Source organism: Sphingomonas antarctica (assembly GCF_965137005.1).
GTDB lineage: Bacteria > Pseudomonadota > Alphaproteobacteria > Sphingomonadales > Sphingomonadaceae > Sphingomonas_O > Sphingomonas_O antarctica.
Genome location: NZ_CBCRXM010000011.1, coordinates 1 through 57671 on the forward strand (window position 1 = coordinate 1; position 57671 = coordinate 57671).

General features: G+C 64.5%; 50 protein-coding genes, 2 tRNA genes and 1 pseudogene. 31 read left to right on the top strand and 22 right to left on the bottom strand.

Annotation, left to right across the window (positions count from 1 at the left end; translation table 11 throughout):
* Positions 1-60 precede the first annotated feature (60 nt).
* The 5 genes and pseudogenes from ACM9ME_RS11200 to ACM9ME_RS11220 form a co-directional block, all read left to right on the top strand.
* A pseudogene (locus tag ACM9ME_RS11200) lies at positions 61-646 on the top strand (carbamoyl phosphate synthase small subunit); the annotation flags it as partial.
* Positions 643-1071 carry a hypothetical protein gene (locus ACM9ME_RS11205; RefSeq protein ID WP_415643549.1) on the top strand — a complete coding sequence of 143 codons (429 nt, stop codon included), beginning with the start codon at positions 643-645 and terminating at the stop codon, positions 1069-1071. The pseudogene ACM9ME_RS11200 and the gene ACM9ME_RS11205, both read left to right, overlap by 4 nt.
* On the top strand, positions 1071-4415 hold the full coding sequence (gene carB, locus ACM9ME_RS11210; protein ID WP_415643550.1) for a carbamoyl-phosphate synthase large subunit: 3345 nt from the start codon (positions 1071-1073) through the stop codon (positions 4413-4415). Before ACM9ME_RS11205 ends, carB begins: the two co-directional genes overlap by 1 nt.
* Before the next feature lie 80 nt (positions 4416-4495).
* The gene (gene greA, locus ACM9ME_RS11215) at positions 4496-4972 is read left to right on the top strand and encodes a transcription elongation factor GreA (protein WP_415643551.1); all 477 of its coding nucleotides are present in this window, start codon (positions 4496-4498) and stop codon (positions 4970-4972) included.
* 15 nt (positions 4973-4987) lie between these two features.
* Positions 4988-5620 (top strand): rhomboid family intramembrane serine protease, encoded by a 633-nt coding sequence (locus ACM9ME_RS11220; protein WP_415643552.1) that lies wholly within the window; start codon positions 4988-4990, stop codon positions 5618-5620.
* 28 nt (positions 5621-5648) lie between these two features.
* Here the strand turns inward: ACM9ME_RS11220 and ACM9ME_RS11225 are convergent, their stop codons facing one another.
* From ACM9ME_RS11225 to ACM9ME_RS11245, 5 genes are read right to left on the bottom strand one after another with little or no spacing between them, the layout of a single operon-like run.
* Complete coding sequence (locus tag ACM9ME_RS11225; RefSeq protein WP_415643553.1) at positions 5649-5861, bottom strand: DUF4170 domain-containing protein; 213 nt, start codon at positions 5859-5861, stop codon at positions 5649-5651.
* Positions 5862-5899: 38 nt separating this feature from the next.
* Entirely contained in the window at positions 5900-6448 is a 549-nt protein-coding gene (locus ACM9ME_RS11230) for a hypothetical protein (RefSeq protein ID WP_415643554.1), read from the bottom strand.
* A gap of 32 nt (positions 6449-6480) precedes the next feature.
* On the bottom strand, positions 6481-6762 hold the full coding sequence (locus ACM9ME_RS11235) for a hypothetical protein (protein ID WP_415643555.1): 282 nt from the start codon (positions 6760-6762) through the stop codon (positions 6481-6483).
* Positions 6759-7115, bottom strand: a complete 357-nt coding sequence (locus ACM9ME_RS11240) for a phage holin family protein (RefSeq protein WP_415643556.1) — start codon at positions 7113-7115, stop codon at positions 6759-6761. Before ACM9ME_RS11240 ends, ACM9ME_RS11235 begins: the two co-directional genes overlap by 4 nt.
* Before the next feature lie 5 nt (positions 7116-7120).
* The gene (locus tag ACM9ME_RS11245; RefSeq protein ID WP_415643557.1) at positions 7121-7594 is read right to left on the bottom strand and encodes a hypothetical protein; all 474 of its coding nucleotides are present in this window, start codon (positions 7592-7594) and stop codon (positions 7121-7123) included.
* A gap of 137 nt (positions 7595-7731) precedes the next feature.
* Here ACM9ME_RS11245 and eno point away from each other — a divergent pair, with 137 nt between their 5' ends.
* The 13 genes from eno (at position 7732) to ACM9ME_RS11310 (ending at position 22345) form a co-directional block, all read left to right on the top strand.
* Positions 7732-9018, top strand: coding sequence for a phosphopyruvate hydratase (gene eno, locus ACM9ME_RS11250; protein WP_415643558.1), 1287 nt, complete (start codon positions 7732-7734; stop codon positions 9016-9018).
* A gap of 35 nt (positions 9019-9053) precedes the next feature.
* The gene (locus ACM9ME_RS11255) at positions 9054-9368 is read left to right on the top strand and encodes an FtsB family cell division protein (RefSeq protein ID WP_415643559.1); all 315 of its coding nucleotides are present in this window, start codon (positions 9054-9056) and stop codon (positions 9366-9368) included.
* Positions 9369-9566: 198 nt separating this feature from the next.
* The gene (gene pdhA, locus ACM9ME_RS11260; RefSeq protein ID WP_415643560.1) at positions 9567-10604 is read left to right on the top strand and encodes a pyruvate dehydrogenase (acetyl-transferring) E1 component subunit alpha; all 1038 of its coding nucleotides are present in this window, start codon (positions 9567-9569) and stop codon (positions 10602-10604) included.
* Position 10605: 1 nt separating this feature from the next.
* Positions 10606-12051, top strand: coding sequence for a pyruvate dehydrogenase complex E1 component subunit beta (locus ACM9ME_RS11265; RefSeq protein WP_415643561.1), 1446 nt, complete (start codon positions 10606-10608; stop codon positions 12049-12051).
* A 124-nt stretch (positions 12052-12175) separates the two neighbouring features.
* A complete protein-coding gene (locus tag ACM9ME_RS11270; protein ID WP_415643562.1) occupies positions 12176-13390 on the top strand; it encodes a M24 family metallopeptidase in 1215 nt (404 codons plus the stop codon).
* A 91-nt stretch (positions 13391-13481) separates the two neighbouring features.
* Positions 13482-14051 carry a protein-L-isoaspartate O-methyltransferase family protein gene (locus tag ACM9ME_RS11275; RefSeq protein ID WP_415643563.1) on the top strand — a complete coding sequence of 190 codons (570 nt, stop codon included), beginning with the start codon at positions 13482-13484 and terminating at the stop codon, positions 14049-14051.
* 14 nt (positions 14052-14065) lie between these two features.
* On the top strand, positions 14066-15565 hold the full coding sequence (locus tag ACM9ME_RS11280; protein WP_415643564.1) for a TolC family outer membrane protein: 1500 nt from the start codon (positions 14066-14068) through the stop codon (positions 15563-15565).
* Between the two features lies 1 nt (position 15566).
* Complete coding sequence (locus ACM9ME_RS11285) at positions 15567-15938, top strand: PopZ family protein (protein ID WP_415643565.1); 372 nt, start codon at positions 15567-15569, stop codon at positions 15936-15938.
* Positions 15939-15971: 33 nt separating this feature from the next.
* Complete coding sequence (locus ACM9ME_RS11290; RefSeq protein WP_415643566.1) at positions 15972-18746, top strand: valine--tRNA ligase; 2775 nt, start codon at positions 15972-15974, stop codon at positions 18744-18746.
* Positions 18747-18868: 122 nt separating this feature from the next.
* Positions 18869-20290, top strand: a complete 1422-nt coding sequence (locus ACM9ME_RS11295; protein ID WP_415643567.1) for an MATE family efflux transporter — start codon at positions 18869-18871, stop codon at positions 20288-20290.
* A complete protein-coding gene (gene hemB / locus ACM9ME_RS11300) occupies positions 20287-21276 on the top strand; it encodes a porphobilinogen synthase (RefSeq protein WP_415643568.1) in 990 nt (329 codons plus the stop codon). The genes ACM9ME_RS11295 and hemB overlap by 4 nt, the downstream gene beginning before the upstream one ends.
* Positions 21273-21806 carry a GNAT family N-acetyltransferase gene (locus tag ACM9ME_RS11305; RefSeq protein ID WP_415643569.1) on the top strand — a complete coding sequence of 178 codons (534 nt, stop codon included), beginning with the start codon at positions 21273-21275 and terminating at the stop codon, positions 21804-21806. Before hemB ends, ACM9ME_RS11305 begins: the two co-directional genes overlap by 4 nt.
* Complete coding sequence (locus tag ACM9ME_RS11310; protein ID WP_415643570.1) at positions 21803-22345, top strand: gamma carbonic anhydrase family protein; 543 nt, start codon at positions 21803-21805, stop codon at positions 22343-22345. The genes ACM9ME_RS11305 and ACM9ME_RS11310 overlap by 4 nt, the downstream gene beginning before the upstream one ends.
* Here ACM9ME_RS11310 and ACM9ME_RS11315 read toward each other — a convergent pair.
* Positions 22342-22806, bottom strand: coding sequence for a hypothetical protein (locus ACM9ME_RS11315; RefSeq protein WP_415643571.1), 465 nt, complete (start codon positions 22804-22806; stop codon positions 22342-22344). The genes ACM9ME_RS11310 and ACM9ME_RS11315 overlap by 4 nt on opposite strands.
* Positions 22807-22874: 68 nt before the next feature.
* Between ACM9ME_RS11315 and ACM9ME_RS11320 the strand changes: the two genes are divergently transcribed.
* From ACM9ME_RS11320 to ACM9ME_RS11345, 6 genes are all read left to right on the top strand, one after another.
* Positions 22875-22951: transfer RNA gene (locus tag ACM9ME_RS11320), tRNA-Arg, on the top strand.
* A gap of 58 nt (positions 22952-23009) precedes the next feature.
* Entirely contained in the window at positions 23010-26168 is a 3159-nt protein-coding gene (locus tag ACM9ME_RS11325; protein ID WP_415643572.1) for a hypothetical protein, read from the top strand.
* Complete coding sequence (locus ACM9ME_RS11330; protein ID WP_415643573.1) at positions 26165-28105, top strand: caspase family protein; 1941 nt, start codon at positions 26165-26167, stop codon at positions 28103-28105. The genes ACM9ME_RS11325 and ACM9ME_RS11330 overlap by 4 nt, the downstream gene beginning before the upstream one ends.
* A gap of 11 nt (positions 28106-28116) precedes the next feature.
* On the top strand, positions 28117-29094 hold the full coding sequence (locus tag ACM9ME_RS11335; protein ID WP_415643574.1) for a serine protease: 978 nt from the start codon (positions 28117-28119) through the stop codon (positions 29092-29094).
* Between the two features lie 2 nt (positions 29095-29096).
* Positions 29097-30986 (top strand): TIR domain-containing protein, encoded by a 1890-nt coding sequence (locus tag ACM9ME_RS11340; RefSeq protein ID WP_415643575.1) that lies wholly within the window; start codon positions 29097-29099, stop codon positions 30984-30986.
* Between the two features lie 13 nt (positions 30987-30999).
* Positions 31000-31263 (top strand): hypothetical protein, encoded by a 264-nt coding sequence (locus ACM9ME_RS11345; protein WP_415643576.1) that lies wholly within the window; start codon positions 31000-31002, stop codon positions 31261-31263.
* A gap of 51 nt (positions 31264-31314) precedes the next feature.
* Here the strand turns inward: ACM9ME_RS11345 and ACM9ME_RS11350 are convergent, their stop codons facing one another.
* The 7 genes from ACM9ME_RS11350 to truB all read right to left on the bottom strand — a co-directional run bounded on the left by ACM9ME_RS11350 (position 31315) and on the right by truB (position 39523).
* Positions 31315-33054 carry a hypothetical protein gene (locus tag ACM9ME_RS11350; RefSeq protein WP_415643577.1) on the bottom strand — a complete coding sequence of 580 codons (1740 nt, stop codon included), beginning with the start codon at positions 33052-33054 and terminating at the stop codon, positions 31315-31317.
* Positions 33055-33087: 33 nt separating this feature from the next.
* Positions 33088-33885, bottom strand: a complete 798-nt coding sequence (locus ACM9ME_RS11355; RefSeq protein ID WP_415643578.1) for a sterol desaturase family protein — start codon at positions 33883-33885, stop codon at positions 33088-33090.
* A gap of 71 nt (positions 33886-33956) precedes the next feature.
* Entirely contained in the window at positions 33957-34742 is a 786-nt protein-coding gene (locus tag ACM9ME_RS11360) for a PEPxxWA-CTERM sorting domain-containing protein (RefSeq protein WP_415643579.1), read from the bottom strand.
* 106 nt (positions 34743-34848) lie between these two features.
* Entirely contained in the window at positions 34849-35535 is a 687-nt protein-coding gene (locus tag ACM9ME_RS11365) for a PEPxxWA-CTERM sorting domain-containing protein (protein WP_415643580.1), read from the bottom strand.
* 201 nt (positions 35536-35736) lie between these two features.
* Positions 35737-38124: a polyribonucleotide nucleotidyltransferase gene (pnp, locus tag ACM9ME_RS11370; RefSeq protein WP_415643581.1), complete on the bottom strand. Its 2388-nt coding sequence runs from the start codon at positions 38122-38124 to the stop codon at positions 35737-35739.
* Between the two features lie 210 nt (positions 38125-38334).
* A complete protein-coding gene (gene rpsO, locus ACM9ME_RS11375; protein WP_415643582.1) occupies positions 38335-38604 on the bottom strand; it encodes a 30S ribosomal protein S15 in 270 nt (89 codons plus the stop codon).
* A 4-nt stretch (positions 38605-38608) separates the two neighbouring features.
* Complete coding sequence (gene truB / locus ACM9ME_RS11380) at positions 38609-39523, bottom strand: tRNA pseudouridine(55) synthase TruB (protein ID WP_415643583.1); 915 nt, start codon at positions 39521-39523, stop codon at positions 38609-38611.
* Positions 39524-39728: 205 nt separating this feature from the next.
* On the opposite strand from truB, the gene ACM9ME_RS11385 reads away from it, so the two are divergent.
* Together ACM9ME_RS11385 and ACM9ME_RS11390 are read left to right on the top strand one after the other, a co-directional pair.
* Positions 39729-39878 (top strand): hypothetical protein, encoded by a 150-nt coding sequence (locus ACM9ME_RS11385; RefSeq protein WP_415643584.1) that lies wholly within the window; start codon positions 39729-39731, stop codon positions 39876-39878.
* A gap of 57 nt (positions 39879-39935) precedes the next feature.
* Positions 39936-40187, top strand: coding sequence for a hypothetical protein (locus ACM9ME_RS11390; RefSeq protein ID WP_415643585.1), 252 nt, complete (start codon positions 39936-39938; stop codon positions 40185-40187).
* Between the two features lie 310 nt (positions 40188-40497).
* Here ACM9ME_RS11390 and ACM9ME_RS11395 read toward each other — a convergent pair.
* Positions 40498-40573: transfer RNA gene (locus ACM9ME_RS11395), tRNA-Thr, on the bottom strand.
* A 130-nt stretch (positions 40574-40703) separates the two neighbouring features.
* Between ACM9ME_RS11395 and ACM9ME_RS11400 the strand changes: the two genes are divergently transcribed.
* Together ACM9ME_RS11400 and ACM9ME_RS11405 are read left to right on the top strand one after the other, a co-directional pair.
* Positions 40704-41990: a PAS domain-containing protein gene (locus tag ACM9ME_RS11400; RefSeq protein ID WP_415643586.1), complete on the top strand. Its 1287-nt coding sequence runs from the start codon at positions 40704-40706 to the stop codon at positions 41988-41990.
* A 77-nt stretch (positions 41991-42067) separates the two neighbouring features.
* Positions 42068-46678: an NAD-glutamate dehydrogenase domain-containing protein gene (locus tag ACM9ME_RS11405; RefSeq protein WP_415643587.1), complete on the top strand. Its 4611-nt coding sequence runs from the start codon at positions 42068-42070 to the stop codon at positions 46676-46678.
* A gap of 1 nt (position 46679) precedes the next feature.
* On the opposite strand, the gene ACM9ME_RS11410 is transcribed toward ACM9ME_RS11405, so the two are convergent.
* From ACM9ME_RS11410 to ACM9ME_RS11430, 5 genes are read right to left on the bottom strand one after another with little or no spacing between them, the layout of a single operon-like run.
* Positions 46680-47402, bottom strand: coding sequence for a PepSY-associated TM helix domain-containing protein (locus ACM9ME_RS11410; RefSeq protein ID WP_415643588.1), 723 nt, complete (start codon positions 47400-47402; stop codon positions 46680-46682).
* A 25-nt stretch (positions 47403-47427) separates the two neighbouring features.
* On the bottom strand, positions 47428-48102 hold the full coding sequence (locus tag ACM9ME_RS11415; protein WP_415643589.1) for a Fe2+-dependent dioxygenase: 675 nt from the start codon (positions 48100-48102) through the stop codon (positions 47428-47430).
* Positions 48099-48788: a tetratricopeptide repeat protein gene (locus tag ACM9ME_RS11420; RefSeq protein ID WP_415643590.1), complete on the bottom strand. Its 690-nt coding sequence runs from the start codon at positions 48786-48788 to the stop codon at positions 48099-48101. The genes ACM9ME_RS11415 and ACM9ME_RS11420 overlap by 4 nt, the downstream gene beginning before the upstream one ends.
* A 2-nt stretch (positions 48789-48790) precedes the next feature.
* Positions 48791-51349 carry a TonB-dependent receptor gene (locus ACM9ME_RS11425; RefSeq protein ID WP_415643591.1) on the bottom strand — a complete coding sequence of 853 codons (2559 nt, stop codon included), beginning with the start codon at positions 51347-51349 and terminating at the stop codon, positions 48791-48793.
* Between the two features lie 54 nt (positions 51350-51403).
* A complete protein-coding gene (locus tag ACM9ME_RS11430; protein WP_415643592.1) occupies positions 51404-51643 on the bottom strand; it encodes a ribbon-helix-helix domain-containing protein in 240 nt (79 codons plus the stop codon).
* 86 nt (positions 51644-51729) lie between these two features.
* On the opposite strand from ACM9ME_RS11430, the gene ACM9ME_RS11435 reads away from it, so the two are divergent.
* On the top strand, positions 51730-52491 hold the full coding sequence (locus ACM9ME_RS11435) for a helix-turn-helix domain-containing protein (RefSeq protein ID WP_415643593.1): 762 nt from the start codon (positions 51730-51732) through the stop codon (positions 52489-52491).
* A gap of 87 nt (positions 52492-52578) precedes the next feature.
* Here ACM9ME_RS11435 and phbB read toward each other — a convergent pair whose 3' ends face one another.
* The gene (gene phbB, locus ACM9ME_RS11440) at positions 52579-53301 is read right to left on the bottom strand and encodes an acetoacetyl-CoA reductase (protein ID WP_415643594.1); all 723 of its coding nucleotides are present in this window, start codon (positions 53299-53301) and stop codon (positions 52579-52581) included.
* A 47-nt stretch (positions 53302-53348) separates the two neighbouring features.
* Positions 53349-54353, bottom strand: a complete 1005-nt coding sequence (gene hemH, locus ACM9ME_RS11445) for a ferrochelatase (protein ID WP_415643595.1) — start codon at positions 54351-54353, stop codon at positions 53349-53351.
* 87 nt (positions 54354-54440) lie between these two features.
* Between hemH and ACM9ME_RS11450 the strand changes: the two genes are divergently transcribed.
* On the top strand, positions 54441-55817 hold the full coding sequence (locus ACM9ME_RS11450) for a cytochrome P450 (protein ID WP_415643596.1): 1377 nt from the start codon (positions 54441-54443) through the stop codon (positions 55815-55817).
* Positions 55818-55875: 58 nt separating this feature from the next.
* Entirely contained in the window at positions 55876-57213 is a 1338-nt protein-coding gene (locus ACM9ME_RS11455; RefSeq protein WP_415643597.1) for an AmpG family muropeptide MFS transporter, read from the top strand.
* Here the strand turns inward: ACM9ME_RS11455 and ACM9ME_RS11460 are convergent.
* On the bottom strand, positions 57210-57641 hold the full coding sequence (locus ACM9ME_RS11460) for a DUF6628 family protein (protein WP_415643598.1): 432 nt from the start codon (positions 57639-57641) through the stop codon (positions 57210-57212). The genes ACM9ME_RS11455 and ACM9ME_RS11460 overlap by 4 nt on opposite strands.
* Positions 57642-57671: the final 30 nt, after the last annotated feature.

Below are 57671 nucleotides of genomic sequence, written 5' to 3' on the forward strand. Positions count from 1 at the left end.
CGCCGCAGGCGTCGGGGTGGGGTTGTCCGCCCAACCCCACCCTGGCGCTGACGCGNCTGNCCCTCCCGCCTGCGGGAGGGGCGTCAGACCGCAAGTCGTCGCCATCGATTACGGCCTCAAACGCAACATCCTCCGCTCGCTGATTGATGCGGGCGCCGATGTCACCGTCGTCCCCGCCACCGCCACGTTCGACGACATCATGGCGCATGACCCCGCGGGGTTGTTCCTCAGCAACGGCCCCGGCGATCCCGCCGCGACGGGCGAATACGCCGTGCCGGTGATCCGCCAGTGGCTCGACACCGGCAAGCCGCTGTTCGGGATTTGCCTCGGGCATCAATTGCTCGGGCTGGCGGTGGGCGCGAAGACCGCGAAGATGCATCAGGGGCATCGCGGCGCCAACCATCCGGTCAAGCGGATCGAGGATGGCCGCGTCGAAATCACCAGCATGAATCACGGCTTCGCGGTCGAACGCGACAGCCTCCCCGCCAACGCGCGCGAGACGCATGTCAGCCTGTTCGACGGCAGCAACGCCGGCATCGAACTGACCGACCGCCCCGCGTTCAGCGTGCAATACCACCCCGAAGCCAGCCCCGGCCCGCAGGACAGCCATTACCTGTTCGAGCGGTTTGTGGGGCAGTTGGGATGAAGGACCGGGTAAAACTTAGACCCGAGGATAGCGCCTTTGCGGTAAAAGCATATTCGCGTCACCCTGAAGGTTCAGCAATGAACCTCTCTACACTTGCAATATATGACGACGATACTCGCGTGCATGAGGCCGCCCCTTGGAGCGAAATCCTTGATCGACTTGCAGTAGCGGGCTTCATCACCGTCTCTGACGTCGCGTACTGGTCCGTGGATCCAACGACTGGCCCAATCGAGGTTGGCATCTTCTCTCTGACGCCCCTTGGAAGGGAACACGCTCAGGAGCAGCTAAAGAGCCGACTTGCGCGAACTTGGTCGCAGCGTTTTCACGGCGTTAATTGGACAACGTGGGGCGGAGTGTCAGCCGTCATTGCCGCTGTTGCATCCATCATCGCAATCGTCCTCGCTTGGTTGGCTTTGATCAAATAATGCCTAAACGCACCGACATCTCCTCCATCCTCGTCATTGGCGCGGGACCCATCGTCATCGGGCAGGCGTGCGAGTTCGATTATTCGGGCACGCAGGCGATCAAGGCGTTGCGCGGGGAGGGGTATCGCATCGTCCTGGTCAATTCGAACCCGGCGACGATCATGACCGATCCCGATCTCGTCGGCCCCGAAGGCGCGACTTATGTCGAGCCGATCACGCCCGAGATCGTGGCGAAGATCATCGAGAAGGAACGCCCCGACGCGCTGCTGCCGACGATGGGTGGGCAGACCGCGCTCAACACCGCGCTGGCGCTGCATGCGGATGGCACGCTGGAAAAATATGGCGTCGAGATGATCGGCGCGGACGCGGAGGCGATCGACAAGGCCGAGGACCGGATGAAGTTCCGCGAGGCGATGTCGAAGATCGGCCTCGAAAGCGCGCGTTCGGGCATCGCGCATACGATGGAGGAGGCGCTCGAGGTGCTCGAACGCACCGGCTTGCCGTCCGTCATCCGCCCCAGCTTCACGCTCGGCGGCACCGGCGGCGGCATCGCCTATAACCGCCGCGAATTCGAGGAAATCGTCCGCGGCGGGCTGTTTGCTTCGCCGACGACCGAAGTGCTGATCGAGGAATCGCTCGTCGGGTGGAAGGAATATGAGATGGAGGTCGTGCGCGATCGCGCCGATAACGCCATCATCATTTGCTCGATCGAAAACGTCGATCCGATGGGCGTGCATACGGGGGACAGCATCACCGTCGCCCCCGCGCTGACGCTGACCGACAAGGAATATCAGATCATGCGCAATGCGAGCATCGCCTGCCTGCGCGAGATCGGGGTGGAGACGGGCGGGTCGAACGTGCAGTTCGCGGTCAATCCGAAGGACGGCCGCCTGATCGTGATCGAGATGAACCCGCGCGTGTCGCGGTCTTCGGCGCTGGCGTCCAAGGCGACGGGCTTCCCCATCGCCAAGGTCGCGGCATTGCTGGCGGTGGGTTATACGCTCGACGAGATCGACAACGACATTACCGGCGCGACGCCCGCGAGTTTCGAGCCGACGATCGATTACGTCGTGACCAAGATTCCGCGTTTTGCGTTCGAAAAGTTCAAGGGTTCGGAAGCCGTGCTTTCCACCGCGATGAAGTCGGTCGGCGAAGTCATGGCGATCGGACGGTGCTTTGCCGAGAGTTTGCAAAAGGCGTTGCGCGGGCTGGAGACCGGGCTGTCGGGACTGAATGTGGTCGACCGGCTGGTCGGCGCGCCCAAAGACGAATTGCAGGCGGCCCTGTCCGTCGCGACGCCCGACCGGCTGCTGGTCGCGGCGCAGGCGCTGCGCGAGGGTATGAGCGTTGCCGAAGTGCACAATGCATCGGGCTTCGATCCGTGGTTCATCGAACGGCTGGGCGAGATCGTTGCGGCCGAGCGCACGGTGATGACACAGGGGCTGCCGATGGATGCGAGCGGCATGCGGCGGCTGAAGGGCATGGGCTTTTCGGACAAGCGGTTGGCGTGGCTGGCGCTGCAGTCGGCGGGCCTGCGCGAAGGGACGCGGCGGGCGTTCGCTTCGGGCACCGGCCTCATCGCCGACGTCGCCAAGGCGATGACCGGCGGCAATACCGAGGCGGACGTGCGCGCGCTGCGCCACAAGCTCGGCGTGCGTCCGGTGTTCAAGCGCATCGACACCTGCGCCGCCGAATTCGCGGCCAAGACGCCATACATGTACTCGACCTACGAAGCGCCGACCTTCGGTGTGGCCGAGTGCGAATCGAACCCGACCGACCGCGAAAAGATCGTCATTCTCGGCGGCGGGCCGAACCGCATCGGGCAGGGCATCGAATTCGATTATTGCTGCGTCCATGCCTGCTTCGCGCTGGCGGATGCGGGCTACGAAACGATCATGATCAACTGCAACCCGGAAACGGTGAGCACCGATTACGATACGTCGGACCGGCTGTATTTCGAACCGCTGACCGCAGAGGACGTGCTCGAAATTCTGCACGTCGAGCAGTCGAACGGCACGCTCAAAGGCGTCATCGTCCAGCTCGGCGGGCAAACCCCGCTCAACCTCGCACGCGCGCTGGAGGAAGCGGGCATCCCGATCCTCGGCACCAGCCCCAAATCGATCGACCTGGCCGAAGACCGCGAGCAATTCGCCGCGCTGATCACGCGCCTCGGCCTGCTCCAGCCCGAAAACGGTCTCGCCCGCTCTGGTGAAGAAGCCGCTGCCGTCGCCGACCGCATCGGCTTCCCCGTGCTCATGCGCCCCAGCTTCGTGCTCGGCGGGCGCGGCATGGAGATCGTCGATACGCAGGCGCAACTGGCCAATTACATCGCCACCGCGGTGCAGGTGTCGGGCGACGCGCCGGTGCTGATCGACCGCTATCTGCGCGACGCGGTCGAAGTCGATGTGGATTGCCTGTGCGACGGCGAGATCGCGCACGTCGCGGGCATCATGCAGCATATCGAGGAAGCCGGCGTCCACTCGGGCGACAGCGCCTGCTCGCTGCCGCCCTACAGCCTCGCCCCCGAAATCGTCGCCGAAATCGAGGAACAGACGCGCAAGCTGGCCTTCGCGCTCGACGTGAAGGGGCTGATGAACGTCCAGTTCGCGGTCAAGGACGGCCGGGTCTACATCATCGAGGTCAATCCGCGCGCCAGCCGCACCGTCCCGTTCGTTGCGAAGGCGATAGGCAGTCCGCTGGCAAAGATCGCCGCGCGGGTGATGGCGGGGGAGAAGTTGAACGCGCTGCCCGCGATCAACTCCATGCCCGCGACGTTCGCGGTCAAGGAAGCGGTGTTCCCCTTCGCGCGCTTCGCCGGCGTCGATCCGGTGCTCAGCCCCGAGATGAAATCGACCGGCGAAGTCATGGGGATCGACCCCGATTTCGCCATCGCCTTCGCCAAGGCGCAATTGGGCGCGGGGACGCAACTGCCCGACGGCGGCACCGCGTTCGTCAGCGTGAAGGACAGCGACAAGGCGGTGTTCCTCCCCGGCGCACGCCAACTGGTCGAACTCGGCTTCACGATCGTCGCGACCGACGGCACCGCCGCCTATCTCGAAAGCCAGAACGTGCCGGTCGAACGCGTCAACAAGGTCGCGCAGGGCCGCCCGCACATCGTCGACCGCGTGCTCGACGGCGATATCGGGTTGATCGTCAACACCACCGAGGGATGGCAGTCGCTGCAGGACAGCAAGTCGATCCGCCGCACCGCGCTGACCGAACGCGTGCCCTATTTCACCACCGCACAGGCATCGCTCGCGGCGGTGCGCGGCATTGCTGCATTGCGAAACACCGGTCTTGAAGTCCGCAGCCTGCAATCCTATCATTCATTGCCGGCTGGCTGACTTTCCACGAGTTAGAGATAGGCTTGGCCTGGGCTCGCAAGGGTCCGGGATAGATAAGAATTTTGGGAACAGGGACGATTATGGCGACCACCGACAGGATGCCGATGCTGGTCGAAGGGCAGCGCAAGCTCGAGGCCGATCTCGCGCGCTTCAAGGCGGAGCGCCCCGAAGTCATCGACGCGATCGAGGAAGCGCGCGCGCATGGCGACCTTTCCGAAAACGCCGAATATCACGCCGCGAAGGAACGCCAGGGCCAGATCGAGGCGATGATCGCCGATATCGAGGGCAAACTGTCGCGCGCGACGATCATCGATCCGACCACGCTGTCGGGCGACAAGGTGGTGTTCGGTGCGACCGTCACGCTGCTCGACGAGGACGACAAGGCGGTGCGCTACCAGATCGTCGGTGAGACCGAGGCAAACGCCAAGGACGGCCGGATCAGCTATAACTCGCCGATCGGCCGCGCGCTCATCGGGCGCAAAGTCGGCGACGAAGTCGAAGTTACGGTGCCTTCGGGTGACCGTTACTATCAGGTCGACAAGGTCGAGTTCGTTTAGTTTGGACCCTTTGCGATGACCGGGGTCAGACGGACCCGCGCGACCAACATCATCGCGCTGATCACGTGCCTCGCCTGGGCCGCCGCCGCGCTGTCGGGCCATAGCGAGTGGGCGGCGACGCAGTTAGGGTTCATCCCGGTGCGTCAGTCGATCAACGCGGCGTTCGTCATACCCTATTGGCTGACCCCGCTGACCGCGACCGTGGCGCATGGCGGCTTGGTCCATCTCGCCTTCAACATGGTGCTGTTCGTCTATTGCGGACGCATTCTCGAAGCGACGCTTGGCTGGGGGCCGATGCTGATCCTGTATGTCGCCGGTGCCTATGGCGCGGCGACCGGGCAGTATTTTGCCGGACCGGCGTCCGACGTGCCGATGATCGGCGCATCGGGGGCGATTTCTGCCGTGCTCGCGGTCTATGCGCTGTTGTTCGGTCGCAACGAGGTGAAGCGGATCGGGCCGATCCCGTCGCACTGGGTGCGCGCCTTGTGGCTCGCCGCCGCGTGGATCGGGATGCAGGCGCTGATCGCGGTCGCAACGCTCAAGACTGGCTTCGGCGTCGCCACCGCCGCGCATGTCGGTGGCTTTCTCGCCGGCTTGGCGCTGGCGCGGCCATTGTTGAGCTGGCGATACGGCCTACCGAAAAACTGACGTCGCCCCGGCCTGCGCCGGGCGACGATCAAGCATCGGGCTCCAACAGCCGATGCAAATGCACCACGACGTAACGCATCTCGGCATCGTCGACCGATTTCTGCGCCGCCGCGCGCCACGCTTCTTCGGCCAACTTATAGTCCGGAAAGATTCCGACCACGTCCAACGCCTCGGGCGTGACGAAATCGAGAGTGCGCGGGTCGGAAACCCGACCACCGAAAACGAGGTGCAGTTTGCTCATGCCCTCGCCTTAACGGCGGACGCGTTAAAATGCAGCCCTTAGCTGGCCTTGGTGCCGCGTTTTGTCGCGGGGGACGTCGCAGCGGTGGGCGCACTGTCCGCGACCGCGCGCTCATTCTTGCGGACGCTGTCGCTCGCAGCCTTGCTCGCCTCCATCGCTGCCGACACGAAATGCCCGACGACGGTGCCCAGCCCGCTGGATAATGCGGTCTGGGTGATACCCTTGGTCGTGAGCTGTTCGACGCCCGCAGTCTTCGCGGCGGCAAACGCATCGTCGAGCGCGCCGCGCAACCGGTTGCCGAGCGGACCGAGCGCCGAAATTTCACGCGCCGTGGCCGGGATCAACGCCGCCGCCACCGCGCCCACCGCAATTGCTCCCGCCAGCGCCGACAGCGGCGCATTGTCGACGGCATGGGCTGCGGTCTCGACCGCATCATTGGCGGCAGTGCGCGCGCGCTCGACCACGTCGGTGGCGGTGTCGCGCGCCCGGTCGACCGCCGTTTGCGCGGCGGCGCGGCCCTTTGCGGCGCGGCTGGCAGGCTTGGTCGTGTCGTTGGCGGCATTGTGAGTCGTTGCGGGCTTGGCCATGAGTTTGATCCTTCGACAGATGGTTTGAAACGCTAACGCTTCTTGGCCTTGCGGGTTTCGCGAAAAGCGGTGACGATTTTCCAGACTCCGATGGCGACCGCGCCGCCCAGCACCGCTCCGGTCCCTAACGGGCGCTCCTTGACGAAATCCGCGGCGTCGTCGGCCACCGCTTTGGCGCGTGCCTTGGCCTCGTCGATGCCGTCACGAACGAGCGAAGCCGGGGCCAACGCGCCGAGCAGCGCATCGACATCCGCTTCGATCCGTTCGCGGGCGATCCGCGCTGCGGTCTCGCGGGCCTTGAGTTCGGCGGTCATGACTTATCCTCGAACACGCGCCCGATCCGCGCAACGCCGAGCCATCCGAGAATTCCGGCAAGCGCCAGCAACGTGACGACGACGATGACCGTCGCCCAGAGCGGGCCGACCAACGTCGCCAGCCACAGGATCGCGCCGATGGCGAGGGCGAACGACGCCACCGTCGCCAGCATGATCGCCGCAACGATCAACACGACCGCAGTTCGCAGCGCCTCGACCAGCGACTCGCCCCGGCATTTCAGCAAGGCGAGCTCGGCCTTGGCCCACGCGCGCCCGTCGGTGATCAGCCTCGCGAACAGGTCGGGGACGGACGGACGCGTCGGAATGCGCGGCTCCTGTCCGTCCCCCGCCACCGTCCTTATGCCTTGTCGGACTTGCCGCCGAGGCGGAATACCCGGGTCAGCAGAAACCCGATTGCCGCTGCCGCACCGACCGCGATCGCCGGATTCTTGCGCACCGCCGTCTTGGCGTCCTCGACCAGCTCGTCGACATTCTTCGATTTGAGCGTGTCGGCCAGGTCGGTCGCCGCCGTTCCCGCCTTGCGCGCATAATCGCCGACGCCGTTGCCGACCTTTTCGTCGAGCGTCTGCGCGGCATTGGCGATGAAGCTCGCCGCTTCGTTCAACGCATCGGCGGCCTTGTCCTTGCCCGTCGCGGCGGCATTGAGCGCGGCGGTCTTGGCCGTGCCGGCGAGATTCTGCGCCTCGTCCTTCAACGACTGGATGCCGGCCTTGGCCGAATTGGTCGCTGCCGTTGCTGTCGCGGCAATGTCCGGGACGGCTGCCGGTGTGGCGGCGCCGTCGCTGGCGGTGGTGTTCGGGTCGGTTGCCATGAGCGAATCCTTTTTGAATGACTGGCTCTCAAACTCCCGCCGGCCGTCAAGGTTGCGGTGCGGAATCGTTACGGTTGCGTATTTGCACGGCTGGCGGCGCTTCGATAGGGGCGCTGCCAAATTCCCGGAGCCCCCGCATGACCGAAATCATCAGCATCCACGCGCGCACCATCGTCGACAGCCGCGGCAATCCCACGGTCGAAGCCGAAGTGCTGCTGGAAGATGGCAGTTTCGGTCGCGCGGCGGTGCCTTCGGGGGCCTCGACCGGCGCGCATGAAGCGGTCGAACTTCGCGATGGCGACAAGGGTAAGTGGCTCGGCAAGGGCGTGTCGAAAGCGGTCGAGGCGGTCAACACCGAGATATTCGAAACGCTGGTCGGCCTCGACGCCGAAGACCAGAGCGAACTCGACGCGGCGATGATCGCGCTCGACGGCACACCCAATAAGGGCCGCATCGGCGCCAATGCCATCCTCGGCGTCAGCCTCGCCATCGCCAAGGCGGCGGCCGATCATGCCGATCAGCCGCTGTACCGGTACGTCGGCGGAATGGGCTCGAACCTGCTTCCGGTGCCGATGATGAACATCGTCAACGGCGGCGCACATGCCGACAACCCGATCGATTTCCAGGAATTCATGGTCATGCCCGTCGGCGCGGACACGTTGTTCGACGCCGTGCGCATGGGCAGCGAGATTTTCCACACGCTGCGCGGCGAATTGCTCGCGGCGGGACAGCCGACGGCGGTGGGCGACGAAGGCGGCTTCGCGCCCAACCTCAACGGCACCACCGCCGCGCTCGACTTCATCATGACCTCGATCGAGAAGGCCGGCTACACGCCCGGCGACGACGTGGTCCTCGCGCTCGATCCCGCCGCGACCGAGTTTTTCAAGGACGGCCGCTACGAATTGACCAGCGAAGGCAAGTCGCTGACGCCGCAGGAAATGGCGGCCTATTACGTCGATTTGTGCAACCGCTACCCGATCCTGTCGATCGAGGACGGCATGGCCGAGGACGATTTCGAAGGCTGGAAGGCGCTGACCGACCAGATCGGGCACAGGGTGCAACTGGTCGGGGACGATCTGTTCGTGACCAACCCGGAACGCCTGCGCGATGGGATCAAGCGCGGCCTCGCCAACTCGCTGCTGGTCAAGGTCAACCAGATCGGCACGCTCACCGAAACCCTCGACGCGGTCGAGACCGCGCACCGCGCGGGCTATTCGGCGGTCATGTCGCACCGCTCGGGCGAGACCGAGGACGCGACCATCGCCGACCTCGCCGTCGCCACCAAATGCGGGCAGATCAAGACCGGCAGCCTCGCCCGTTCGGACCGGCTGGCCAAGTATAATCAGCTGATCCGCATCGAAGAAGAACTCGGCGATGCCGCAAAATATGCCGGTCGCGACATTTTTCAGCGCTTTAGGGGTTGATTCGCAGACTCCATGCTGATTCATAGGGCGCCAGCATGGCAACCAAACCGCGCAATCCCTGGATCAGCATTCGTGGCGGGCTCGCACCTGCCGCAGGGCTGCTGATCGTCGCGTTTTTCGGCGGCTATGCGATCTTCGGCGCCAATGGCATCATCGCCTGGACCGATTACGCCCGCCGTCTCAAGTCGCGCGAGATCGAACTGGCCTCGGTGCAAAAACAGCGCGCAGTGATCGCCAACCGCGTGAAGCTGCTCGACCCCAAGGCCGCCGATCCCGATCTGGTCGACGAACTCGCGCGCAAAAATCTGGGCGTCGCCGGTTCGGACGAAGTGATCGTTCCGCTCGACTGAGGGTGCCGCGCGCACCACTGACCCGTCACCCTGACGCAGGTCAGGGTCCATTTGCCTTCTGGATCGATCGGAGAGCCAATGGACCCCGGATCAAGTCCGGGGTGACGAAAGCCGCTTTGGAACCCGCCGCGCTACCCCCGCCGTTGCGCGGACGTTACGGCAGGCTATAGCAATCGCTCATCCCCAGGAGCATTCGTCTTGGCCAAAGCCGCCGCTGCCCAGAAGATCACGACCGACGACATCGCCCGCCCGCCCGAGCCGGTGCGCTACGCCGCCTCGAAGGACGAGATGATGTCCTTCTACCGCGAAATGCTCCTCATCCGCCGGTTCGAGGAACGCGCCGGCCAGCTTTACGGCCTCGGCCTGATCGGCGGCTTCTGCCACCTCTATATCGGCCAGGAAGCCGTCGCCGTCGGCCTGCAATCGGCGATGACCGTCGGCAAGGATTCGGTGATCACCGGTTACCGCGACCATGGCCATATGCTCGCCTACGGCATCGATCCCAAGGTCATCATGGCCGAACTGACCGGGCGGCAGGCGGGCATTTCGCACGGCAAGGGCGGCTCGATGCACATGTTCAGCGTCGAACACGGCTTTTACGGCGGCCACGGCATCGTCGGCGCGCAGGTCTCGCTCGGCGCCGGCCTCGGCTTCAAGCACAAATATTCGAACGATGGCGGCGTGGCGCTCGCCTATTTCGGCGACGGCGCGGCGAACCAAGGCCAGGTTTACGAATCGTTCAACATGGCCGAACTGTGGAAGCTGCCGGTGATCTTCGCGATCGAGAATAACGGCTATGCGATGGGCACCAGCGTCCAGCGCAGCGCGTCCGAACCCAATTTCCACAAGCGCGGCGAAAGCTTCCGCATCCCCGGCCTGAAAGTCGATGGAATGGATGTGCTGGCGGTACACGGCGCAGCCAAGGTCGCGATCGAATGGGCCAAGGAAAACGGCCCGATCATCCTCGAACTTTCGACCTATCGCTATCGCGGCCACTCGATGTCCGACCCCGCCAAATATCGCACGCGCGAGGAAGTGCAGAACGTGCGCGAAAAATCCGACCCGATCGAACGCCTCGCCAAGGAATTGGAGGCCGCCGGTGTCTCCGAGGCCGAGCTGAAAGCGATCGACAAGGAAATCCGCACCATCGTCAGCGAAGCCGCCGACTTCGCCGAACAATCGCCCGAACCGTCGCTGAGCGAACTCTACACCGACGTTTTGGTGGGGGCGTATTAAGATGGCGATCGAACTCAAGATGCCCGCGCTGTCCCCGACGATGGAAGAAGGCACGCTCGCCAAATGGCTGGTCAAGGCCGGTGACACGGTGAAGTCGGGCGATATCCTTGCCGAGATCGAGACCGACAAGGCGACGATGGAATTCGAAGCGGTCGACGAGGGGACGATCGCGCAAATTCTGGTGCCTGAGGGCTCGGATAACGTGAAGGTCGGGACTGTCATCGCGACGATGAATGGTGAGGGGGAGGCGGCAGTGCCCACCCCGGTTGCTTCGCAACCTGTCCCTCCCGCAAGCGGGAGTTACGCCCAGATTACGAGCGCTGAAAAGACGTCCACCCCGCAGGCGGGGGGGACAGGTCCGCAGGACCAGGGTGGGCAGAGCCCCGAAACCAAGAAAGTAGAAACCGGCGCCCGCCAACTCTTCGAAGCCGCCAAGCAGCAGGAAGCGCCCGAATACTCCGGCCCGACCAAAAAAGTCACTCTCCGCGAAGCTCTCCGCGACGCGATGGCCGAGGAAATGCGCACCGATGACCGCGTGTTCGTAATGGGCGAGGAGGTCGCGCAATATCAGGGCGCGTATAAGGTCACGCAGGGTCTGCTCGAGGAATTCGGCGCGCGCCGCGTCATCGACACGCCGATCACCGAATACGGCTTTGCCGGCATCGGCACCGGCGCGGCGATGGCCGGCCTCAGGCCCATCGTCGAATTCATGACGTTCAACTTCGCGATGCAGGCGATCGACCACATCATCAATTCGGCGGCCAAGACCAACTATATGTCGGGCGGGCAGATGCGCTGCCCGGTGGTGTTCCGCGGACCCAACGGCGCGGCCAGCCGCGTCGGCGCGCAGCACAGCCAGAATTATGCGCCATGGTATGCCAGCGTGCCGGGTCTGATCGTGATTTCGCCATATGATGCCACCGACGCCAAGGGCTTGCTGAAAGCCGCAATCCGCTGCGAAGATCCGGTCGTGTTCCTCGAAAACGAGCTGCTTTACGGTCGCAGCTTCGACGTGCCCGACACCGACGACTGGGTCCTCCCCATTGGCAAGGCGCGCATCGCCCGCGTCGGCTCGAGCGTAACCATCGTCAGCTATTCGATCGGCGTCGGCCTCGCGCTCGAAGCCGCCGAACATCTGGCGGCAGAGGGCATCGACGCCGAAGTCATCGACCTCCGCACCATCCGACCGCTCGACACCGCGACGGTGCTGGCCAGCCTTAAAAAGACCAACCGCATGGTCATCGTCGAGGAAGGCTGGCCGACCTGCTCGATCGCGTCGGAACTCGCGATGGTCGCCATGGAACAGGGTTTCGACGACCTCGACGCGCCCGTCCTGCGCGTGTGCAACGAGGACGTGCCGCTGCCTTATGCCGCCAATCTCGAAAAATTGGCCTTGGTCACCAGCGCGCGCGTGATCGAAGCGGTCAAGGCGGTGTGTTACCGGTAACCTGCGCAACTCCACGCGTCATCCCGGACTTGATCCGGGGTCCATTTGTCCTCCATGCCGGACGGAGTGCCAATGGATCCTGACTTTCGTCAGGATGACGGTTGAGGATGCAGGGGAAGCTCACATGATCAACCGCCGCCACGCCATCACATCCGGCCTGACCCTAGCGGCCCTCGCCGCGCTCCCCACCGCCGCCTTGGCTGACACCTTGCCGCCCGCCATCGGCCGCGACGAACGCCTCCGCCGCCTCGACAAGGCGCGCGGGTTGATGCGCCAGAACGGCATCGGCGTCGTGGTGATCGAGCCCGGTTCGAGCCTCGACTATTTCACCGGCGTGCAATGGTGGCGCAGCGAACGCATCACCGCTGCGCTGATTTTCGCGAGCGGCGATCCGGTGATCGTCACGCCGTTCTTCGAAAAGCCGTCGGTCAGCCAGACGCTCGGCATTCCCGCCAGCGTGCGGACGTGGAACGAGGACGAAAGCCCGATCGCGCTGATGGCCTCGATCATTCGCGAACGCCGTGCGGCGGGCGCGGTCGGCATCGAAGAAACGGTGCGCTTCTTCATCAACGACGGTCTGGGCAAGGCCTTGCCCGGCACCAAACTCGTCAGTGCCAACCCCGTCGTGCGCGGATGCCGCATGATCAAGAGCGCGTCCGAACTCGCGCTGATGCAGGCGGCGTCGGACATCACCATCGCGGCGATCGGCGCGACGATGACGCAGGTTCGCGTCGGCATGACCCCCGACGATATCAACGCCATATTGACTCGCGAACATCAATCGCGCGGCGGCTCGGGTGGCGACGGCCTGGTCCTGCTCGGCGAAGCTGCGGCCTATCCGCACGGGTCGCACGCGCCGCAACACGTCGCCGAACGCGAAATCATCCTGATCGACGTCGGCTGCACCGTGCACGGCTATCAGTCGGATATCTCGCGCTCTTACGTTCTCGGCGGCCCGACCCCCGATCAGCAAAAGGTGTTCGACCAGGTCCGTCGCGGTCAACAGATTGCGATGACCACCGCGCGCGTCGGCGTGGCGGCGGGTGCGGTCGACGATGCTGTCCGACACCAGTACGAAGCGTGGGGCTATGGTCCCGGCTATGCGCTACCCGGCACCTCGCATCGCACCGGCCACGGCATCGGCATGGACGGGCATGAGCCGGTCAATCTGGTGCATGGGGAGGCGACGAAGCTCGCCGCCGGCATGTGTTTCTCGAACGAGCCGGGCATTTATGTTCCCGGCAAATTCGGCATCCGCGTCGAGGATTGTTTCCACATCACCGCTGCCGGGCCGAAATGGTTCAGCATTCCGCAGGAAACACTCGCTTATTCCGGCTGAACGCGGCTTGGCGTGACGGCTGCGGCCCGATACAGAGGGCGGGGGCATTTAGTGTATTGCGTCGCTAATACACCTATGCGATGAGGGGCTCATGAGCGCGAACTTAAAGAAGTTTGACGAAATGCGACTGGCCATGATCAACAGCCAGCTGCGTCCGAACAGCGTCGACGAACCGCGCCTGCTGCTGGCGCTCGATGCGGTGAAGCGCGAAGACTTCGTTCCTGAGGGCCGCCGCGCCACCGCTTATGCCGATGCGATGATTCCGCTGGGCGAAGGCCGTTTCATCAATTCGCCGTTGGTTACCGCTCGCCTGATCGCCGCGCTCAACCTGCGTGCGGGCGAACGCGTGCTGATCGCCGGCGACCATTCGGGCTACGCCGCCGCGGTGGTGAATCAACTTGCCGAGGCCGTGCCTGCCGATCACGCCAGTGGCGGAAACTATGACGCGCTCCTGATCGACGGGGCCGTTGCCGAAATTCCCGCCGCGCTCGTCAAGCAATTGCGCGACGGCGCGCGCGTCGCCGCCGGGATGCTCGACGGCCGCGTCACGCGGCTGGCGCAGGGGATCAAGCGCGCCGATGCCGTCCGCCTCGTCGCCTTCGGGGACGCCGATATTGCCATTCTGACCGACACGGTGCCTGTGCCGGTCTTCTCCTTCTGATCGAGGTCATCACGGTGAAACGAGTTCTGACTGCCCTGTTGATCGCCAGCTGTGCCTGGCCCGCAAGTGCGACGACGCTGCAAGAAGCGCTGGCCGAGGCGTATAAGAGCAACCCGACGATCACCGGCGCGCGGGCGAACCAGCGTGCTAATGACGAAAACACGACGATCCAGCGCGCGCGCGGGCTGCCGCAGATCAACGCCACAGCCAACTACAACGAATACCTCATCCGGGCGACGGGCAACTTCCAGTCCTCGCCGGCGCGCGGGTTTTTCGCGGGCTTTACCGGCAGCATCCCGGTGTATCAGGGCGGTGCCGTCAGCAACGGGATCAAGGCGGCGGACGCGCGCATCGATGCCGGTCGCGATACCCTGCGCGACAATGAATCCACGCTCTTCGCCAACGTCGTCGCCGCGTACATGGACGTGATCCGCGACGAAGCGATCGTCGGTTTGAACCAGAAGCAGGTCGAAGTGCTGAACGTGAACCTGCGCGCCTCACGCGACCGGTTTCAGGTCGGCGATCTGACCCGCACCGACGTCGCGCAATCCGAAGCTCGGCTGGCGCTGCAACGCGGTCAGCTGGAAAATGCCCAGGCGAATTTGATCACCAGTCGCGAAACCTTCATCCGCATCGTCGGTATCCCGCCGGTCGATCTGCAGGCGCCGCCGCAATTGCCCGGCCTGCCCGCCGATCCGCAAGGCGCGGTGACGACCGCGCTGCAGAACAATCCCGGCCTGCGCGCGGCGCAGAAAACGCGTGACGCCACGCGTTACGATACCGGCGTGGCGCGTGCGTCGCGGCTGCCGAAACTGTCGATCACCGGCCAGGATGGCTATTCGAATTATCTCGGCACGATCCCGACCGTGCAGGGTTTTTCGCAGTCGCAATCGACCAACACCGCGCAAGCCGGCGTCGCTCTCACCGTGCCGTTGTTCCAGGGCGGTGCGCCCGCCGCACAGGTCCGACAGGCGCAGGCGCGCGAGGGCGTGGCCCTCGAAAACGTTACCGCGACCGAGCGCAATGTCGTCGCACAAACGCGATCGGCTTACGCCGCATATGAGGCGTCAAACGCTCTCATCGTTTCCAGCCAGGCGGCGGTCGACGCCAACGCGCTCAGCCTGGAAGGCGTTCGCGCCGAAAACAGCGTCGGCAACCGCACGATCCTCGACATCCTCAATGCCGAGCAGGAATTGCTCAACAGCCAGGTCAATCTGGTGTCGGCGCGCCGCAATTCGTACGTCGCGGGCTTCTCGCTGCTCGCCGCGATGGGCCAGGCCGAAGCACGCGACCTCGGGCTCGACGCGGGCACACTTTACGACCCGGTTGTGAATTACAAGCGTGTGAAGGGCCGCATCTTCGATTACGACAGCGATCCGCGCCCTGAGCCGGTCGCGACGCGCACCGTGGATACGCCCGCGCAGACCTCGGTCATCACCGGTGAACCGGCCGTCGCGCCGCTGAAGAGCGGGCAACCCGATCCGACGCAGCCCGCCGTCGCTCAGCCGAAATAGCATGACCACCGGCGACGACGCGCCGTCGATGGATGCGATCCTCGCCTCGATCAAACGCATCATCGCCGAAGAGGTCGAGACCGTCCCGACGCAGCCGTTGCGCCGCGTTGGCACGCCCCCCGCCGACATTCTCGATTTGACCGAGGAGGCCGAACCGCTGGTTTCGCCCATCGCCGCAGAATCCAGTCGCGCGCGGCTCGACGCCTTGTCGGCGATGGTCGTCACGGCAAATCCGCACGGGTCCGACACGCTCGAAGGACTGATTCGCGACATGCTGCGCCCGATGCTCGCCGAATGGCTCGACGCCAAACTCCCCGCGATGGTCGAGCGATTGGTGGCGGTCGAGATCGAACGGATTACCGCGCGCAACTAGCCCTGTGACGCGCGTCCCGTTAAGCGGGCGTCGATGAGCGAACTGCCCAAGACTTTCGACCCCGCGGCAATCGAGGCGCGCTGGTATGCCCATTGGGAAAGCACGGGCGCGTTCCGGCCCGCGCGACCCGATGCCGAACCCTTCACCATCGTCATGCCGCCACCCAATGTGACGGGCAGCCTGCATATCGGCCACGCGCTGGACATTACCCTCCAGGATATCCTCGTCCGCCACGCGCGGCTGAAGGGCAAGGACGCCTTGTGGGTCGCCGGGACCGACCATGCCGGCATCGCGACGCAGATGGTCGTCGAGCGCGAAATGGCGCTGAGCCAGCAGAAGCGCACCGATTTCAGCCGCGAGGATTTCATCGCCAGAGTGTGGGACTGGAAGGCGGAAAGCGGCGGGCAAATCACCCGTCAGCTTCGTCGTCTTGGTGCCAGTTGCGACTGGTCGAACGAACGCTTCACGATGGACGAGGGTTTTTCCAAAGCCGTCCTGAAAGTGTTCGTCGATCTGCACCGCGAAGGGCTGATCTACCGCGACAAACGCCTGGTGAATTGGGATCCCGGTCTCGGCACCGCGATCTCCGATCTCGAGGTCGAGACGAAGGAGATCAAGGGCAGTTTCTGGCATCTGCGTTACCCGCTTGAGGATGGCAGCGGCTTCATCAACGTGGCGACTACACGTCCCGAAACGATGCTCGCCGACATGGCGGTCGCGGTGCATCCCGACGATGCGCGCTACACCGCGCTGGTCGGCAAGATGGTGCGTCTGCCGATCACCGGCCGCCTGATCCCGATCATCACCGACGAACATGCCGATCCCGCTTTGGGTTCGGGCGCGGTCAAGATCACCCCTGGCCACGACTTTAACGATTTCGAAGTCGGACGCCGCGCCGGGTTCAAGGCGGGCGAGATGCTCAACATGCTCGATGCCAAGGCGGCGGTCGTGCAGACTTCGGACGGTTTGATCCCCGCCGATTTCCTGGGCCTCAGCGGCGTCGAGGCGCGCAAGCTCGTGGTCCAACGCCTGAAAGGCGAAGGCTTCCTCATCCCCTTTACCGACAAGGACGGCAACGAACACGACGCCGAACCGCGCACCATCCAGACACCGATGGGCGATCGCTCCGGCGCGGTGATCGAGCCGTGGCTGACCGACCAATGGTATGTCGACGCCGCTAAACTCGCCGGCCCCGCGATCGACGCGGTCCGCGACGGGCGGATCAACGTTGTGCCCAAGACTTGGGAGAAGACGTGGTTTCAGTGGCTGGAGAATATCCAGCCATGGTGCGTGTCGCGGCAATTGTGGTGGGGTCACCGCATTCCGGCTTGGTATGCCGACAAACGAGTCGATGACAGGGACGATGAGTGGGACACATCTAAAGCCATCTTCGTCGCTGAAAACATCGAGTCACTGCATCAACAGCTTCGAGATTATTACGGGAGCGAGCCATACGCGTTGTATGACGACGAGCCGAGCCGTTGGGCTGAGACTCCGTCGTTAGAGAATATGACGAAAGTCGCTTTTTATGGGGTTCACCGTGACCCCGATGTGCTCGACACCTGGTTCTCCTCCGCACTCTGGCCCTTCGGCACACTGGGCTGGCCCGAACAGACGCCGGCGCTCGACAAACATTATCCGGGCGATGTGCTCGTCTCGGGCTTCGACATCCTGTTCTTCTGGGATGCGCGGATGGCGATGCAGGGCCTGCACTTCATGAACGAAGTGCCGTGGAAGACCCTGTATCTCCACGGTCTGGTCCGCGCGGCCGACGGCTCCAAAATGTCCAAGTCGAAGGGCAACACCGTCGATCCGCTCGGCCTGATCGACAAATATGGCGCGGATGCGCTGCGCTTCTTCATGGCGGCGATGGAAAGCCAGGGCCGCGACATCAAGCTCGATGAAAAGCGGCTGGAGGGCTATCGCAACTTCGCCACCAAGCTGTGGAACGCGTCACGCTTCGCTCAGGCCAACGGCATCGGCGGCGGCGCATTGCCCGACACGATCGCGCAACCGGTCAATCACTGGCTGATCGCGGAGGTGCAGAAAACCGTCGCCGCGCTCGATCTGGCGCTTGCCGATCTGCGCTTCGACGAAGCCGCGAACACGGTCTACCACTTCGTGTGGGACCGGTTTTGCGACTGGTATCTCGAACTGATCAAAGGCCAGATCGACGACGAAACCAAGGCTGTCGCGGGCTGGGCGCTCGACCGCATATTGGTGATGCTGCATCCGTTCATGCCGTACGTCACCGAGGAATTGTGGCACGCTTTGGCGGAGCGGGATCACGACCTGATCGTCGCAGACTGGCCGGTGGTCGATGCGAAGGCGGTGGACGCCGATGCCGTCGCGGAAATCGAGTGGGTCATCCGCTTGGTTGGCGAACTGCGCGCGGCGCGAACCGAACTCGGCGTGCCGCCCGCGGTGAAGCTGCCGCTGATGGTCAGCAATCAGAGCGCCGCGACCGAACGGGCGATCGATCGCAACTTTGGGATTCTGGCGCGGATGGCCCGACTGGAAGCGCCGGTTCGTGCCGATCCTCCTTCTGGCTCCGCTCAGATCGTTGTCGGTGAAGCGACCTATGCATTGCCGCTTGAAGGCGTCATCGATTTCGCCGCCGAAAGCGCGCGCCTCTCCAAATCCGCCGAGGCCGCCGAAAAGGAGGCCGCCTCGCTCGCCGGTCGCCTCAACAACCCGTCGTTCGTTGAACGCGCCAAGCCCGAGGCGGTCGAGAAAGCACGCGCCGATTATGCCGAGAAATCCGCCGAGGCCGAACGCCTCCGCGCCGCACTGGCGCGGTTGGGTTGATCCTACCCTAATGTTGTCACCCCGGACTTGATCCGGGGTCTATTTGCGCTCCGTTACAGACTGACGGCGAATGGACCCTGAAACGAGTTCAGGGTGACGATTTCTTGTGTATGGAGCGGTCTATGGCCGACAGCGAACTCTCCGAAGAATTGGCCGCCCCACCCCCGCTGCGCCACGGCCAGCGCGACCTGACCGTCGGGCCGATCGCCATGACGCTGATCGCCTTCGCGTTGCCCACGCTCGGCGCGAACGTGCTGCAATCGCTCAACGGGTCGATCAACGCGATCTGGATCGGCAATTTTCTGGGTGAGGCCGCGCTCGCCGCGACCAGCAACGCCAACATCGTCATGTTCCTGACATTCGCGGCGGTGTTCGGCCTCGCCATGGCCTCGACGATCCTGATCGGACAGGCGATGGGCCGGCGCGATCTGGACGCGGCGAAACGCACGCTGGGCACCTCGTTCGGCATGGTTGCGCTGATCGGCGTCGTCACCGCGATCATCGGCTATCTCGCCGTTCCCGCCTTGCTGCGCGCCCTGGCGACTCCCGCCGCCGCCTATCCGCTGGCGGTCGCATATACGCGCGTGATTTTCCTCGGTCTGCCGTTCATTTTCCTCAACGTCCTGCTCTCGAGCGCAATGCGCGGCGTGGGCGATGCGATGACGCCGCTCAAGGCGATGATCCTCAACGTCGCGATCGATGCGGGCCTCAATCCGTTCCTGATCCGCGGCTGGGGTCCGTTTCCCGAAATGGGCATTGCGGGTTCGGCGACCGCGTCGCTCGTCGCCAGCGTCGTCACGACCGGCGTGCTGATCGCCTATCTCTACCGCAAGCGCCTGCCGCTCGCGCTGCGCGGCGCGGAGATGCACTATCTGCGCCCCGACTGGCCGCTCGTCCGAATCATCGTCGGCAAGGGATTGCCGATGGGTTTCCAGATGGTCGTGCTGTCGCTCGGCATGTTGCTGATGATCGGACTGGTCAATCGCCAGGGCGTCGACACCACCGCCGCGTACGGCGCGATCGGGCAATTGTGGGGCTATATCCAGATGCCCGCGCTCGCGATCAGCGCGGGCGTGTCGGCGATGGCGGCACAGAATATCGGCGCGGGCAAATGGGATCGGGTCGAACGCACCGCGTGGGCCGGATCGGCGATCAATCTCGGCATGACGGGTACGCTGGTGCTGCTGATCTATCTGACCGATCGGCCGCTGCTCGGGCTGTTCCTGACCGCCAGCAGCCCGGCAGTGCCGATCGCGGTGCACATCCACAATCTCGCCAGCTGGAGCTTCCTGTTGTTCGGCGTCTCGATGGTGCTGGGGGCGGCAATGCGCGCCAACGGGGCGGTGGCTGTGCCGCTGGTCATCCTGATCTTCGCGATGTTCCCGGGGAGACTGGGCTTTGCCTATGGCCTGTTGCCCAGCCTCGGTGCCGATGCCTTGTGGTGGGCCTTTCCGTTCGGCTCCGCAATCAGCCTGGTCTTGACGACCCTCTATTTCCAATATGGCGGTTGGCGCCGACTGAAGATGCAGGAGAAAGCCGCATGACCTCTTATCCCGCGCTCCGCATGCGCCGAACGCGCTCGGCCCCGTGGAGCCGCGCGCTGCATGCGGAGACGATCCTCGCGCCCCAGCATCTGATCTGGCCGCTGTTCGTGACCGAGGGGCAGGGGGTCGAGGATCCGATCGCCAGCCTGCCCGGCGTGTCACGCTGGTCGGTCGATCGCATCGGCGAGCGGGCTAAGGAGGCGCGCGACCTCGGCATCGGCGTGATCGCCTTGTTCCCGAATACTCCACACCAGTTGCGGACGGCGGGCGGCGAGGAAGCGCTCAATCCGGACAATCTGATGTGCCGCGCGGTGGCGGCGATTAAGCACGCCGCCCCCGAAATCGGCGTGCTGACCGATGTAGCGCTCGATCCTTACACCGCGCACGGCCATGACGGGTTGGTCGACGATGCGGGCTATGTCCTCAACGACGCCACGACCGACGTGCTGGTCGCGCAGGCGCTGAACCAGGCGGCGGCGGGCGCGGACATCATCGCCCCGTCGGACATGATGGACGGTCGCGTCGGGCTGATCCGCGACGCGCTTGAAGGCGAAGGCCATCACAACGTCCAGATCATGGCCTATGCCGCCAAATATGCCTCGGCGTTCTACGGGCCGTTCCGCGACGCGGTCGGTTCGGGCGGGCTGCTCAAGGGCGACAAGAAGACCTACCAGATGGACCCCGCCAATGCCGAGGAAGCGTTGCGCGAAGTCGCACTCGATCTCGACGAAGGCGCGGACAGCGTGATGGTCAAGCCGGGCCTGCCCTATCTCGACATCGTCCGCCGCGTGAAGGAACGCTTCGAAGTGCCTGTCTTCGCTTATCAGGTGAGCGGCGAATATGCGATGATCGAGGCGGCAGCCGCAGCGGGCGCGGGGGACCGCGACGCGCTGGTCCTTGAAACGCTGATGTCGTTCCGCCGCGCCGGATGTTCGGGCGTGCTGACCTATCACGCCGCCCACGCCGCGCGCTTGCTCGGGAAATGATCGAGACCGAACGCCTGGTCCTCCGCGCGTGGCGCGATGACGACCGCGCACCCTTTGCGGAGATGGGGCGGGACCCGCAGGTGATGGCGACGCTCGGCCCGTTGATGACCCGTGAGGACAGCGATGCGGCGATCGACCGGATGATGGCGTATCAGGCCGCACACGGCCATTGCTTCTGGCCCGTCGAACGGCGCGAAGACGGCATGTTCCTCGGCTTTTGCGGCTTAAAGCAGGGGCCGGACGACACACCGATTGCCGGGGAAACCGAAATCGGTTGGCGGCTGCGGTCCGACATGTGGGGCCGAGGCTATGCGCGCGAAGCTGCCGAAGCGACGCTCGCCTGGGGCTGGGCCCATCTCGATCGCAACAGTATCTACGCCATCACCACGCCGGACAACTCGCGCAGCTGGGGGCTGATGGAGCGGCTGGGCATGACCCGCCGCCACGATTTGGATTTCGATCACCCCGGCGTGCCCGACGACAGCCAGCTCAAGGCGCATCTGACCTACGCAGCGAGCCGCCCGCGATGACGTGGCTGATCTCGATCGAGGGCCACACGCCCAAACTCGCCGACGACGTATTCGTCGCCCCCGGATCGCATCTGATCGGCGATATCGAAATCGGTGCCGGTTCGAGCATCTGGTATAATTGCGTCCTGCGCGGCGACGTGAACCGCATCCGCATCGGCGCGCGCACTAATGTGCAGGACGGCACGGTGATCCATGTCGATTCGCCCAAACCGGGAACCGAGGCCGGGCTGCCGACGATCATCGGCGACGACGTGCTGATCGGCCACATGGTCATGCTGCACGGCTCGATCCTCCACGACCGCGCACTCGTCGGGCTGGGCAGCATCGTCATGGACGGCTGCATCATCGAAAGCGACGGGATGCTCGCTGCGGGCGCCATGCTGACACCCGGTAAAGTGATTCGCGAACGCGAATTATGGGTCGGTCGCCCTGCCAAATTTTTGCGCATGCTCAGCGATTCGGAGGTCGCTGGAAATAAGCTGGGCGTCGCGCATTATGTCGAAAACGCCCGCCAGCATAAGGCCGCGCTCGGGCTTTAACGCAGCCGCGCGTCCTGCCGGTCGAGGATTGCCTGAACCTTGGCCTGCGCGGCGGTGAGCGCGGCGGCATCGGCGCTGCTCTCCGCCGCCAGCGCCAGCCGGTCCAGCTCGCTCAACGCATCGAGTGTCGGAATCCGCGCACTTTCCAGCGCCGAAAGCGCGGTCTGCGCCGCCACATACGCCTCGCTGCCCGACGCGGCCGTCAGCCCGCCCAGCGCCGCGCGGTTGGCGGCATAGACCTTAACTTGCGCCGCTTCGCCCGCATCCGCCTGCGCCAGCAACCGCACGATATCCGCCTGCGTCGCGGTCGAAGCCTGCGCCGCCACGACGCCCGCGGTTTCGCCCGGCGGATCGTCAATCCTGACCTTCTCCGCCGCCCGCGGTAACAACGATGGCGGTGGCGGACCCGAAGGCGTACAGGCGGCAAGGATGATAGGCAAAGCAAGCGCGACGCGGTTCATAACCTCGCCCTAACGCGCTGCACGGGGTTGCGCCACCGCGCCATTCCCGATACCAGCCGCCGCTCTGCGCGCCCGTAGCTCAGCTGGATAGAGCATCAGACTACGAATCTGAGGGTCGGACGTTCGAATCGTTCCGGGCGCGCCAATTCTTCTGCGATTGACCTTGGCCGGGTCCGCGTCCTAATTCGGGACGGGGGCGGACCATGCTCGACGGCTTGAAGCGACTGCGATTGTTGTTGCCGCTGGCCGCGCTCGTCGGGCTGGCCGCGCCGTGCCTCGCCGCCGACACCAATCCGCACATCGTTCTTCAATCCAGCTCGGAGGCCGAAAGCGCCGTCGAGGCTGCGGCTTGGACGCCCGACGGCAAATACGTGCTGACGGTGAACGGTTTTGCTCGCGCCTTGGTCATCTGGGAAGCGGCGACGGGGCGCGTGATCGACCGCACTTTGCTCCCCGCCGACGCCGACGCCTGGTTGAACGGGATGCTGCAAGTGCAGGGTATTTCCGTATCGGCGGATGGCCGGACGGCGATGGTCCGCGGCACCGGCGTCGACGTCAAATTCGGCGATTTCCCGGTGGAACGCGACTATCAGGTCGACTTACGGACGCGGATCGCGACCGTATTGCCTCGCGGCAAGGCGCTAGCCGCCAGTGGCGGTGCGCTCGGTTTTGCCGCGCGTCAGGCAGCGCTTGCGACGATCTTCGAACGGGGCACGGAGATGACGCTGGCGGCGGCGGAGAAGGCCTTGCCGCGCCTGCCCCGATCGCCCGACGGTAAGCAGGGCCTCAAACGCACCGAGGAGGGGTTGGCGATCGTCGGCCCGGGTGGGCGCACGCTGCTCAACGACAATGCGCTCGGTTTCGCCGATGCTGATCTGGCACCCGACGGCCATATGCTGGTGACGGTCGAGCAGACCAAGAATGACGAAGGCGGCGGCAAGGTTTCGACGACGGTCCTGCGCTACGACATCACGGCGGGGCGGTTCCTGCCCGATCTCGACGTTCCCGGCGTGTATGGGACGGTTCGTTGGCTCGATGATGCGCGTATTCTGGTCGCGACCGGTGCCGCATCACAGGATCGCGACAACGAGGACGCCGACGACAGCGCGCCACTGTCGCCCTCGCTCGTCATCGATACGGCGAGCGGCAAGACCGTCGCGACGCTGGCCGGACGTTGCTACATCGCCCCCATCGTCGGCGGCTTCGTCGCGGCGGACGCCGGAGCCTGCCGTCACGGGGTCAAGGGTGGCACCACGGTGCTGGTCAGCGACGGCGCGACCTGGCGCCCGCTCAAACTCGCGGATTACGCTGGCAAGACGATCAACGGCATTGCGGCGTCGCCCGACGGCAAGCTCGCTGCCATTATCCTAGTCACCGGCGTCAACCAGAGCATCCTCGTCGTGGTCGATGTCGCCACCGGCAAGACGGTGGATGAATTGTCCTTCGGCAAGGATCAGAAGGTGGCGGTGATCATGAGCATGGCCTTCACCCCCGACGGAAAGCAGCTGATCGTCGCGGCCAATGGCGGCGCGGTGGCGTGGAAATTTGGAGAGGGGCAACCGCGCGAAGTGATGCTGACGACCAGTGTCCCGCAATTGATGGCTACCGACGGCACGACCGTACTGATGTCGTCCGTAATCGACTCTCGGATCAACCGCGCCAATCTCGTGACTGGCGCGGCACTGCCGCCGATCGAGCTCGCCAACGCGGTTGCTGGCGGCTTCCTGCCCGGCAAGCCGATCTTCTGGTCGGCCTCCGGGGTCAGCGGCATCCGTCTGTGGAACACGCGCAACTGGCAGCCGATCCTGACGCTGTATCCGATCAACGGCGGCGATTTCGTCGCGGTCACGCCCGATGGCCGCTACGACACCAATCTCGGCCCCGATGCGTCGCAGTTCCGCTGGATCGTGCCCGATGCGCCGTTCCAGAGCCTGGGACCACAGACCTTCATGCGCGACTATTTCACGCCGCGTCTGGCCGACAAGACGGTCAGGTGCACCGTGGCAAACGATTGTGCGAAGGTGTTGCCGCCGCTGCCATCGCTCGCCAGCCTCAACCGCGTGCTGCCCGCATTGAAGATCGTCTCGGTGGACGAGACCAAGCCCGGCTATGCCTCGGTCTGGGTCGAAGCACGCGACGTTACGCAACCGGATGCCGCCAATGGCAAGACGCGTTCGGGCCTGTACGACGTCCGCCTGTTCCGCAACGGGCGCTTCGCCGACCATAACCCGGTCGAGACGAACGAGGTTCTGCACCAGAATCTGGCCGATTGGCGCCGCCTCAACGGCTTTGCCGGGGGTGCCGATGCCAATGGCGTGAGCAAATTCTACTTCGAGGTGCCGCTGCCGACCGGTGCCGGGCAGGGCAAGCAACTCTTCACGGCCTATGCCTTCAACGAGGACCGGGTGAAAAGCGACACGGCGCAATTCGAATTCACCGCCAAACCCCGCACGCCGCGCCAGCCGCGGGCCTATATCGTGACGGTCGGCATCGACGATTATGACGACCCGCGGCTGAAGCTCGATTTCTCGGTCGCCGACGCGCATCTGCTGTTCGAACGCTTGGCCGTGATCCCGGGATACGAGGTTCATCGCCTCGATTTGACCAGCACCCCGACACGACGGGTGACGCGCGAAGCACTGGGGGCGGCATTCGGGATTATGGCCGGGATCGGCGAATTACCCGAAACTAAAGCCGCACTGAAGGACTTCGACACCTCGGGCATGGCGCAAGCGACGCCCGACGATCTCGTCATCATTAGCTGGTCGGGACATGGCTGGGCCGATCCGCAAGGCGATTTCTTCCTCGTGCCGAGCGACGCGCGATGGCCCGCCGACGGCAAACCCGACGTCGGCAGCCTTATATCCGCCGCCGACCTGACGATGCTGCTGCGCGATGTGCGCGCCGGCGAAATCGCCTTCGTCATCGACGCGTGTCACTCGGGTGCCAGCGTCGACACGGCGGCTTTCAAACCCGGCCCGATGGGCGATCCCGGCCTCGGCCAATTGGCTTACGACAAGGGCATGCGCATCCTCGCCGCGACCCAGGCGAGCGATCTGGCGATCGAGGATGCGCGCGTCGGGCAGGGGTTGTTGACCTACGCGCTGGCCGGTGAGGGCGTGACCGCCACTGGCGGCAAGGCCGACCTCAATCACGACGGCCGCATCACGCTCGACGAATGGCTGCGCTATGCGGTGCAGCGCCTGCCCTCGCTCAGCGCCGATGTGACCCTCGGCAAGCTCGCCAGCGCGCGGGGGTTCGATCGCGGGCCGAACGCGCCGGTCGCCAAGGCACAGGAGCCCGCTTTGTTCGACTTTACCGGCGAACCCAGCCCGGTGGTCCTGCGCACAGGCATGAAATGACGCGGCTGCTGATGGCCCTTGCCGTGCTGGTATCGACGCCCGCCGCCGCCACGATCCGCGCGCTGTTCGTCGGCGTGAACCAGTATCGCTATTCGCACACGCACAATCCGGACGGGCAGTTCGAAGACCTCAAAGGCACGGTCAACGACGTCACACACATCAAGGATGCGTTGCGGACGGCCTATCAACTCGACCTCGACCGCCCGGACAAGGGCTGCGTGTCGCGCAACGCGGTCTCGACGACCCTGACCGACGATTGCGCCACGCGCGCCGCGCTGATCGACGAGCTCGACGCGCGCATTGCGCAGTCCGCGCCGGGCGATACGCTGTTATTCTATTATGCCGGGCATGGCGCGACGGTGCGTGACGATGTCGAGCACGATCAGGCGTCGGGCTATGACACCACCATCCTGACCACCGACGCGCGCCAGCCCGGTGCGGATGCGAGCGCGGAAATCCTCGACCGCGATATCGGCGCGATCATCGACCGCGCCACGGGGCGTGGCATCAACGTCGTGACGATCTTCGACAGTTGCTATTCCGAAAGCGGCACGCGCAATTTCGGCATCAACACCCCCGAAGGACGCGCGCGCGATGCACCGAAGCTGATCGGCACGGCACAGTCGATCCCGCTATCCGCTTTGCCGGCAGCAGGGTCGCAGGCCGTTCAGGGCTATCGCGTCCACCTCGCCGCCGCGCGCGAAAGCCAGAAGGCGCGCGAAACCGGGCAGGGCAATGCCGTCTCCGGCGTCTTCACGACGCAATTGGCCGCGACGTTGCTCGACCTGCGCGGGGCGACCTTCGACGACATCCTTACCGAAACCCGCCGCAAGGTCGAGGAGGTCGGGCAGGGCAGCCAGAGCCCGCGCGGCAGCGGTGCCCTGACCGCGCGACTGGGTGGTGCGGTCAGCCATGTCACGGTGCTCGATGCCGCGTCGGATGCGACCGGCGTGACCATCTTCGGGGGGCGGCTTTCGGGTGTGACCGTCGGTTCGCGCTTCGCCGTATTTGCCGGGTCGAGCCAGGCGGTGAGCGACGCCGCGCCGCTGGCCACCGGCAATGTCACGACGGTCACGCCGGCGACCGCCACGCTGTCTCTCGACAGCGGCGCGCCGGACTTGCCGAAGCGGCTGGTCGTGCGCGAGCTTCAGCATGCCTTTGGCACCCGCGCGCTGACGATCCGCAATCTCGCGCCGCCCGCCGACCGCGCCTTCGTCTCGAAAGCGATCGCGGACGGCCGCGTCGCCACCGAAGCCGAGCCCGCCCAATTGATGATTAAGCAGGGGGTTCACTCGCCGACGGTGAGCCTGGTGACGGTCGGGGGACAAGTATTGGCGGACCTCGGTCTGGCCGCCGATCCGCGCTTCTCCGCGATCCTTGCGCAGGAGGCCGGCAAGGTCGCGCGTGTCAACGATCTGATCGGACTGCGCACCGCACCCGACAGCGCGCAGCTCGCCTTCTGCATCAGCAACGACATGGATTATGATTTGATGAGCTGCCCGCCATTGGAGACGGGCAAGCGCCGCCAGATTTTCGTTCGGCAGGACGCGCGCCTGACGGTACGCAACCTGACCGACCGCAAGCGCTATGTGTACGTCTTCGGCATCGACGAGAAATTCGGCGTGGACCTGATCCTGCCCGAGGGCGCGCAGGCCGATCCGATCGATGTGTCGCGGCCGCTCACGACGCGTCTGCCGCTCAGGCCGACCAGCGCGGGACCCTATCGGTTCGTGACCGTCGCGACCGATCAGCCGATCGACGCGGCGGCGTTTCAACAATCCGCGACCGGTGCGCGCGGTGGAAATTCGTGCGCCAATGCCTTGCAGCGCGCGCTGTGCGCGGTGATGCAGGGCACGCGCGATCCCGATGCCCCGAAAGTGGGTGACTGGACCGCGATCGTCACGGACGTCGATGTCATGGGGAAGGCACCCGAATGAAGCATTGGTTGTTGGCAACGCTTTTGCTGGCCGGGACGGCGATCGCGCAGGATGTGCCGCGACCAACCGGAGGCGGCGGCGAAGACGATGGCGGCCGTGTCGTCGGCGGGGAGGACGCGCCGCTGGGTAGCGCGCGTTTCCAGGCCGAAATCTATTGGACCGTAGCTTTCTCCGAAGAACAGGTGCGCGAGGATCGCCAGCTCCGCTTCGGCGCGCCGGGCAAGCTTTATCTTGCCGACAAGGCACCTTGGGATCTCGCACACCATTGCGGCGGCGCGGTGATCGCGCCCGATTGGGTGCTGACCGCCGCGCATTGCGTCGCGGGCTCGCCCAAATATCCGTTTCTGACCACGCGCCGCGTTCGGCTGGGAACGCAGGATTTGACCCGGGGCGGGGCGACGTACCAGATCGACCGCGCGGCGATCAACGCCAATTGGACGAAGGACGGCAAGCGCGACGACATCGCGTTGCTGCACATCGTGCGCGACGCGCAGACGGTGGCGATCGACCCCGCGCGGATCGTGCCGATCCGGCTGATCGGGACATTGCCGAATGATCGCATGACGGCGCCGGGTGACGAGGTGTCGGTCACCGGCTGGGGCAAGACCAAGGTGACCGGCCGCAACGATGGCCAGCTGGCGCGCGACGGCACGGTCAACAAGGGCAGCCCGATCCTGCAAGTGCTCAGCCCGCTTTACGTGATGGACAAGGCGCAATGCGCGCAGTTGCCCGATTATGCCGGCCGCTTGTCGTCGGGCAGCATGTGCGTCGGCGCGCGTGAAGCGGGCAAGGACAGTTGTTCGGGCGACAGCGGTGGCCCGCTGACTCGCGTACAGGGGCGTGACAAGGTTCTGGTCGGGCTGGTCAGCTGGGGCGTCGGTTGCGGATTGCAGGGCGTGCCCGGCATCTACACCGACACCAGCCAGTATCTGTCGTGGATCGAACGCGCCAAGCGCGTCCCCGCCGGAACGGTGACGCCGGTCGGCTGATCATGGCGCGTATCTTCATCTCCTATGCGCGCGCTGACCGTGAACAGGTCGCGCCGATCGCCGATGCGCTCGCCAAAGCCGGGCACGACGTGTGGTGGGACACGCTGATCGACGGCGGCACCGCCTTCGCCAAAGAGATCGAGACCCAGCTCGCCAGTGCCGACGCCGTCGTCGCGGTGTGGAGCAAGACGTCGATCGAATCCGATTGGGTGCGTGACGAAGCGGCGGCGGCGCGCGGGCGCAAATGCCTGGTCCCGGTCAGCCTCGATGGCAGCGAGGCTCCACTCGGCTTTCGCCAATATCACACCATCGGCTTGTCGAAATGGCGCGGGCGGGCCGACGCGCCCGAAATGGACGCGCTGCTGCGCGGCATTGCCAGTTGCGGCACCGGCCTGATCCCGCTCAAACAGCATGAACCCCGCCGCCAGCCGGTCGTCTCGCGCCGCAATCTGTTGATGGGCGGCGGTGTTGCGGCGGTCGCCGCGGCATCGGGCGCGGTGTGGTGGTTGCGACCGTTCGGCCAGGGCAGTTCGGGCAATTCGGTCGCCGTCCTGCCGTTCAGCAACCTCAGCGGCGATCCGCAACAGGCCTATTTCTCCGACGGCCTGTCCGAAGAAGTGCGTTCGGCTCTGTCGCGCAACGCGCGGCTCAAGGTCGCGGCGCCGACATCCTCCAACGCCTTTCGCAACAGCGATCAGGATGCCCGCGCGATCGGCGGTAAACTGGGCGTCGCGTTCCTGCTTCAGGGCAGCGTGCGCCGCGCCGGCGATACCGTGCGCGTCTCCGCCGATTTGATCGACACCGGCAGCGGTTTTTCCAAATGGAGCCAGACCTTCGACCGCAAGCTGACCGACATCTTCGCGGTGCAGAGCGAGATTGCCGGGACGGTGGCCCAGGCGCTGGACAGTGCGATGGCGCCGGGCGACGCCGGTCCGATCGGCGGCACGACGGACGTCGCCGCTTACGAAGCCTATTTGCGCGGGCGCGCGTTGCTCGATCAGCCGACGGGTGAAACCAGCGACCGTGCCGCGCTCAAACTGTTCGAAACCGCCATCGCCGCCGATCCCGATTACGCCGCCGCCCGCGCCGCGCGATCGCGCGCGCTGATCGTGATCTCCAGCCTGTGGTCGACGACCGGCCAGCTCGACGGCCTGACCCGTGAGGCGGTGGCCGAGGCACAGCGCGCGATCAAGCTCGCCCCACAGCTGTCCGACGCGCAATCGGCGCTGGGCTTCGCGCTGGCTTATGGCCGCCTCGACGTGCGTGGCGCGCACGCCCCGTTCGAAGCCGCGCGCCGCACCGGACAGGGCAATGCCGACGTGCTGGTGCGCTATGCCCAATTCGCCACGCGTACCGGCGATTTCGAGGCAGCGCGCACGGCCATCGAACGCGCGCTCACCCTCGACCCACTCAACTCGCGTGCGTGGCGGGTCCAGGGGGCGTTGTTCTACGCCCAGAAACGCTTCGCCGAATCGATCGCCCCGGTGGAAAAGGCGCTGGCACTCAATCCCAAGATCACGGTCGCCAGCGCGGCGATCGGCGATGCGCTGATCCTGTTGGGACAGCCGGAGGCGGCTTTGGCGCGCTACCGTGCCGAACCGGGTGCCTCGTTCCGGCTGGCAGGGCTGGCAATCGCGCTGCGGCGAACCGGTGATACACTGGGCGCCGACGCCGCGATGCATGACTTGCTGGCGATCGGGGACAGCGCTTCGTACCAGCAGGCCCAGGTGCGCGCGCAATGGGGTCAGCCCGATGCTGCACTGGATTTGCTCGATCGCGCCTGGCGCACGCGCGATTCCGGATTGCTCTACTTGCGTAACGATCCAATGATGGACAGTCTGCGCGCGAATCCGCGGTTCACTGCGCTGTTGCGGGATATCGGATTCGCCTAAAGGGAGGTGGACGATGAAGAAGCTGGTTCTTTCGATCGCGCTGGGTGGGGCGGTCCTGACGATGGCGGCCTGCAAGAAGCATGACGCCGCAGCCGAGAATGCCGCAGCCAACGTCGCTGACGCGAATGCCGCCGACATGGCGACCGACGCCAATGCGATGGGCATGTCCAATGCGGGTAGCGCGGAGCCGATCGACAATGCGGCCAACGCAGCGATGTCGATGGAAACGACGACCAACAACAGCGGCGACCGGGAAAATAACGGCGATCGTAAGTGAAGTGACGCGGGGCGAGCCAGTGGCTCGCTCCGCCGTCTAACCCGGCGCGGCTTAGCCCGGAAGCGTCAGCGGTCTTGCATGATAGGTGTGCAGCCAGGTCGCCAGATCGCGCGTCAATAAATCCGCCGCGCGCCGTGTTCGCCGCGTCAGCGTGTCGAAGTCGAGCGCATCGGCCGCGATCACCGTCTTGAGCGTCACCAATTGCGCAGCAAGTCCCGCGCTGCGTTCGCTGGTTCCCGCCAAATCGCCTTGCATCCGGATGCCGTAAATCGCCGCGCCGATCGCTGGCAACGCGGCGCTGATGATCGTCGCGGCGAGGCCCACCGGCTTGGCGACATGCTCGAAGGTTTCAGGATCGAATGCGGCGGCGAGTTTGAACACCAATATCAGGACGCAGACCGCCGCCGTGGTGATGAACAACGCGCCGCCCAATTTGTGCAGCCGATGTTCCAGCCGATGCATCCGTGCCGCATCGCCCCGCAAATAGCCAATCTGGTCGTCGATCAAATGGGTCAGCGCGCCGCGCACGCATTCGAGGTAGTTCGCATCGACGCGAACCGTTGGCAGGCCGATTTGCCGCGCAGTGGCGCGCGCATACCAGCCCACCCAGCCGCGCTGCGCCGAAGCCTCGGCTCTCAGATCGAGATCGCCGAGCTGCGCACCGATGGTCAGCACGCGCAGCCGTTCGGCTAGGTGGCGATGATCCAGCCAGCGGCGATGCCATTGCGCACGGTTGCCCGCACGGGTCACCAGCAGGATGGCACCGATCACGACGACCTCGCTGGCGATCAGCAGCGGCTTGAGCGCCGGCGGCAGGACCAGGCCCATCAGCGACAGGATCACCGCCAGCGCGGCGAAGGTGAAGTTGGTCACATAGCCCGACCGGAACAGCCGGGCGAGCGCGCTGCCGGTCCGATCGGCGGAGACGAAGCGCGGCGTGACGATGCGGGCGAGCACCGGGGAGAAACAGGTTTCGGGCGGCGCCGCGGGCGGCTCACTCACCGGAGCCTTGCCACCGCGCGCCATCGACCGCAGCAGCCAGGGATAAGCGAACGCGAACCAGCGCTCCCGTTCGACCACGCCACTGGTGAAGCGGTCGAGCATCGCCCGCTCGGCCGCCTCGGACGGCGCGGCAAGAAGGTGCGCGATCAATACGGGCAAGCGCTCAAGGCCCGCGCGTGGCACGGTATCGACGGTTTGCTGGCCGAGATCGTGCTCCTCCAACCGGTCCCACAGCAATCTGGGCGGATGCGCCGCCGCGGGATCGATATGGATAACGGGAATGCCCGCGAGCACGGCCTCGGCGACGATCTGCGCCGCGCCGCCGCGTCCGCGCCCCGCGCCGCCGTCCCATACCGCGACGAGCACGTCGCTCTGCGCGAGGACGACCCGACCAACGCGTTCATAGGCCGCGCCGTCATGCGCACGGTCTCCGGGCAGTTCGAACACCGCGCTCGCCGAACTCAGCGCGTCCTGATACTCCGTGCGCTCTGCACCTTCGGCAAAATCCCTCGCAAATTCGTCACGTGCGAAGGGCAGCACGGCATCGAGCAGCCAGCCGCGCGTCAGCCCGGCATGCGCCGCGATCATGTCCGCGCCCTCGGCCAGCCCGGTAATCAGCCGGGTTGCTTCGACGGTGACGTCGGACGTCGCGGTTTCAATGGCCGCGAAGACCTGGACCACCGTCGCGGACAATTCCGCCAGGTCGATATCGCCCAGGCGTTCGAGCCGGTGCCCGGTCACGCCGATGCCCAGCGTCTGACGCGGCTGCAGATCGTCCCCCTCGCTCATCCCTGACGCGCTAGAGGAGGGCCGCGCGACCGGTCAATGGCGGTCGGCGGGCACGAGGTCTCCGCGCACATCGACGGGGCTCGCGGCGGGACGTTCGTTCACGCCGTAATCGCGCGGCCATTCCTTGGGCCGGTGCAACGTGCCGAACAGCCAGTCGAGCAACGGCAGCATCGACGCGAAGTTGCGGTCGATCGGCTCCCCGCGCGTGTGATGCCAATGGTGGAAATGCGGGGAGGACAGCACGTGTTCGAGCGGGCCGAGGCGGATGCGCGCATTGGTGTGGAGCAGGAAACCCCACACCGTGCCGACCAGTACCACCAGGATCGCGGGCAGCGAGTTGGTGCCCGACGTCCCGGCCAGCCCGAGAAGGTACAGCGGAACCAGCCCGCACAGCCGCTCGAACACGAAATCGACCGGATGTGCGCGCGTGTTGACCAGCCAGTCGATCCGTTCCGGGCGGTGATGCACCGCGTGATATTGCCACAGCAACGGCCAGCGGTGCGCGAGGCGGTGGCCCCAGTAAAAGCCGATCTCGCCGACCAGGAACGCCAGTGCCAGCCGCACCCCGAGCGGCAGGCCGGCGACCGCCGCATAATAGCCGCCGGGAACGACCAACTTCGCCGCCGAGACCAGTGCCGCGAGCGGTGCCGCCAGCAGCACCGCGGGGATCAGACTGCTGAGGAAATAAAAGCCGAGATCCTCGACCGTCTCGCGGCGGCGGCGCTTGATCGGGCGCAGCGCCAGCCAGCGTTCGAGCGGCACGAAGATCACCGCGAGCAGCGCCAGCCAGATGGTCAGGCGGAACAGGTCGACGAGCAGGAATCGGATCATGCGCGCACCCTTAACACGAAACAGGGCGCCCCGCGGCAGCGGGACGCCCTGTTCGCATCACTCGTGATTGATCAGGCGTAAACGGTTGTGCTGCGGCGACGGCGGCGTGACGCCATGCCCATCGCGCCGAAGCCCAAGAGCATCAGCGCCCATTGCGCCGGTTCCGGCACCGACAGCGACACGCCGTCGAGCAGCACGAACGGCGGCAGGCCGGCCGGCGTACCGAACGCCATGAAGTTCAGCGTCTCAGTGCTGCTGGTCGGCGAAAACTTAGCGTAGACCGTCTTCCAGCCGACAAAGCCCTGGTCGGGCAAAGCGAAGGTGGCGGTGGTCCGCGTGTCGCCGCCCAACGAATAGATGTAGCGATCGGTCGTCGGACCATGACGGTTCTGCAACTGCGTCGCCGCCCAATAGAATTTCAGCGTGTAGGTCTTGCTGGTGTCGAGCCCGGTGATCACCTGCCCGAAATTGGCGTTATACGCGCCCGCGCCGTCGCCGACGTGATCCGAATCGAAGCCGACGAAATTGCCGCCGTCGGGGCTCGATCCGGTGAAGGACGTGGCCAGCTTGGCGTTCTGGTCGCCATAACGGTTGAAGATCGTCTTGGTCGTCGCGCTGGCGACGTCGTTATAATAGAAATTGATGCCCTGCTCATTGGCATCGGGACCGGTGGCCGACCATCCGGTGACCGCGGTGGAGTTCCCCGACTGAACGCTGAATTCGAAGCCCGCGTAGTTCGAATTGACCGAGAAGCTCGACTGTTCGAAGCTGCCATTGGTGACCAGATTGACCGCCGCATTGGCCGGTGCGGTGACGGCGACGAACGCCGTGGCCGCGAGAAACGCTTTACCGAACATAGAAACCCCCACGAAAATACCCGACGGCACATACATGCCGCCGGGTCGATTTTCAATGCCGACTGTGTCTATGAGACAGCAAACCGTCCCGATACGGGACGGCGTGTTAAGCTGTAACGGTCGTCGAGCGACGCCGCCGCAGCGTCGCGCCCATCAGGCCGAAGCCGCCGAGCATCAGCGCCCATGACGCCGGCTCGGGCACGTTTGCGGTCAGCGAAAAGCCGGTGCCGTCATTGTTGGTGTTGCCCAGCGCGTTGACATAGAAATCGACCGTGTCGCCGGCGTTGAGCGCCAGCGCGGTGTTGACCGCGAACCGGTTGAATTCCGTCGTGCCGAGCGGGCTCGATGCGCCACCGGCGTTCGACGTGTAGCCGACCAGCACGCCGTCGCCGGCGCCGTTCGAGCTGTCGATCCGCGTGAAGCCGCCGTTGAACTTGTACGTCGCGGTCTGCGTCGCGGTGAAGCGAACCGTCGCGGTCGCACCCGGCAACGATTGCATGAACAACTGATCGGTCGGCAGGACGTTGGTGTAGAAAGTCAGCGGGTTGGACGCCGAGATGTTCTTGCCGACCACCGGGAAGGTATAATCGGCGCCGGGGGTGTTGTAGCACGCCAGCCCGGTCGTGCCGACGCAACCGTCCGCGACGAAATTCGGCAACTTGGTAAAGCCCGCACCGGTGCCCGACCCAAAGCTGAACACCGAATTGGCGGTGCCGAAGCTGGTCACGACATTCGCGGCCTGAGCCGACCCGGCGACCAGCAATGCGGTCGCGGCGATAACCTGCTTGAACATAAAATCCCCAATCAACTCAATCAGTTTGTGCCGTTAAGCAGTTGATAACCAAAACACAATGCCCCGCGAACGCGCCGCAGCTCCCCGCGCGTGTCATTTCGAGACGATTGCCTGATTTGCCTGATCGGCGGCGCACCCAAAACGCGAAAAAGGGGGCCGCATCGCTGCGACCCCCTCTTATCGACTATAAGCGTGTGGGGTTTAGTCTTCGCGGTTGCCCGTGAGGAATGCCGGTGCGAATTCGGGCGCAGGGCCTTCGTTGTTGCCGCCTTCGGGCGCGCGGTCGCGACCGCCACCATAACCACCGCCTTCGCGACGGGGACCACGGTCGCCGCCGCCGCCACCACTACGGGGGCCACGGTCACCGCCACCGCCACGCGTGCGGTCACCACGGTCACCGCCACCTTCGCGACGGGGTCCACGATCACCACCGCCGCCGCGGGGACCACGGTCGCCGCCTTCACGCGGTTCGCGCGCCGGGCGGGTGTCTTCCAGTTCGGCACCGGTTTCCTGATCGACGACACGCATCGACAGGCGCACCTTGCCGCGCGGATCGATCTCGAGGACCTTGACCTTCACGGCCTGGCCTTCGCTGACCACGTCGGTCGGCTTTTCGACGCGCTCGTTCTTCATTTCGCTGACGTGGACGAGGCCGTCCTTGCCACCCATGAAGTTCACGAACGCCCCGAAATCGACGATGTTGACGACCTTGCCGTCATACACCTTGCCGACTTCGGCTTCCTCGACGATGCCCTTGATCCAGTTGATCGCGGCTTCGATCTGGCTGAGGTCGGACGAGCTGACCTTGACCAGACCTTCGTCGTCCACATCGACCTTGGCGCCAGTGGTGGCGACGATCTCGCGGATCACCTTGCCGCCGGTGCCGATGATGTCGCGGATCTTCGACTTGTCGATCTGCAGCGTCTCGATGCGCGGGGCATGTGCCGACAGCTCTTCACGGGTGTGGTCGAGTGCCTTGGCCATTTCGCCGAGGATGTGCGCACGGCCTTCGGACGCCTGCTTCAACGCCTGCTTCATGATCTCTTCGGTGATGCCGGCGATCTTGATGTCCATCTGCATCGTGGTGATGCCTTCGGACGTGCCCGCCACCTTGAAGTCCATGTCGCCCAGATGATCTTCGTCGCCGAGGATGTCGCTGATGACAGCAAAGTCCTTGCCTTCGAGGATCAGGCCCATGGCGATGCCCGACACCGGACGCTTGAGCGGAACGCCCGCGTCCATCATCGACAGCGAACCGCCGCACACGGTCGCCATCGACGAAGAACCGTTGCTCTCCGTGATGTCCGACAGAACGCGGATGGTGTAGGGGAACTCGTCCTTCGACGGCAGCACCGGGTGCAGCGCGCGCCAGGCGAGCTTGCCATGGCCGACTTCTCGACGCCCCGGCGCGCCGAAGCGACCGACTTCACCGACGGAATAGGGCGGGAAGTTATAGTGCAGCATGAAGTTCGAATAGCTGAGACCGTTCAGCCCATCGATCATCTGCTCGGCGTCCTTGGTGCCCAGCGTGGTGGTGCAGATCGACTGCGTTTCACCGCGCGTGAACAGCGCCGAACCGTGCGTGCGGGGCAGGAAGCCGACCATCGCATCGATCGGGCGGATCTGCGTGGTAGTGCGGCCGTCGATGCGCTTGCCGTCCTTGAGGATGGCGGTGCGGACGATTTCGGCTTCGAGCTTCTTGACCAGCTTCGATGCGGCCATCTTGTCCTGCGGGGTCGCGTCGGCAAATGCTTCCTTGGCCTTGGCGCGCAGGGTGTTGAGGGCGTTCGAACGCTCGGACTTGTCGGTCAACTTATAGGCCGCCGTGACGTCCTTGCCGATCAGGTCCTTGAGCTTCTTCTTGGCGGCAGACAGATCGGCCTGCTCGGCCATCGGCCACGGGTCCTTGGCAGCCTGTTCGGCCAGGTCGATGATCGCACCGATCACGGTCTGGATGCCGCGATGCGCAAACATCACCGCGCCCAGCATGACTTCTTCGGACAGCTCCTTGGCTTCCGATTCGACCATCATCACCGCGTCGTGCGTGCCCGCAACGACCAGATCCAGCTCGCCTTCGGCAACCTGTTCGTCGGTCGGGTTCAGGATGTACTCGCCACCGACATAGCCGACACGCGCCGATGCGATCGGGCCCATGAACGGCACGCCCGAGAGCGTCAGCGCGGCAGACGCCGCAACCATCGCCAGAATGTCGGGCTCGTTCTCGCCGTCATAGCTCATGACCTGACAGATCACGTTGATTTCGTTGTAGAACCCTTCGGGGAACAACGGACGGATCGGACGGTCGATCAGACGCGAAACCAGCGTCTCCTTTTCGGTCGCGCCGCGCTCACGCTTGAAGAAGCCGCCGGGAATGCGGCCCGCCGACGAATATTTTTCCTGATAGTGGACGGTCAGGGGGAAGAAGTCCTGGCCTTCCTTGACCGAGCGCGCGGCCGTGACGGCGCAAAGTACGACGGTTTCGCCGAGCGTCGCCATGACGGCGCCATCGGCCTGGCGCGCAACTCGCCCGGTTTCGAGCTTGAGCGTCTGTCCGCCCCACTCGACTTCTACAGTTTTCGTATCGAACATTTTATTGTCACCCGGCCGGCCTATCCGGTCGGGGCCTCTAGGTTGGCGAGCAAGCCGGCTCGCCGCCGGTTCGGGGCGCTGTCTGGCCCCATCGGTCCGAAGACCTGCGCCCCGCCGAATTGCGGGACTTAAAGTCGTTTCCTATCCGTTTCGATTCATGATGATTCATGCGCCAATACGGAAAGGGGCGACCGAAGCCGCCCCCTGGAATTACTTGCGAAGGCCGAGCTTCGTGATCAGCGCGGTATAGCGCGACACGTCGCGGCTCTTCAGATAATCGAGCAGCGAACGCCGCTTGTTGACCATCATCAACAGACCGCGGCGCGAGTGATTGTCCTTCGCGTGCGTTTTGAAATGCTCGGTCAGGTTGACGATACGCTCGGTCAGGATCGCGACCTGGACTTCCGGGCTACCGGTGTCGGTCGTGCCGCGGGCGTTTTCGGTGATGATTTCGGTCTTGCGGTCAGCAGTAACGGTCAAAATTCTAGTCCTTCGCGGTACCGAGGTTGAAGCCGCGTTCGACCCGGATCATTCCGGCTTGGGCCATGACCAAAGCGACGGGCGTTTCGCCCAGCTTCGCCAAATGGAGACCATCGTTCGCAACCATTCCGTCCAGCACGCGACCCTGTTTGAGGAAAGCGGCCTGTTCGGGGGTGAGGGGGAGAGCCGGGATACCGTCCAGCCCTGCCTCTAACGGAAGCATCGCCTCCGATATCCGCGCGTCCTTAGCGAATTCGAACAATTTGTCCAGCGTTATCGCCCGGTCGAGGCCGAACGGCCCCGCCTTGGTGCGGCGGAGCATGGTGACGTGGCCGACGGTGCCGAGTGCCAGCGCGATGTCGCGGGCAAGGCTGCGGATATAGGTGCCTTTTGAGACGTGAGCGGACAGGGTCGTTTCGCTCAGTCTTTCGTAGTCCCCGCGCGAGCTGGGGTAACGGATGAGAGAGTGGATGGTGACAGCGCGCATCGCGAGTTCCACATCCTGGCCACCACGTGCGAGGTCATAGGCGCGCTGTCCATTCACTTTCAGCGCCGAATAAGTAGGCGGGACTTGCTCAATCGGGCCGGTGAATTGCGGAAGGATCCCATCGATCTGATCGTCGGTCGGCCGCGCATCGCTAGTCGCGACGACTTTCCCCTCGGCATCGAGCGTATCGGTCTGCGCGCCAAACTGGATCGTAAAGTCATAGATCTTGTCGCTGTCGAGCATTCGCCCGGCGAGTTTGGTCGCTTCGCCGATCGCGATCGGCAGCACCCCCGTCGCAAGCGGATCGAGTGTGCCGCCATGCCCGACCTTGACCTTGCCGCAGCCGGCTTCGCGGAACGCGCGCTTGACCGCTCCGACCGCATTGGTCGAGCCGAGCGCGAGCGGCTTGTCGAGGATGATCCAGCCGTGCATGGCGCGCCGCGCCTAGGTCAAAACCGAGTTTCCGGCAACGAACGAACAAAATTGGCGCGGCACCAGAGATAGGCTCATTTCGGTGACAATATAGCCGATAGTCCCGCTAACCCCTTGCATTTTAATTGTTAGAGCCGACTGTGGTAACAGGGATCAATAGGACAAGCATTCAGGTACATTAGGGGAGGCGGAAAGGAAGTCGATGATGAGCGACCAGGATATTGCCGCAATGGAAGCGCGGATTGCGCAACTAGAGGCGATGCTCGGAGCTCCGAAGCCTCTGGCGTTACCCTATGTTCCGTCAGACCCTAATTTCAAGAACGCGGTGGCTGAAGCCGAAGCTTTGCTTAAGTGAGCGAGCCGTCGTAACAAGATCCTTGGACATAATTTGCTCAACGAACCTGCTTGGCAAATGTTACTGGATTTGTTCGTCCGGCAAGCGAGCGCCACGCAGACTTGCATCAGCAGCGCCTGCATCGGATCGGGGGCGCCCGCGGCAACCGGTCTGCGTTATATCAAGGCGTTCGAGCAGAAGGGCTGGATCATCCGGACCGCCGACCCGAACGACGCCCGCCGGGTCTATCTGTCGCTCAGTGCGGATTTGATGGATCGCTTGACCAATGTTCTGTTGCCGGAATGGGGACCGCCTGACCGCCTAGACTGACGATGTGTTCGTTCAGCGCCACGATGCAACCCGCATGTCCCGCCGCGATCAGGCCGAGATCGCTTTGATCCAGCATAATGACATCCTCGCACCAGCGCGTGGCCATCCGGATCATCTGGTCAAGAGTCATAGCGCGCGACCCGCAAGGCCATCAAAGGCCCGTGCAGCAGGCCGGAACAAGGGGATGGTAATTGCCATGGTGATATCCGTGCGTGACCCGCACCGGATTTCCAGATGCGACGCTCTAACGCCCTGTGAAGTTGGAAGTTTCCACAAAAGACGAAAAGAGTGTTTTTGACCCGACAAACACTGGTGCCGCCTACAGGACTCGAACCTGTGACCCCCGCATTACGAATGCGATGCTCTACCAGCTGAGCTAAGGCGGCTCCCGGCGGGTGGCGCCAGTAACAGGAGCGCCCGTCGCCCGCAAGCCGCGAACCGCCCCAACCAAGGGCGTTAACGGGGCGATAACCAAAGCATGACACTAACCCGTCAGTTTTGATGCGGGGTTTGACGATGGAGCAACTGCCGGTTCTGGGCGGAACGCCGGTGGAGGATGTGCTGGACCTGGTCGATGCCATCGATCCGCCTCCGGCCATCGACAGCAGCGACGAGCGGCGGATGCATGTCCGCGCCTATAATCACTGGGTGTCGTTGCTGCGCGGACGCCAGTTCCCGCCGATCGAAAACCTCGATGCCGCGGGCAATCGCGATTTTGGCGCGCATTCGGTGCTGCTCGATTTCTCGCGCGGCGTGGATGCACCATCGATCGCGTTTCTTGGAGCCGCTCTGGCACGCGAGTGCGATTTCGACGCCGGCGCACACGACTTGTGCGATGTCCCGCCGCGATCCCTGCTGTCGCGGCTGACCGACCATTACATGCAGATCATCGCCAACCGCGCGCCGGTCGGCTTCGAAGCCGAATTCCAGAGTGCTGCCGGACAACAGACCGCCTATCGCGGCATCCTGATGCCGTTTTCGTCGGACGACGAGACCATCGATTTCATCTTCGGGGTCATCAATTGGAAGGAAGTTGCCCCCGCCGCAGAGGCAATGGCCGTACACGCCGAGCTCGATGCGCACGTCCAGGCGGAAGCTGCGCCGCGCGTGCCCGCCTGGCGTGACGGCCCGCATGCCAATGTTGCGGTTCCCGAGCCGTTGGTCCTGGTCGAGGCGATGGAAGATCCCGAGCCGGTGTCGGACGACCTCGCCGACTGGCTGGCTTATGCCCGGACCAGCGCCGATGCGGTCAAGCAGGCCGACGGCCGCAGCCGTGCGGCCTTGTATCACGCGCTGGGCCACGCTTATGATTTCGCGTTGCTCGCCGATGCGCAGCCCGGCACTTTCGCCGAAATGCTGAGCGATGCGGGCATCAAGGTTCAGGCGCGCGCGCCGATGACGCCGGTGGTCAAGCTGATCTTCGGTGCGGATTACGACAAAACGCGACTGACCGAATTTGCCGCCGCGCTGACGTTCGGCAAGCGCAACGGGCTGCTCAAGGGAGGCATGGCGCGCTTCCTCGAATATTTCCCCGGCGGACTAAAGGCCATTGTCGGGGCAGAACGACGCGAGCGTCGTCCTGAGGGAACTCTGCGTCAGGATCGTTTTCGCGAGGCGGCACGCAAGATCGCGACGCAGGAAGTCTTTGTGCTGCCCGGCGATGACGAGTTCGTCGTATTGGTGGCGCGGCGCATCGACCCCGAGCGCGTCGGCATTATCGGTGCCGCGCCCGAGGATCAGCCGCTGATCGACCGTGCGCTCAAATACGTCGCCGCAGCCGAACTCGCCGCTGCGGCGGGTTGAGGTTCCGGCCCGCGCGGCGCATAGACTTCATGACGTCACGGCGCCTGGAGAGGCGCGCCGAGGGAGCCCAATTCAGTATGGCCGATTCCGAGCCGCAGCCGACCCATTCCAATCGCCAATATGATGCTCTGACCGGACAGGTCGGCGACGCCCTGATCGCCGGGGCATTGCCCGGAGAGATTGACGGCTTCGATGCCGAAGAACGCGGATACGCCGCCGAGTTGGCGCTGAAAGCGCTGGCCGAGCGGCGCGCCGGACAGCCCAGCGTGGTGTGCGAAACGGGTGTGTCGGGCGAAGGCCGCCGGCTGATGCGGATGGCAATCGTCAATGACGATCGCCCGTTCCTGGTCGACACCATCGCGGCGACGGTGGCCGATGCCGGGCTGACGATCGATCGATTGCTGCATCCGGTGGTGACGGTGACGCGCGGGGACGGCGGCACGTTGACCGCGATGGGCGGGACGCAGCGCGAAAGCCTGGTCTATCTCGAAGTCGAGCGGCCCGATGCGCGCGACCGGCGCACGTTGGTCGAAAAGATCGAACGCAATCTGGGCCATGTCGCGCACGCCGTGACCGATTGGGAAGCGCTCAAGACCGAATTGGCGGCGGACCGCGACGCGTTGTCGGGAGAGGGTGGCGCACTGCTCGGCTGGCTGCTCGACGGGCATTTCACATTGCTGGGCCATGCCATTTTTGCGGCCGACGGGTCGATGGCGCAGCCGATGGGCATTGCCGGTGAGTTGGGCGACGAATTGTTGGCCAAGGACTCGCGCGCCCGCGCGGCGGTGTTGCTCAAGGATCGCGCCGCGCCGTTGCTGGTCAAATCCAACTGTATTTCGCCGGTGCATCGCCACGCCCCGCTCGACCTGGTGATCGTGCCGCGCGGCGATACGCTGTCGATCCATGCCGGGCTGTGGACCAGTGCTGCGCTCAGCGCGCCCGCGCAGGATGTGCCGGTGCTGCGCCAACGGCTGGCGGAGTTGCAGGCCAAACTCGGATTTTCGCCCGGCGGGCATGCCGGCAAGGCGCTGGCCCACGCGCTCGATGCGTTGCCGCACGATCTGTTGATCGGGATCGACACCGCGAGCCTCGAAACGCTCGCTCTGACCGCGATGTCGCTCGAAGATCGTCCGCGCCCCAAGCTGTTGCTGGTCGAGGATGCGCTGCGGCGGCATTTGTTCGCGTTCGTGTGGTTGCCGCGCGACGAGCTGTCGACCGCGCGGCGTGTCGCCATCGGCAAGCTGGTGGCCGAGGCTGCGGACGGCAAATTGCTCAGCTGGTCGATCGACCTTGGCGATTCGGGTGTGGCGCTGATCCGTTACACGTTCGATCGCCGCAAATCGGGGCGCGATGCCGATGCGGCGGCGCTCGACGCGCAGATCGTGCGGTTGGTGCGCGGCTGGTCATCGTCGGTCGAAGCGGCACTGGCCGAGGGCGGCGATCCTGGTCGCGCGGCGCGGCTGGCGCTGCGTTATGCCGATCAACTTCCGCCGGGTTATCGCCAAGCGGTCGAGGCCGAGGAAGCAGCACGCGATATCGACCGGCTGCACGGCCTGGCCGACGATGCGCCGCGTTCGGTGCGGCTGTACCGCAATGACGAGGACGATGCTTCGCGCCTCCGCCTCAAACTGTACAGCGCCACACCGCTGACGTTGAGCGATGCCGTCCCGCCGCTGGAGAATTTTGGTTTTCGCGTGGTCGAGGAGTTGTCGACCAAGGTCGGCCGCGAGGGCGAATTCGGCAACATCTACCGCTTCGTCCTCGATACGAATGGCGAAGCCGCCGACGTGCTGGCGCGGGCCCACACGGTCGAGGCGACGGTTGCCGACGTTCTGACCGGGGCGTCGGAGAATGACCGCTTCAACGCGTTGCTGACGGCGGCCGAGCTGCCGCCTTCGGCCATCGTGCTGTACCGCGCGCTGTTCCGTTATTTGCGCCAGACCGGCGTGTCCTATGGGTTGGTCACGGTCGTCGATGCGCTGCGCAGCTATCCCGAGATCGCCAAGGCGATCGTCGCGTTGTTCGATGCGCTGCACGGTCCAGCGGGCGGTGACGCCGACGCGGCGCGCGCGGCGATCGACGACGGGTTGACCAAGGTCGCATCGATCGAGGAGGATCGCATCCTGCGCACGTTGCGCGCGGTGATCGAGGCCACGCTGCGCACCAATTTCTTCGCCCCCGCGGCGAAGGAAGCCATCGCGTTCAAGTTCGACAGCGCTTTAGTCCCGGGCCTTCCCGCGCCGGTGCCATGGCGCGAAATCTTCGTCTATTCGCCGCGTGTCGAGGGCATCCATTTGCGCGCCGGTCCGGTTGCACGGGGGGGGCTGCGCTGGTCCGACCGGCGCGACGATTTCCGTACGGAAATTCTCGGCCTGATGAAGGCGCAGCGCGTCAAGAACGCGGTGATCGTGCCGACCGGCGCCAAGGGCGGGTTCTTTCCGAAAATGCTTCCCGATGCCGCGACCAATCGCGATGCGTGGCTGGCCGAAGGGACCGAAAGCTATCGCATCTTCATCCGCACACTCCTGTCGGTCACCGACAATCTGGTCGACGGTAAGGTCGTGCATCCCGAGGGCGTGAAAATCCTCGACGGCGACGATCCGTATTTCGTCGTCGCCGCGGACAAGGGCACGGCGGCCTTTTCAGATGTCGCCAACGCCATCGCCATCGAGCGCGGTTTCTGGCTGGGCGATGCCTTCGCCAGCGGCGGGTCGGTCGGTTACGATCACAAGGCGATGGGCATCACCGCCAAAGGCGCGTGGGTCTCGGTCCAGCGCCACTTTGCCGAAGCGGGCGTCGATGTGCAGACCGATCCGGTCACCGTCGTCGGTTGCGGCGACATGTCGGGTGACGTGTTCGGCAACGGCATGCTGCTGTCGAAATCGATCAAGCTGGTCGCGGCGTTCGATCACCGCCACATCTTCCTCGATCCGAATCCCGATGCAGCAGCGACATGGGCAGAGCGCGCGCGGATGTTTGCGTTGCCGCGGTCGAGCTGGGCCGATTGGTCCGCGCCGGTCAGCGAGGGCGGCGGCGTCCATAGCCGGGCGGCCAAGTCGCTGTTGGTCACGCCGCAGGTTGCGGCAGTGCTGGGCATCGCCGAAGGACCGATGGAGCCATCGGCGCTGATCCGCGCGATCCTGCAGGCACCGGTCGGGCTGATATGGTTCGGCGGCATTGGCACTTATGTGAAGGCGGCGAGCGAGGCGAACGCGCAGGTGGGCGACGCCGCCAACGATGCGCAGCGCGTCGATGCTGAATCCTTGCGCGCGCAAGTGGTCGGGGAGGGTGCCAATCTCGGCCTGACACAAGCTTCGCGGATCGTCTTTGCCGAGCGCGGCGGGCGGATCAACACCGACTTTATCGACAATTCGGCGGGCGTCGATTGTTCGGATAACGAGGTCAATATCAAGATCGCGCTGGCCGCCGACGTCGGCAAAGCGGGCTTCGATATGCCCGCGCGCAATGTGTTGCTGGCGAGCATGACCGACGATGTCGCGCATCTGGTGCTCGAGGATAACCGGCTGCAGACGCTGGCGCTGTCGATCGCGCAGCGCGATGGCGCGAACACCATCCCCTCGCTGGTCCGGCTGATCGGGACATTCGAGGCGAGCGGACGGCTTGACCGCGCGGTCGAGGGACTGCCGGGCGATGAAGCGCTCAAGCGGCGCGCGCAGGACGGGCGCGGCATGACACGGCCCGAGCTGGCCGTGCTGCTGGCCACCGCCAAATTGGCGCTGCAGGAGGCGATCGAGGATCACCCGATCGCCAGTGACAACGGCATGATCGGCGAATTGCTCGCCGCATTTCCGAAACCGATGCAGGACAGCCACCGTGAGGCGATCCTGGCGCACCGCCTGCGTCCGCAGATCGTCGCGACCAAACTCGCCAATCGTATCGTCAACCGCCTCGGCCTGGTTCACCCGTTCGAACTGGCCGAGGAAGAAGGCTCATCGATGGGCGAAGTCGCCGCGGCGTTCGTCGCGGCGGAGCGGCTGTTCGGGCTGCGCGCGACGTGGGACGCGATCGATGCGGCTTCGTTGACCGAGGATGCGCGCCTGACGCTGTTCGAACAGGTCGCTCTAGAAACGCGCGCGCAAATGGCTGATCTGATCCGTGCGGGGCATGGCGCGGACGGGGTCGATGCGACGGTGTCCGCGCTGACGGCCGGCATATCGACGCTCGACGCCGCAGTTGGTGAATTGCTGCAGGATGAAACGCGGGCGCAGGCCGACGAATTCCGCGCGCGGCTGTCGGCGTCCGGGGCCACCGAAGAACTGGTTGGGCGGGTCGTCCGCCTTGCCGAAATGGATGGCGCGGTCGGTCTCGCGGCGCTGGGCGAAAGCGCGCATGTCGATGTGCTCGCACTGACCCGGGCGTTCACGCAGCTGGGTGCGGCACTCGGCCTCGACTGGGCGCAAGGCACCGCGATGCGGCTGGCGCCGACCGATCCGTGGGAGCGTTTGCTGATCGCCGGGCTGGCGCGCGATTTTCAGCAGATGCGGCTCGATTGGCTCCGCCGCGATCCAACGGCCCCGGAAGCGCGCGTCGAAAAATGGCTCGCCGATTGTGCCCCGCGTGTGGCGCAATTCCGCGCGCTGATCGACCGGGCGCGCACCGTCGCGCAGCCGAGCCCGGCGATGCTCGCACAGATCGCCGGACAAGCGCGGGTGCTGTTGGGGCGTTAGTTCAGCCGAACGACGGCACGGCGGCGAGGAGCGCCCAGACCAGCGCACCTCCCGCCAATCCGCCCGCCAGCAGGCGAGGGCCATGCATCCGCGTCCATAACAGATAGCCGGTCAGCGCCATCGTGATCAGCGCACCGGCAATCGTGTCGATGAACAACACCCAGCCGACCGGCAAGCCGACGCCCTTGTGCAAATTCTTGATCACGCCCCAGCCATTCACCTCCTCGCGCTTGGCGGTGACGTGGTTCGAGCCCGGCACGTAATCGACGGTCACGCGCGCATCGGGCATCATGAAGCTGCGCGTCCATCTCTCGGCCTGACCGACGTCGCGGCCCATGAAGCGCGCTTCGCGCGGTGCGGGTGTGGCGGACGCAGAGCCCTCGGCGCGTGACTTGCCGCCACCGGGTTTGCCCTTCTCGCTTTCGGGGCCGCCGGGACCGCGCGGCTTGGCGGCTTTGACGGGCAGATGCAGCGTCTGCTGTGCCCATTTGCCCAGAGCATCGGCATCCGTGATCGTGCCCTGTGCGACGGGCAATTCGACAACCGGCTGCTCGACCGCATCGCCCGTGTCGATCTTCAGGTTTTCGGTGCGGTGATTGAGCAGAAACCCGCTGGTGCCCATCATCAAAAAGAACAGCGCGCCCCAAAACCCGGTCCAGGCGTGAATGCGTTTCAGCCAGCGCAGAAAGGTCGCCGACTGCCAGGTTTTGGGGACGAAAAACAAACCGCTTTGATTTAGCATGAGGTCCTCAGGCGTCCGCCCAGCGGCGGAGCAGATTGTGATAGACACCGGTGAGTTCGATGGCGGCGCGTGCATCCTGACCCTGTGCCGCCGCGACCGCGCGGGTGGCGTTGTCGAGGTCGAACAGGATGCGTCGTGCGGCATCGTCGCGGACCATCGACTGGATCCAGAAAAAGCTGGCGACACGCTCACCGCGCGTGACCGGTTCGACGCGGTGCAGGCTGGACGAGGGATAAAGCAGCATGTGTCCGGAGGGCAGCTTGAGAGACTGCGCACCGGACTGGCCCTCGATCGTCAATTCGCCGCCGTCATAATCGTCGGACAGGAACAGTGTCGCCGACAGGTCGCTACGGATGCGGAAATCGCTGCCGGCACGAATGCGGATCGCGCTGTCGACATGACTGCCGAACGTCTCGCCGCTGGCATAGCGGTTGAACAGCGGCGGATAGACCTTGAGCGGCAGCGCAGCGGCAACGAACACTTCCGCACGACCGAGCGCGTCGAGGATCAGATTCCCCGCTTCACGCGCCGCCGCCGATCCTTCGTCGAGCTGGCGGTTGCGCTTAGCGAGCGCCGATTGGTGGCCCGATGTGGCATTGCCGTCGATCCAGTCGCCCGCATCGATGATGCTGCGGACATGCGCGACTTCGGCCGGATTCAGGACGTCGGGGATAATGATCATGCCGCGATCCTTAGTTCGGGGCGTGCGGCAAGCCAGTCGTGCACCTGCGCCCGAAAGCGGTCATTGCCCAGCGTCAGGGCGCGGTCGATCCAGTGCACCGCCGCATCGGCCTTACCCGCATCGATCAGCATCCGGGCATGGTTGAAACACCCGCGGAAGTCGCCGCCGGCCGCCGCGCGTGCATAATACCGCGCGGCTTCGGCCATGTCGCGATCGACCGCCCAGCCGTCCTCGTAAAAACTGCCGATGAAATTGGCCGCCTTGGCAATGCCCAGCGCGTTGGCTCGGTGGAGCCAGTCGAGGGCCTTGTCGCGGTCCGCCGGCAAACCCGCGCCGAGCGCCAGCGCGGTCGCATAATTGTACATTGCCCAGCCGTGTCCGCGTTCGGCGGCGGCGCGAAACCATTGTGCCGCCAGCGCTTTGTCGACCGCCACGCCCCAACCGAGATCGAGACACCGCCCGACCATGTTGATCGCGTCGAGATGCCCGGCCTCGGCGGCGCGGTGCAGCCAGACGAATCCCTCAGCGGCTTGGCCGGTGTCGATCAGCCTCTGGCCCAGTCGAGCTTGGCCTTCGGACGACCCGGCCTCGGCAATTTCGCGCAGAAAGGCATCGCCACCCGACCCCGCCAACCGCGCGCGAAGTTGCGCAGCGGGAAGAGCGTTGATGGCGTCGATCGCGGTCATGCTCAATATTTGAAGTTCAGCGTGGCAAACGCGCTGCGGCCCGGTGCGATCGCGGCATAATGGTTCGTATAGACCTGGCTGAAATAAACCTTGTCGGTCAGGTTCTGCAAATTGACCGACACGTCGAGATTCTTGTTGATGGTGTAACCGACGCGCGCATCGAAGCGCCAGTAATCGGGCACCGAACGGGCGATGATCTTGGTCGCCGGGCTGACCGTCACTACACCCGCCGCGTTCTGCGTCGCCGCGCGGTTGTCGGCATAACCGCCGAACACCCGGCTGGTGTAAAATGCGCCGCCGCCGATCGAAAGACCCGGCAGCACCTTGTAATCGGTCCACAACGTGAAGCTGTGCTTGGCGGTCTGCGGGAATTGCCGGCCCGTATTGACCGACACGACCTGCACGGTTTTCGCCGCCTGCACCACGACTGCACCGTTCATGATCGCCGCCGCGGTCAGTGCGGTGAAGCCACCATCGGTGATCCTGGCATCGAGATAGGTATAGCCGCCGAAGATGCTCCACGCCTCGGTCGGACGCCCGTTGAAACCCAGTTCGATGCCCTTGATCTCGCGCTTGCCGATGAACGTGACGGTGTTGGCATCGCTGGTCACGCGTGCATTCCTGGTCTCGGTTTTGAACAGAGCGGCGGTGAGCGACAGCTTGTTATCGAACAGATCGGCCTTGGCGCCAACCTCATAGGATTTGGTCCTCTCGACCTTCAGCGAGTCGCTGACCGCCTGGGCCGTCGCGATTTGCAGCGCGGTGGCGTTGCTGCCCGCAGGTACAGTGATCGTGCCGAGGCCGTTCTGCTCCTGACCTTCGCCGACCAGGCTGTTGGGGGGAACGGCGGCGGTCGAATGCGAGGCGTAGACGCTGACGTTCGGCGCAGGTTTGAACACGGCACCGACTTGATAATTCCACAGCTCGTCGGTCCGGTCGACCGCGTAACGCACCGGATTGGGCACCGTCACGGGCAGTCCGGGGCGCACCTTTGAATGGAAGCGGTCGTAGCGCAGCCCGAGGTTGACGATCAGCGCGTTGGTCACCGTGATCGAATCGAAAGCATAAGCGGCCTTGGTATCGGCATCGGTCAGCGTGTCGGCAATCGGCTGTGATTTAACGATCGGCGCGACGATGTTCGACGTGTCGCTGGCGTAATTGACCCACGGATCGTTCGGGTTCGGGTTGAACAGCGAAGTGCAGTAATGCCGCGCAATCGTGGTCGCGTTACATCGCGGCGTGATCGTCGATCCGGTCGATAGCAATTCGGTACCCGCGGCGTTGGTAAAGCCGCGCGTCACGAAGGTGCCGCGTTGCGTATCCTCCCACGACAACTCAGTGCCGACCGAGAAGCTATGCTTGATCGAACCGGTATCGAAAGTGCCGTAGAAGTCGGTCTGGTTGATCAGGCTGTCGGTCGTGCCTTGCCGTGTGTTGGCCCGCCGCCAGACGTATCCGCCGTTGACGAAATTGGTGACGCCGCCGGTGGCCGTGTTGGTCGGCGACGTGCCGAACACATCGCCGGTGGAATCGTCGGGCAACAGGAAAATATACGCCTGATACGTATGGCTGAATCGCGAAGTGTTGCGGAATTTCAGGCCGTTGCCGAAATCATGGTCGAAGCGGATCGTGGCCTGATCCTGCTTGCTGTCGCGGAAATCGCGATCTTTCAGGCCGTAAAAGGTGTCGCGATCAACCGTGCCGGTCTGGCCGCCGATCGTGGTGATGTTGCCGATCGCCGGCTGCGAATAGCTATAGCCCGTATTGGGCGTGTTCGCGATCGTGTAGAGAAACGGAATGCCGCTGTCGGGCAGTTCGTGTGTGCTCAGATGATAATAAGCGAGCGTCAATCTGGTCGGTGTGCCGAGACCGATGGTCAGCGACGGCGCGACACCCCAGCGGCGGGCGAAAATCGCATCGCGACCGGCAAAGTCCTGGTCGTGATACATGCCCTGGATGCGGAAGCCGACGTGCTCGCCGATCCGGTAATTCACGTCCCCGGTGACGCGTTTGTAGTCATCGGTGCCGTAGCTGATCCCGCCGGAGATGAAGTCCTCGCGACCCGTCGGCAGGCGCGAGATGATGTTGAGCGAACCGCCCGCCGAGCCGCGTCCGCCGAGCGTCGAGTCCGATCCACGGACGATTTGAATCTGCTCGACCGCGAACACTTCGCGCGTCTGCGCGCCGATGTCGCGCACGCCGTCGAGGAAGATCGAACCCTGGCTGTCGAACCCGCGAATGAATGGACGGTCACCGATCGGATTGCCGCCTTCGGCCGCGCCGAAGGTAATGCCGGGGACCGTACGCAGTGCATCGATCAGGGTCGCCGAACCGGTGTCCTTGATGATCTCCTTGTCGACCGTGACGATGGAACGCGGTGTGTTGATCAGCGGCGCGATGGCCTTGGGGGAATCGAGCTGTTCACGCGTGCCGGTGACGATGATCGTGTTGCGCGTATTCTCATCTGTCGCAGCGTCCGCGTCATCGGCGGCAAAAGCTGGCGCGCTGTTGATGAAGCCCACGCAAGATAGCGCGAGGAAGGACGGCAAACGATGCGACATTTGACGAGAAGCCCCCTATTGTTGGCTTCTCGCTATTGCGACACGTTCGCAGAGTCAACGCAAATGCGAAGCGTTCTTAAAAAGCCATTGTCGGATCGTGCTGCCGAGGTTGGGGATCGGTCTGACGGTCAGGCGTTCGGCGTCGATTTGGGCGATCAGCGCGTTGAGCGGCATGCCGGCATTGCGACCCGCCGCCTCGAGCGCATTCCAGAATATCGGCTCCAGACTGATCGACGTTTCATGACCTGCGATCGTCACGCTGCGTTTGACGGGCGGGGCGTAATCGATGGGCATGCCCTTTGCTTAATCGGCTTTGCTTTGGGCAACCTACGATTTTTTTGGGGTGGCTGGCGAGGATGCGAAGACTTAGGCCTGCGGGCATGGCGACCAACATCGACGCGCTGAGCGAGAAGGAAAAGCAGACGCTGCGCCTGATCGTGCGCGGTCACGATGCCAAATCGATCGCGCGCCATCTCGATCTGTCAGTGCACACAATCAACGAACGGCTGCGCGACGCCCGGCGCAAGATGGAGGTTTCGAGCAGCCGCGAAGCTGCGCGGCAATTGCTGGCCGAAGAAGGCGCACCCCCTTATTCTGTTGGGGACGACGAAATCGGGGAAGCGGCGGCGCCCGCTTCCGTGAGAAAGCTGGCGGTGCCGGAGAACGGCGCAGGGTGGACGCGTCGTCCTGCCTGGATCATTGCAGGAGTCGCACTCATGTCACTCATTCTGGCGCTCGCCGCCGTCACGTCCATACCACAGGCCATGCTCACCGCCGCCGACACTACGCAGGCAAGCGCGGGCGCGGTCGTCACGGATGCCGAAGTCGAGGCACCCGCGCGTCATTTTCTCGAACTGATCGATCAGGGTCGCTGGGACGACAGCTATAAGCTGACCGCGGAGTCATTTCACAAGATGAACACGCCGCAGGTTTGGGCACAGGTGTCAGAGAAGGTGCGTCCGCCGCTGGGGGCGGTCGTATCGCGGACGATGCTCAGCCACGAAAACCTGCCCGCGCCGCCATTCGGCTATGAAGTGGTCAAGTTCCGCACGACCTTTGCCAACAAGGCGAATGCGATTGAGACTGTCAGCCTCAACCGCGAAGCCGGTGGCTGGCGCATCGCTGGCGTGACGATCGAATAGCTTGCCGTCGCCCGGGTAGGCCGGGGCCGCTGGTGACGTTCATGCCGTATCGCTAGCGGCCCCGGCCTTCGCCGGGGCGACGCGTTATCAATACATGTGCTGGCCGCCATTGATCGACAGCGTGGAGCCGGTGACGAAGCCGCCTTCTTCCGAACACAGAAACGCTACGCCGCGCGCAATCTCGCTCGCCTGGCCCAGGCGACCAACCGGAATTTTGGCGACGATCTTTTCCAGCACCGGGGCGGGGACCGCGGCGACCATATCGGTATCGATATAGCCCGGCGCGATCGCGTTGACCGTCACGCCCTTTTTCGCACCCTCCTGCGCCAGTGCCTTGGTGAAGCCGTGAATGCCCGACTTTGCGGCGGCGTAATTGACCTGGCCATATTGTCCGGCTTGTCCGTTGATCGACCCGATATTGACGATCCGGCCCCAGCCGCGTTCGATCATTCCAGGGAACGTCGCCTTGGCCATGTTGAAACAGCCGCCTAAATTGGTCCGGATGACGTCGTCCCAAGCCTGATAATCCATGCGGGCGAGGGTTCCGTCGCGCGTGATGCCGGCGTTGTTCACGACAATATCGATCGGCCCGAGATCTTCGGCGACCTTCGCGCAACCCAATTGGCATGCGTCGAAATCGCCGACGTCCCATTTGTAGGTTTTGATGCCCGTACGACCGGAAAACTCCCCGGCACGCTCGTCATTGCCTGCGTAATTGGCGGCGACGGTGTAACCCATCTCCTGAAGTGCAAGGCTGATTGCCTCGCCAATGCCGCGTGATCCGCCGGTGACGACCGCAACTCGTGCCATGTGTTTGCATCCTTCCTCTTCGCTTCTGTGCGAGCGATAACGAGGCGTTACGCGGGTGCCACCCAGCCTTCAAGTTCGCGCGCGATTAAATGTCGCAGCAACGCGACGCCGTCCGCATCGGCATTGAGGCAGGTCAGCGCGGCAAAATCCTTGCCGCCGGCGTCGATAAACGTCTCGCGCCCGCGCAGCGCGATTTCCTCCAGCGTCTCCAGATTGTCGGCGATGAAACCGGGCATCACCACCGCGACCTTGCGCCCCTCCGCCCCGAGCGCCGCGAGCGTCATGTCCGTTGGCGGCTCGAGCCATTGCGCGCGGCCGAGACGCGATTGAAAGCTGACGATGATGTCACGGTCCAAGGCTTCGCCCAACAGCCGCGCCGTCTTCTGGCACTGGCAATGATAGGGATCGCCCTTCATCAGCGTGCTGAGCGGCATGCCGTGAAAGCTCGCCACCAGCGTGTCCGGCACGAAATCGAGTTTGGCAATCTGACCTTGGATCGAGGCCTTCAGCGCGTCGATAAAGGCCGGATCGTCATGCCAGGGTGGCAGCGTGCGGATCGCCGGCTGCCAGCGCATTGCCGCCAGTGCAGCAAATGCGGCATCGTTGACGCTGGCTGTGGTTGCGCCCGAATATTGCGGATACATCGGCGCGATCAGGATGCGCTCGCACCCCGCGGCTTTCATCGCGTCCAGCCGTTCACCGATCGAGCGCGCGCCATAACGCATGGCGTAGTCGACGATCGCATCGGGGCCGAAAGCCGATGCCAGCGCCTCCGCTTGATCGGCGGTAATGGTTGCCAAAGGCGATCCGCGTTCGCCCCAGATTTGCGAATAGGCATGCGCCGAACGACGCGGCCGTGTGGTCAATACGACGCCGCGCAGAATCGGCTGCCACAATATCGGCGGCAATTCGACGACCCTCCGGTCCGACAGAAACTCGGCGAGATACCGTCGCACCGCCGGGATCGTCGGCGCATCGGGCGTGCCGAGATTGACGAGCAGCACACCGATTTTCGGTGACGGAAGGGCGGGATGATCGACGGGACGCACCATGCCGCTTTAGACCACCAGCCTCATCGCGCCAGCCTTGCCAATTCGGTCCTTATTTGCAACGGTGTCAGTAAGCAGGAGAGCTAAAGCATGGCCCGCGCCGACACCTTCGCCGCCAATCCGCACTGGTTGCCACGCCTGCCCGACAACGCGCTCGACCATGTTCCCGGTCGCGACGGTATCCCGTATTTCGGCAGCACGTTCGAGATCCTGCGCGATCCGCCCGGTTTCCTGCGCCAGATGCACAAGGATTATGGCCCGGTGCATCGCCACCGCTTTGCTGGCGGGCGGACGGTGATGCTGCTCGGTCCGGAGGCGAACGAACTCGTGCTGTTCGACCGTGACAAGATATTCTCCTCCGAACAGGGTTGGGGTCCGACGCTCAACCAATTATTCCCCCGCGGTCTGATGCTGATGGATTTCGACAAGCATCGCGTCCACCGCCGCACCTTGTCCGTGGCGTTCAAGCCCGAGCCGATGCGGCTTTACGCAGACGTACTCAACGACGGCATCGCCAAGCGCGTCGCCGAGTGGCGCACCCGGGGGAACATCAATTTCTATCCCGAGATCAAGCAGCTGACGCTCGAACTGGCCGCCGTCGCGTTCCTCGGCACCCCGGTCGGACCCGAGGCGGACAAGGTCAACAAGGCCTTTGTCGACATGGTCCAGGCGTCGATCGCCCCGGTCCGCACACCCATCCCCGGGCTGGCGATGGGCAAGGGCGTCGCGGGGCGTAAATATCTGCTCGATTATTTCGGCCGCGAAGTGCCCAAGCGTCGCGCGGGGCAGGGTGAGGACATGTTCTCGCAAATCTGCCGTGCCACGCACGACGACGGGTCGTTGCTCGACGATGGCGAGATCGTCGATCACATGAATTTTTTGATGATGGCGGCGCACGACACGATCACCTCCACCGCCGCCAGCTTGGTCATGCGGCTCGGCGAAAATCCGGAGTGGCAGGACAAATTGCGCGACGAGATGACGGGCCTCGGCATCAATGAGCAGGCTTTGCCGTACGAACGCCTCGGCGACCTCGTGCTGACCGACTATGCGTTTAAGGAAGCGATGCGCCTGATGCCGCCGGTGCCGTCGATCCCGCGCCGCGCGGTCAAGCCGTTCAGCTTTGGCGGTTACGATCTGCCGGCCGGAACCTTTGTCGGCATCAACGTCGAATTCACGCACAAGATGGCGAGCCTGTGGCCCGATCCCGAACGTTTCGATCCGATGCGATTCACCCCCGAAGCGGCCAAGACCCGGCACAAATACGCCTTCGCCCCGTTCGGCGGCGGTGCCCATATGTGCCTCGGTCTTCACTTCGCGACGATGCAGATAAAGATCCTGATGTGGCATCTGCTCAAGGACGGTCGCATCGATCTGCCCGCCGGCAGCGGGGCCAAATGGCAGGCATGGCCGATCCCCAAACCGCTTGATGGCTTGCCGGTGAATTTGGAAGGGCTGAACGCCTAGCTTGCCCAAATCACTCCGTTCGCCTTACCACGCAAGTTCAAGGGCCAAGGGGACGGGAATGCCGGAGCAAGCAGCAGTCGAACGCCCGCACGGCGCCTGGGACAGCGTCAAACCGTATCTCGAACGCGCGCCACTGGCGGCGCTTGCGCTCGGGATTTCGAGTGGCTTTCCTTATGCGATGATCGCCGCGACGCTGACCACGCGCCTGTCACAGGACGGCATCGACAAGAAGACCGTCACCGCCTTCACGCTCGCCTTCCTCGTTTATAATTTCAAATGGCTGTGGGCGTGGATCGTCGATGGCGTGCGCTTGCCGGTAATCGGCGCTCTGGGGCAGCGCGTGTCTTGGTTGCTGGTGACGGGTGTGCTGGTCATCGCTGCGGTGATCAACCTCGGCCTTGCCGATCCTAAAGGCGATATCGGTTACGTCGCGCTTGCCGCGATCCTTGTCGGCGCGGCGGGGGCAAGTTTCGACATCGTCATCGATGCCTATCGCATCGAATTGCTCGAGCCGCGCCAATTGGGCGCGGGTTCGGGCATGAGCCAATATGGCTGGCGGATCGGATCGGCGGGGGCGGGAGCGCTGGCCTTGGTCATTTCGGCGCGCCACGGGTGGAGTGCAGGCTATATTGCCTGCGCGGTGCTCGCGCTGCCAGCGATGATCACCGGCCTGGTCATGGGCGAACCTGCCCGCCGCCAGATCGTCATCGCCAAGCGTTCGGTTGGGGAGGTCTGGCAATCGATCATCGGACCCTTCGCCGAATTCCTGCGGCGGCGCGGCGCGGCGCTCGTGTTGTTGTTCATCCTCGTTCACAAGATCGGCGATACGCTCGCCAACCTGACGTTTCGTTTGCTGTTCGACGACCTCAAATTCAGCAATGACGAGATTGCTTTTTACGACGTGGGCGTCGGCTTCTGGGCGTATCTCATCGGTATTTTCCTTGGCGGTTGGGCCTTTACGCGGCTGGGGATCAAGCGGTCCGTGATGGTCGCGTTGATCCTTATGGCGGTCAGCAATCTCAGCTTTGCGGCGCTTGCCGCGGCCGGGCATTCGAACCTCGGCATGGCCGGATCGATCGGATTCGAAAACATTGCCAGCGGCTTTGGCGGCGTCGTCGTCGTCGCGTATTTTTCGGCGCTGTGCGACCTGCGCTTCACCGCCGCGCAATATGCCCTGATCTCCGCCGCCGCATCGATCGTTGGGCGGTTCGTGACCGGCACGAGCGCGGGCGGGATGATCGAGCAAATGGGCTATGTGAACTTCTATCTGCTCACGACGCTCGTCGCGTTGCCGGGCATCGCCATTTACTGGTGGATGATGCGCACCGGCCTCGTCGATGAGGCACTCGGCAGCGCCGCGAGCATGCCCGCCGATCCAGCCCAATCGGAGGGTTAGAGCACCACCTTGCGCCCCATATCCTCGAACGCCTGCCCCAGCGCCTGCGCAGCGGACACGGGGGCGAGGCAATCGAGCGTCGCGGTCAGTTCCGCCATCAATCGGCACGCCAGATCGGGACGCCCCGTCGCGGATTCGACGCTCCCGAGCAACAGCGCCTCGTCGGCGGTCATCCGGCGGCAGCAACATGGCGCGATCGAAATGCTCCGCTGCGACGTCGACGACACTTCGAGCATCAGCGCGCGCAGAATGATCAGCGGACGGCGGTAACTAAGGCCGAACTGCCCGAGCAGCACATTCGCCGCATGGGCATCGTCCAGCCCACCGATTGCCATGCGTCGCATCGCATACAGCAGGATGCGCGCGACGGGTTCGACCGGGATCGGATGCGGAACCAACTGGGCATGATCGACGGCAACTTCGGACATCGGCACCTCCTGAGAATCGGGAGGCTATCG

Coding starts and splice junctions, on each gene's coding strand:
- ACM9ME_RS11205 (WP_415643549.1), top strand. CDS start 643: ATGAAGGACCGGGTAAAACTTAGACCCGAGGATAGCGCCTTTGCGGTA.
- carB (WP_415643550.1), top strand. CDS start 1,071: ATGCCTAAACGCACCGACATCTCCTCCATCCTCGTCATTGGCGCGGGA.
- greA (WP_415643551.1), top strand. CDS start 4,496: ATGGCGACCACCGACAGGATGCCGATGCTGGTCGAAGGGCAGCGCAAG.
- ACM9ME_RS11220 (WP_415643552.1), top strand. CDS start 4,988: ATGACCGGGGTCAGACGGACCCGCGCGACCAACATCATCGCGCTGATC.
- ACM9ME_RS11225 (WP_415643553.1), bottom strand. CDS start 5,861: ATGAGCAAACTGCACCTCGTTTTCGGTGGTCGGGTTTCCGACCCGCGC.
- ACM9ME_RS11230 (WP_415643554.1), bottom strand. CDS start 6,448: ATGGCCAAGCCCGCAACGACTCACAATGCCGCCAACGACACGACCAAG.
- ACM9ME_RS11235 (WP_415643555.1), bottom strand. CDS start 6,762: ATGACCGCCGAACTCAAGGCCCGCGAGACCGCAGCGCGGATCGCCCGC.
- ACM9ME_RS11245 (WP_415643557.1), bottom strand. CDS start 7,594: ATGGCAACCGACCCGAACACCACCGCCAGCGACGGCGCCGCCACACCG.
- eno (WP_415643558.1), top strand. CDS start 7,732: ATGACCGAAATCATCAGCATCCACGCGCGCACCATCGTCGACAGCCGC.
- ACM9ME_RS11255 (WP_415643559.1), top strand. CDS start 9,054: ATGGCAACCAAACCGCGCAATCCCTGGATCAGCATTCGTGGCGGGCTC.
- ACM9ME_RS11265 (WP_415643561.1), top strand. CDS start 10,606: ATGGCGATCGAACTCAAGATGCCCGCGCTGTCCCCGACGATGGAAGAA.
- ACM9ME_RS11270 (WP_415643562.1), top strand. CDS start 12,176: ATGATCAACCGCCGCCACGCCATCACATCCGGCCTGACCCTAGCGGCC.
- ACM9ME_RS11275 (WP_415643563.1), top strand. CDS start 13,482: ATGAGCGCGAACTTAAAGAAGTTTGACGAAATGCGACTGGCCATGATC.
- ACM9ME_RS11285 (WP_415643565.1), top strand. CDS start 15,567: ATGACCACCGGCGACGACGCGCCGTCGATGGATGCGATCCTCGCCTCG.
- ACM9ME_RS11290 (WP_415643566.1), top strand. CDS start 15,972: ATGAGCGAACTGCCCAAGACTTTCGACCCCGCGGCAATCGAGGCGCGC.
- ACM9ME_RS11295 (WP_415643567.1), top strand. CDS start 18,869: ATGGCCGACAGCGAACTCTCCGAAGAATTGGCCGCCCCACCCCCGCTG.
- hemB (WP_415643568.1), top strand. CDS start 20,287: ATGACCTCTTATCCCGCGCTCCGCATGCGCCGAACGCGCTCGGCCCCG.
- ACM9ME_RS11305 (WP_415643569.1), top strand. CDS start 21,273: ATGATCGAGACCGAACGCCTGGTCCTCCGCGCGTGGCGCGATGACGAC.
- ACM9ME_RS11310 (WP_415643570.1), top strand. CDS start 21,803: ATGACGTGGCTGATCTCGATCGAGGGCCACACGCCCAAACTCGCCGAC.
- ACM9ME_RS11315 (WP_415643571.1), bottom strand. CDS start 22,806: ATGAACCGCGTCGCGCTTGCTTTGCCTATCATCCTTGCCGCCTGTACG.
- ACM9ME_RS11325 (WP_415643572.1), top strand. CDS start 23,010: ATGCTCGACGGCTTGAAGCGACTGCGATTGTTGTTGCCGCTGGCCGCG.
- ACM9ME_RS11330 (WP_415643573.1), top strand. CDS start 26,165: ATGACGCGGCTGCTGATGGCCCTTGCCGTGCTGGTATCGACGCCCGCC.
- ACM9ME_RS11340 (WP_415643575.1), top strand. CDS start 29,097: ATGGCGCGTATCTTCATCTCCTATGCGCGCGCTGACCGTGAACAGGTC.
- ACM9ME_RS11345 (WP_415643576.1), top strand. CDS start 31,000: ATGAAGAAGCTGGTTCTTTCGATCGCGCTGGGTGGGGCGGTCCTGACG.
- ACM9ME_RS11350 (WP_415643577.1), bottom strand. CDS start 33,054: ATGAGCGAGGGGGACGATCTGCAGCCGCGTCAGACGCTGGGCATCGGC.
- ACM9ME_RS11355 (WP_415643578.1), bottom strand. CDS start 33,885: ATGATCCGATTCCTGCTCGTCGACCTGTTCCGCCTGACCATCTGGCTG.
- ACM9ME_RS11360 (WP_415643579.1), bottom strand. CDS start 34,742: ATGTTCGGTAAAGCGTTTCTCGCGGCCACGGCGTTCGTCGCCGTCACC.
- ACM9ME_RS11365 (WP_415643580.1), bottom strand. CDS start 35,535: ATGTTCAAGCAGGTTATCGCCGCGACCGCATTGCTGGTCGCCGGGTCG.
- pnp (WP_415643581.1), bottom strand. CDS start 38,124: ATGTTCGATACGAAAACTGTAGAAGTCGAGTGGGGCGGACAGACGCTC.
- truB (WP_415643583.1), bottom strand. CDS start 39,523: ATGCACGGCTGGATCATCCTCGACAAGCCGCTCGCGCTCGGCTCGACC.
- ACM9ME_RS11385 (WP_415643584.1), top strand. CDS start 39,729: ATGAGCGACCAGGATATTGCCGCAATGGAAGCGCGGATTGCGCAACTA.
- ACM9ME_RS11390 (WP_415643585.1), top strand. CDS start 39,936: ATGTTACTGGATTTGTTCGTCCGGCAAGCGAGCGCCACGCAGACTTGC.
- ACM9ME_RS11400 (WP_415643586.1), top strand. CDS start 40,704: ATGGAGCAACTGCCGGTTCTGGGCGGAACGCCGGTGGAGGATGTGCTG.
- ACM9ME_RS11405 (WP_415643587.1), top strand. CDS start 42,068: ATGGCCGATTCCGAGCCGCAGCCGACCCATTCCAATCGCCAATATGAT.
- ACM9ME_RS11415 (WP_415643589.1), bottom strand. CDS start 48,102: ATGATCATTATCCCCGACGTCCTGAATCCGGCCGAAGTCGCGCATGTC.
- ACM9ME_RS11420 (WP_415643590.1), bottom strand. CDS start 48,788: ATGACCGCGATCGACGCCATCAACGCTCTTCCCGCTGCGCAACTTCGC.
- ACM9ME_RS11425 (WP_415643591.1), bottom strand. CDS start 51,349: ATGTCGCATCGTTTGCCGTCCTTCCTCGCGCTATCTTGCGTGGGCTTC.
- ACM9ME_RS11430 (WP_415643592.1), bottom strand. CDS start 51,643: ATGCCCATCGATTACGCCCCGCCCGTCAAACGCAGCGTGACGATCGCA.
- ACM9ME_RS11435 (WP_415643593.1), top strand. CDS start 51,730: ATGGCGACCAACATCGACGCGCTGAGCGAGAAGGAAAAGCAGACGCTG.
- phbB (WP_415643594.1), bottom strand. CDS start 53,301: ATGGCACGAGTTGCGGTCGTCACCGGCGGATCACGCGGCATTGGCGAG.
- hemH (WP_415643595.1), bottom strand. CDS start 54,353: ATGGTGCGTCCCGTCGATCATCCCGCCCTTCCGTCACCGAAAATCGGT.
- ACM9ME_RS11450 (WP_415643596.1), top strand. CDS start 54,441: ATGGCCCGCGCCGACACCTTCGCCGCCAATCCGCACTGGTTGCCACGC.
- ACM9ME_RS11455 (WP_415643597.1), top strand. CDS start 55,876: ATGCCGGAGCAAGCAGCAGTCGAACGCCCGCACGGCGCCTGGGACAGC.
- ACM9ME_RS11460 (WP_415643598.1), bottom strand. CDS start 57,641: ATGTCCGAAGTTGCCGTCGATCATGCCCAGTTGGTTCCGCATCCGATC.